General features: G+C 65.5%; 54 protein-coding genes, 1 tRNA gene and 1 other RNA gene (1 of these 56 running past the window's edge). 25 read left to right on the forward strand and 31 right to left on the reverse strand.

Going from position 1 to position 56,567, the window contains the following annotated elements:
* A partial coding sequence (locus G566_RS13870; protein WP_022680078.1) for an integrase core domain-containing protein occupies nt 1-243 on the forward strand: 243 nt, incomplete at its 5' end.
* Between the two features lie 119 nt (nt 244-362).
* Here the strand turns inward: G566_RS13870 and G566_RS0107605 are convergent.
* Nucleotides 363-439 (reverse strand) — tRNA-Pro (locus tag G566_RS0107605).
* Nucleotides 440-452: 13 nt separating this feature from the next.
* Nucleotides 453-737, reverse strand: coding sequence for a hypothetical protein (locus G566_RS15895; protein ID WP_022680079.1), 285 nt, complete (start codon nt 735-737; stop codon nt 453-455).
* 65 nt (nt 738-802) lie between these two features.
* Here G566_RS15895 and G566_RS0107615 point away from each other — a divergent pair, with 65 nt between their 5' ends.
* Nucleotides 803-1,405, forward strand: coding sequence for a glutathione S-transferase family protein (locus G566_RS0107615; RefSeq protein ID WP_022680080.1), 603 nt, complete (start codon nt 803-805; stop codon nt 1,403-1,405).
* Here the strand turns inward: G566_RS0107615 and G566_RS0107620 are convergent.
* The 7 genes from G566_RS0107620 to tpiA all read right to left on the reverse strand — a co-directional run bounded on the left by G566_RS0107620 (nt 1,402) and on the right by tpiA (nt 11,434).
* Entirely contained in the window at nt 1,402-4,218 is a 2,817-nt protein-coding gene (locus G566_RS0107620; protein ID WP_029131400.1) for a TonB-dependent receptor domain-containing protein, read from the reverse strand. The two genes, G566_RS0107615 and G566_RS0107620, sit on opposite strands and share 4 nt — an antisense overlap.
* A gap of 114 nt (nt 4,219-4,332) precedes the next feature.
* Entirely contained in the window at nt 4,333-5,028 is a 696-nt protein-coding gene (locus G566_RS13875; protein WP_022680082.1) for a type I pantothenate kinase, read from the reverse strand.
* Nucleotides 5,025-6,653: a CTP synthase gene (locus tag G566_RS0107630; protein ID WP_022680083.1), complete on the reverse strand. Its 1,629-nt coding sequence runs from the start codon at nt 6,651-6,653 to the stop codon at nt 5,025-5,027. Before G566_RS0107630 ends, G566_RS13875 begins: the two co-directional genes overlap by 4 nt.
* An 80-nt stretch (nt 6,654-6,733) precedes the next feature.
* On the reverse strand, nt 6,734-8,977 hold the full coding sequence (locus tag G566_RS14770; protein ID WP_156874457.1) for a S8 family peptidase: 2,244 nt from the start codon (nt 8,975-8,977) through the stop codon (nt 6,734-6,736).
* A 31-nt stretch (nt 8,978-9,008) separates the two neighbouring features.
* On the reverse strand, nt 9,009-10,283 hold the full coding sequence (locus G566_RS0107640; protein ID WP_029131401.1) for an MFS transporter: 1,275 nt from the start codon (nt 10,281-10,283) through the stop codon (nt 9,009-9,011).
* Between the two features lie 12 nt (nt 10,284-10,295).
* Entirely contained in the window at nt 10,296-10,643 is a 348-nt protein-coding gene (gene secG / locus G566_RS0107645; RefSeq protein ID WP_029131402.1) for a preprotein translocase subunit SecG, read from the reverse strand.
* Nucleotides 10,644-10,714: 71 nt separating this feature from the next.
* A complete protein-coding gene (gene tpiA / locus G566_RS15375; protein WP_207789917.1) occupies nt 10,715-11,434 on the reverse strand; it encodes a triose-phosphate isomerase in 720 nt (239 codons plus the stop codon).
* A gap of 90 nt (nt 11,435-11,524) precedes the next feature.
* On the opposite strand from tpiA, the gene G566_RS0107655 reads away from it, so the two are divergent.
* Genes G566_RS0107655 through lexA form a run of 9 tightly spaced genes read left to right on the forward strand, consistent with a single transcriptional unit; the run spans nt 11,525 to nt 20,060 of the window.
* Nucleotides 11,525-13,417: a peptidylprolyl isomerase gene (locus G566_RS0107655; protein ID WP_022680086.1), complete on the forward strand. Its 1,893-nt coding sequence runs from the start codon at nt 11,525-11,527 to the stop codon at nt 13,415-13,417.
* Nucleotides 13,418-13,422: 5 nt separating this feature from the next.
* A complete protein-coding gene (locus G566_RS0107660; RefSeq protein ID WP_022680087.1) occupies nt 13,423-14,955 on the forward strand; it encodes an anthranilate synthase component I family protein in 1,533 nt (510 codons plus the stop codon).
* 13 nt (nt 14,956-14,968) lie between these two features.
* Nucleotides 14,969-15,253, forward strand: coding sequence for a DUF427 domain-containing protein (locus G566_RS0107665; protein ID WP_022680088.1), 285 nt, complete (start codon nt 14,969-14,971; stop codon nt 15,251-15,253).
* A gap of 45 nt (nt 15,254-15,298) precedes the next feature.
* On the forward strand, nt 15,299-15,901 hold the full coding sequence (locus G566_RS0107670) for an anthranilate synthase component II (RefSeq protein ID WP_022680089.1): 603 nt from the start codon (nt 15,299-15,301) through the stop codon (nt 15,899-15,901).
* Complete coding sequence (trpD, locus tag G566_RS0107675; protein WP_022680090.1) at nt 15,898-16,881, forward strand: anthranilate phosphoribosyltransferase; 984 nt, start codon at nt 15,898-15,900, stop codon at nt 16,879-16,881. Before G566_RS0107670 ends, trpD begins: the two co-directional genes overlap by 4 nt.
* Nucleotides 16,878-17,669, forward strand: coding sequence for an indole-3-glycerol phosphate synthase TrpC (trpC, locus tag G566_RS0107680; protein ID WP_022680091.1), 792 nt, complete (start codon nt 16,878-16,880; stop codon nt 17,667-17,669). The genes trpD and trpC overlap by 4 nt, the downstream gene beginning before the upstream one ends.
* Nucleotides 17,666-18,136 carry a cyclic pyranopterin monophosphate synthase MoaC gene (gene moaC / locus G566_RS0107685; RefSeq protein WP_022680092.1) on the forward strand — a complete coding sequence of 157 codons (471 nt, stop codon included), beginning with the start codon at nt 17,666-17,668 and terminating at the stop codon, nt 18,134-18,136. The genes trpC and moaC overlap by 4 nt, the downstream gene beginning before the upstream one ends.
* On the forward strand, nt 18,133-19,332 hold the full coding sequence (locus G566_RS0107690) for a molybdopterin molybdotransferase MoeA (protein WP_022680093.1): 1,200 nt from the start codon (nt 18,133-18,135) through the stop codon (nt 19,330-19,332). Before moaC ends, G566_RS0107690 begins: the two co-directional genes overlap by 4 nt.
* A 44-nt stretch (nt 19,333-19,376) precedes the next feature.
* Nucleotides 19,377-20,060: a transcriptional repressor LexA gene (gene lexA / locus G566_RS0107695; RefSeq protein ID WP_029131405.1), complete on the forward strand. Its 684-nt coding sequence runs from the start codon at nt 19,377-19,379 to the stop codon at nt 20,058-20,060.
* Between the two features lie 54 nt (nt 20,061-20,114).
* Here the strand turns inward: lexA and G566_RS0107700 are convergent, their stop codons facing one another.
* Both G566_RS0107700 and G566_RS15380 read right to left on the reverse strand, forming a co-directional pair.
* A complete protein-coding gene (locus G566_RS0107700; RefSeq protein WP_029131406.1) occupies nt 20,115-21,143 on the reverse strand; it encodes an amidohydrolase family protein in 1,029 nt (342 codons plus the stop codon).
* A gap of 58 nt (nt 21,144-21,201) precedes the next feature.
* Complete coding sequence (locus G566_RS15380) at nt 21,202-22,716, reverse strand: ComEC/Rec2 family competence protein (protein WP_029131407.1); 1,515 nt, start codon at nt 22,714-22,716, stop codon at nt 21,202-21,204.
* Between the two features lie 61 nt (nt 22,717-22,777).
* On the opposite strand from G566_RS15380, the gene gltX reads away from it, so the two are divergent.
* The 4 genes from gltX (at nt 22,778) to G566_RS0107725 (ending at nt 28,759) form a co-directional block, all read left to right on the forward strand.
* Nucleotides 22,778-24,202: a glutamate--tRNA ligase gene (gltX, locus tag G566_RS0107710; RefSeq protein WP_022680097.1), complete on the forward strand. Its 1,425-nt coding sequence runs from the start codon at nt 22,778-22,780 to the stop codon at nt 24,200-24,202.
* A gap of 17 nt (nt 24,203-24,219) precedes the next feature.
* On the forward strand, nt 24,220-25,500 hold the full coding sequence (locus G566_RS0107715) for a citrate synthase (RefSeq protein ID WP_022680098.1): 1,281 nt from the start codon (nt 24,220-24,222) through the stop codon (nt 25,498-25,500).
* A 97-nt stretch (nt 25,501-25,597) separates the two neighbouring features.
* Nucleotides 25,598-27,781, forward strand: coding sequence for a coiled-coil domain-containing protein (locus G566_RS0107720; protein WP_022680099.1), 2,184 nt, complete (start codon nt 25,598-25,600; stop codon nt 27,779-27,781).
* 135 nt (nt 27,782-27,916) lie between these two features.
* Nucleotides 27,917-28,759: an SDR family NAD(P)-dependent oxidoreductase gene (locus G566_RS0107725; RefSeq protein ID WP_022680100.1), complete on the forward strand. Its 843-nt coding sequence runs from the start codon at nt 27,917-27,919 to the stop codon at nt 28,757-28,759.
* Nucleotides 28,760-28,881: 122 nt separating this feature from the next.
* Here the strand turns inward: G566_RS0107725 and G566_RS0107730 are convergent, their stop codons facing one another.
* The 13 genes from G566_RS0107730 to G566_RS0107790 form a co-directional block, all read right to left on the reverse strand.
* Nucleotides 28,882-29,175, reverse strand: a complete 294-nt coding sequence (locus G566_RS0107730; protein WP_022680101.1) for a DUF1467 family protein — start codon at nt 29,173-29,175, stop codon at nt 28,882-28,884.
* On the reverse strand, nt 29,172-30,818 hold the full coding sequence (locus G566_RS0107735; RefSeq protein ID WP_022680102.1) for a ribonuclease J: 1,647 nt from the start codon (nt 30,816-30,818) through the stop codon (nt 29,172-29,174). The genes G566_RS0107730 and G566_RS0107735 overlap by 4 nt, the downstream gene beginning before the upstream one ends.
* A complete protein-coding gene (locus G566_RS0107740; RefSeq protein ID WP_022680103.1) occupies nt 30,818-31,606 on the reverse strand; it encodes a type III pantothenate kinase in 789 nt (262 codons plus the stop codon). Before G566_RS0107740 ends, G566_RS0107735 begins: the two co-directional genes overlap by 1 nt.
* Before the next feature lie 15 nt (nt 31,607-31,621).
* The gene (locus G566_RS0107745) at nt 31,622-32,320 is read right to left on the reverse strand and encodes a biotin--[acetyl-CoA-carboxylase] ligase (RefSeq protein ID WP_022680104.1); all 699 of its coding nucleotides are present in this window, start codon (nt 32,318-32,320) and stop codon (nt 31,622-31,624) included.
* The gene (gene nuoN / locus G566_RS0107750) at nt 32,317-33,777 is read right to left on the reverse strand and encodes an NADH-quinone oxidoreductase subunit NuoN (protein WP_022680105.1); all 1,461 of its coding nucleotides are present in this window, start codon (nt 33,775-33,777) and stop codon (nt 32,317-32,319) included. Before nuoN ends, G566_RS0107745 begins: the two co-directional genes overlap by 4 nt.
* Nucleotides 33,777-35,327: an NADH-quinone oxidoreductase subunit M gene (locus tag G566_RS0107755; RefSeq protein WP_022680106.1), complete on the reverse strand. Its 1,551-nt coding sequence runs from the start codon at nt 35,325-35,327 to the stop codon at nt 33,777-33,779. The genes nuoN and G566_RS0107755 overlap by 1 nt, the downstream gene beginning before the upstream one ends.
* Nucleotides 35,327-37,333: an NADH-quinone oxidoreductase subunit L gene (gene nuoL, locus G566_RS0107760; protein ID WP_022680107.1), complete on the reverse strand. Its 2,007-nt coding sequence runs from the start codon at nt 37,331-37,333 to the stop codon at nt 35,327-35,329. Before nuoL ends, G566_RS0107755 begins: the two co-directional genes overlap by 1 nt.
* 2 nt (nt 37,334-37,335) lie before the next feature.
* Nucleotides 37,336-37,641: an NADH-quinone oxidoreductase subunit NuoK gene (nuoK, locus tag G566_RS0107765; RefSeq protein ID WP_022680108.1), complete on the reverse strand. Its 306-nt coding sequence runs from the start codon at nt 37,639-37,641 to the stop codon at nt 37,336-37,338.
* Nucleotides 37,638-38,252: an NADH-quinone oxidoreductase subunit J gene (locus G566_RS0107770; RefSeq protein ID WP_029131409.1), complete on the reverse strand. Its 615-nt coding sequence runs from the start codon at nt 38,250-38,252 to the stop codon at nt 37,638-37,640. The genes nuoK and G566_RS0107770 overlap by 4 nt, the downstream gene beginning before the upstream one ends.
* The gene (gene nuoI, locus G566_RS0107775) at nt 38,249-38,737 is read right to left on the reverse strand and encodes an NADH-quinone oxidoreductase subunit NuoI (RefSeq protein ID WP_022680110.1); all 489 of its coding nucleotides are present in this window, start codon (nt 38,735-38,737) and stop codon (nt 38,249-38,251) included. Before nuoI ends, G566_RS0107770 begins: the two co-directional genes overlap by 4 nt.
* Nucleotides 38,737-39,804: an NADH-quinone oxidoreductase subunit NuoH gene (gene nuoH / locus G566_RS0107780; RefSeq protein WP_022680111.1), complete on the reverse strand. Its 1,068-nt coding sequence runs from the start codon at nt 39,802-39,804 to the stop codon at nt 38,737-38,739. The genes nuoI and nuoH overlap by 1 nt, the downstream gene beginning before the upstream one ends.
* Nucleotides 39,801-41,807: an NADH-quinone oxidoreductase subunit NuoG gene (gene nuoG / locus G566_RS0107785; protein WP_022680112.1), complete on the reverse strand. Its 2,007-nt coding sequence runs from the start codon at nt 41,805-41,807 to the stop codon at nt 39,801-39,803. The genes nuoH and nuoG overlap by 4 nt, the downstream gene beginning before the upstream one ends.
* A 240-nt stretch (nt 41,808-42,047) precedes the next feature.
* Entirely contained in the window at nt 42,048-42,653 is a 606-nt protein-coding gene (locus G566_RS0107790) for a PEPxxWA-CTERM sorting domain-containing protein (RefSeq protein ID WP_022680113.1), read from the reverse strand.
* Between the two features lie 120 nt (nt 42,654-42,773).
* On the opposite strand from G566_RS0107790, the gene trmFO reads away from it, so the two are divergent.
* A complete protein-coding gene (trmFO, locus tag G566_RS0107795; protein ID WP_022680114.1) occupies nt 42,774-44,096 on the forward strand; it encodes a methylenetetrahydrofolate--tRNA-(uracil(54)-C(5))-methyltransferase (FADH(2)-oxidizing) TrmFO in 1,323 nt (440 codons plus the stop codon).
* Nucleotides 44,097-44,099: 3 nt separating this feature from the next.
* On the opposite strand, the gene G566_RS0107800 is transcribed toward trmFO, so the two are convergent.
* The 4 genes from G566_RS0107800 to G566_RS13890 all read right to left on the reverse strand — a co-directional run bounded on the left by G566_RS0107800 (nt 44,100) and on the right by G566_RS13890 (nt 46,921).
* The gene (locus G566_RS0107800) at nt 44,100-44,555 is read right to left on the reverse strand and encodes an EF-hand domain-containing protein (RefSeq protein ID WP_022680115.1); all 456 of its coding nucleotides are present in this window, start codon (nt 44,553-44,555) and stop codon (nt 44,100-44,102) included.
* A 51-nt stretch (nt 44,556-44,606) separates the two neighbouring features.
* Nucleotides 44,607-45,212 (reverse strand): squalene/phytoene synthase family protein, encoded by a 606-nt coding sequence (locus G566_RS14775; protein WP_022680116.1) that lies wholly within the window; start codon nt 45,210-45,212, stop codon nt 44,607-44,609.
* Between the two features lie 4 nt (nt 45,213-45,216).
* Nucleotides 45,217-45,606: a VOC family protein gene (locus tag G566_RS0107810; RefSeq protein WP_022680117.1), complete on the reverse strand. Its 390-nt coding sequence runs from the start codon at nt 45,604-45,606 to the stop codon at nt 45,217-45,219.
* A 73-nt stretch (nt 45,607-45,679) separates the two neighbouring features.
* A complete protein-coding gene (locus G566_RS13890) occupies nt 45,680-46,921 on the reverse strand; it encodes a serine hydrolase domain-containing protein (protein ID WP_022680118.1) in 1,242 nt (413 codons plus the stop codon).
* A gap of 65 nt (nt 46,922-46,986) precedes the next feature.
* Here G566_RS13890 and G566_RS0107820 point away from each other — a divergent pair, with 65 nt between their 5' ends.
* A complete protein-coding gene (locus tag G566_RS0107820; RefSeq protein WP_022680119.1) occupies nt 46,987-48,072 on the forward strand; it encodes an anhydro-N-acetylmuramic acid kinase in 1,086 nt (361 codons plus the stop codon).
* Here the strand turns inward: G566_RS0107820 and G566_RS0107825 are convergent.
* Nucleotides 48,069-48,716: an alpha/beta hydrolase gene (locus G566_RS0107825; RefSeq protein WP_022680120.1), complete on the reverse strand. Its 648-nt coding sequence runs from the start codon at nt 48,714-48,716 to the stop codon at nt 48,069-48,071. The two genes, G566_RS0107820 and G566_RS0107825, sit on opposite strands and share 4 nt — an antisense overlap.
* Before the next feature lie 65 nt (nt 48,717-48,781).
* Between G566_RS0107825 and G566_RS0107830 the strand changes: the two genes are divergently transcribed.
* The 5 genes from G566_RS0107830 to G566_RS14785 are packed head-to-tail and all read left to right on the forward strand — an operon-like array spanning nt 48,782 to nt 52,761.
* Nucleotides 48,782-49,873 (forward strand): cysteine desulfurase family protein, encoded by a 1,092-nt coding sequence (locus G566_RS0107830; RefSeq protein WP_022680121.1) that lies wholly within the window; start codon nt 48,782-48,784, stop codon nt 49,871-49,873.
* The gene (locus G566_RS0107835) at nt 49,870-51,000 is read left to right on the forward strand and encodes a cysteine desulfurase family protein (protein WP_022680122.1); all 1,131 of its coding nucleotides are present in this window, start codon (nt 49,870-49,872) and stop codon (nt 50,998-51,000) included. Before G566_RS0107830 ends, G566_RS0107835 begins: the two co-directional genes overlap by 4 nt.
* Before the next feature lie 18 nt (nt 51,001-51,018).
* A complete protein-coding gene (locus G566_RS0107840; RefSeq protein WP_022680123.1) occupies nt 51,019-51,351 on the forward strand; it encodes a 2Fe-2S iron-sulfur cluster-binding protein in 333 nt (110 codons plus the stop codon).
* Between the two features lie 43 nt (nt 51,352-51,394).
* Entirely contained in the window at nt 51,395-51,973 is a 579-nt protein-coding gene (locus G566_RS14780) for a hypothetical protein (protein ID WP_022680124.1), read from the forward strand.
* Between the two features lie 17 nt (nt 51,974-51,990).
* Nucleotides 51,991-52,761 (forward strand): hypothetical protein, encoded by a 771-nt coding sequence (locus G566_RS14785; RefSeq protein WP_022680125.1) that lies wholly within the window; start codon nt 51,991-51,993, stop codon nt 52,759-52,761.
* Nucleotides 52,762-52,768: 7 nt separating this feature from the next.
* Here G566_RS14785 and ffs read toward each other — a convergent pair.
* Nucleotides 52,769-52,859, reverse strand: an RNA gene (gene ffs / locus G566_RS15075) — signal recognition particle sRNA small type.
* An 89-nt stretch (nt 52,860-52,948) separates the two neighbouring features.
* On the opposite strand from ffs, the gene G566_RS0107850 reads away from it, so the two are divergent.
* From G566_RS0107850 to G566_RS0107860, 3 genes are read left to right on the forward strand one after another with little or no spacing between them, the layout of a single operon-like run.
* Nucleotides 52,949-54,610 (forward strand): DNA polymerase III subunit gamma/tau, encoded by a 1,662-nt coding sequence (locus G566_RS0107850; RefSeq protein ID WP_022680126.1) that lies wholly within the window; start codon nt 52,949-52,951, stop codon nt 54,608-54,610.
* Between the two features lie 8 nt (nt 54,611-54,618).
* Complete coding sequence (locus G566_RS0107855; RefSeq protein WP_022680127.1) at nt 54,619-54,945, forward strand: YbaB/EbfC family nucleoid-associated protein; 327 nt, start codon at nt 54,619-54,621, stop codon at nt 54,943-54,945.
* Nucleotides 54,946-54,969: 24 nt separating this feature from the next.
* Nucleotides 54,970-56,064 carry a zinc-binding dehydrogenase gene (locus G566_RS0107860; protein ID WP_022680128.1) on the forward strand — a complete coding sequence of 365 codons (1,095 nt, stop codon included), beginning with the start codon at nt 54,970-54,972 and terminating at the stop codon, nt 56,062-56,064.
* A gap of 9 nt (nt 56,065-56,073) precedes the next feature.
* Here G566_RS0107860 and mtgA read toward each other — a convergent pair whose 3' ends face one another.
* Nucleotides 56,074-56,567: the 3' portion of a monofunctional biosynthetic peptidoglycan transglycosylase gene (gene mtgA / locus G566_RS0107865; protein ID WP_022680129.1), read on the reverse strand. 199 nt of this gene lie beyond the right edge of the window; 494 of the gene's 693 nt are visible here — the last part of the coding sequence; the start codon falls outside the window, past its right edge — the gene reads right to left on this strand; its stop codon occupies nt 56,074-56,076.

Raw genomic sequence — 56,567 nt, forward strand, 5'->3', positions numbered from 1 at the left:
CTCAACGAGACCCTGTTCATGAGCCTCGATCATGCGCGCGTCACCATCGCTGCTTGGGCCAAGGACTATAACGAGCAGCGGCCGCACTCAGCCCTTGGATACGAAACCCCAGCGGCGTTCGCCGCCGAACTGAACAAGCAATGGCCTGTTCCGCTGCGCCCTTCGGGCGCCGCTCAACAGGCCATTGCTTCACCTGCGCCCATGCGCAACAACTGCGGCCAGGCTCTAATCCCCGCTGGATGAAATCAGGGGGTCAGGTCAGGGGCGCAAGACGTGACGCCTTGGTGCTTGCTATGTGCTTGCTGGAAGCCTGAATCCTGCAAACTACAGGCAGAAAAATTAATATAACATGTTGAAATGGATGGTCGGGGAGACAGGATTCGAACCTGCGACCCTCTGCTCCCAAAGCAGATGCGCTACCAGACTGCGCCACTCCCCGACTTGGCCCTGCCCTAGGTGAAGCCCTTGCAAAGCGCAAGGCTGGCAGACGCGGGGACACAAAAAGGCGGCTGGCAAAGGCCGTGATTGCCCACGGCATGGGCCTCGGCTAGGCAAGGCAAATGCGTTCTCCAGACACGGCGTTTTTTGGTCACCCGGCCGGGCTGGGCTTTCTGGCCTCCACCCAGGCGTGGGAGCGCTTTTCCTTCTATGGCATGCAGGCCCTGCTGCCGCTCTACCTCGTCGATCATCTGCTCAAACCCGAGGTGGGCGACGGTTTCGGGCGTTGCTGCCAGCATGGGCCGCCCTTGCTGCGAACGCCCCAGCCATGCAACGTTGGCCAATCTTGTTGGGGAGAACACAGATGCTGCTCTGGTCCGCGCCTGATCCGGCGCCCAATCCGCGCCGGGTGCGGCTGTTCCTGAAGGCGAAGGGGATAAACGTGGAGGAGCGCATGGTCTCCCTCATGGCGCGCGAGCATAAATCGGATGAGGTGGTCGCGCTGAACCCGCGCGGGCAGGTGCCGTTCCTGGAACTGGACGATGGCCGGGTGATCGCCGAAACGATCAGCATCTGCCGCTATCTGGATGAGCTCCACCCGCAGCCGCCGTTGATCGGCACCACGCCATTTGAACGGGCAGAGACGGACATGTGGATCCGGCGGGTGGAAACCGGGCTGGGCACGCCGGTCAGCCTGTTCTGGCAACATGGCCATCCCTACACGGCCAAGCTGATCAACCAGATTCCGGCCATGGGCGAAGCGGCCAAGGTGCAGGCTGCGGCGATGCTGGGCTGGTTTGATGGGCAGTTGGCGGCAAGCGACTGGCTGGCCGGGGAGCGGTTCACGCTGGCCGATATCGCACTGCTGTCGATCGTGGATTTTGCCGGCTGGATCGGGATCAGCCTGCCCACCGATGCCAGCCATCTGCAGGACTGGCACCAGCGGGCAACGGCGCAAACCGCTTAGAAGAACAATTTCCGCAAGCTCAGCGTTACCGTGCGGCCGAGCGGATCAAGCTGGTCGCGCTGGAAGCCGATGGGTTCGGCGCCAAGGCGGTTCTTCACGTTGACGCGGTCGTTGAACAGATTGTCGACCCGCAAGGATACCCGGCTGCCACGCAGCCACGGCATCTTCAGCAGCACATCCTGGCGCTGACCCAAATCGACGAACAGCCGCAGATTGGCGACGGCGCGCGGTGAGAAGAACAGATCGTCCGGCGATTGCGACGCGCCTGACGGATCGACCAGCACCGATGTACCCGATTGCCAGTTGACGCCGACGCTGCCGCCAATCCCGCGCCGGCCGCCGCCCAACCGGGTTTCAATCTGGTGACGCGGCGCCCCGCCGGCGGAACCAACCGCTGAACCGTTCAACAGATCGAGCACCGGTACGCCAGGGCGGATGCCGATTTCGTTCCGGAAGGTCCAGGTGTGAAACACGGTGAACTGCAGCCGGCCATCGAGGAAGCCGCGCGGCGGGCCGCCACCACCACCGCCGCCGCGGAAGCCGCCGCCAAAGCCGCCACCGGGGGGCGGTGCCGCGCCGGCAGCAGGCGGCGACGTACCGGCAGCGGGCGGACCACCGGCGGCAGCGGGCGGGGTCGCGCCGGCAGCGGGCGGCCCACCGGCGGCACCAGGCGGGCGCTGGCCCGGCGTGAAACCATAGGGATTGCGGGCAAAGGTGCGGATTTCCGGCGGCAGCGGCTGGCCGGTGCGGAACGCCTCGACCGCTTTGGCGCGGGTTTCGGCAATGCGCTTTTCAGCGGCGGCGCGCTCGGCCTTGCCGGGCTTGAGCTGCTGGGTGAGCGTGAAGCCCCAGCGCAGCTCCTGCCGCTCCGAATAATCGAAATTCACTGGACGGTTGTCGATCTGCAGCAGCCGGCCGCTGGCATCGCGGGTGAAGCGATTGGGAAAGGCGGCTTCCAGTTCCGCCGTGGCGGTGGGGAAAGACGCGATCGGATCATCGATGCGCGAGTGGATATAGTTTGCGTTGAGAACAATATCAGTCTTTTCAAAGGGTTTCAGGTTGAAACCCAGCTTCCAGACCTGGCGCGTGTCGTTCAGAAGGGCGCGGTTGCCGCCATCCAGCCGATTGATGTCCACTGTCTCGCCGCGCAGAAAATCGAACACGCGCACGTTGGGCGTGATGATGGTGGGATCGCCCAACTGGCCCACGCTGGGCTCGCCCTGTTCGCGGGTGAAGCTGGCGATGAAGCTCCAGCCGGGAGAAGGCTCCCAATTGGCGCCGGCACCCCACGTGATCAGCGTACCGAAATCCGACAGCGTATCCGCAGCGATATTGCCATTGAGCGTGAACTTTCCAAGGAATGCCAGCACGTTGTCGCGTGACGACGCGATTGGCAGATCGAAATTCGCCTGGAAATTGCCTTGCGTGCGCGACAGGTTCGCGGCGCTGACCAGGCCGGCACGGGTGGCCGAGGCATCGAGCGTCAGATGCTGCACCTGCGCCTTCAGCGCCAGCGCCAGCGGCCCCGCCGGCAACTGCAACGGGCTGCCGTTCAGCAGCAGATCGGCGCTGAGATTGTCGGAAATGCTGGTGGCACTGTCGGTGAGTGTTGGCCCGCTGAAGGCACCATAAGGCGAAAGCGTGCCGGCACTGATCTGGCTCTGCACGGCGCTTACATCGATGCCGCGTTCGATGCGGCTGCGATTTTCGGCGTGGTTCCAATTGCTGGTGAGGTTCCAGCGCCACTTGCCGATAGTGCCATCGAGCACGGTGCCCAACCGGCTGTTCCAGTTGTCACCAAAACGTCCAAGCGGATCAGGGGCGTAGCGATTGACCAGCACCGGGCCGTTGAACGGCGAGAAGGCGCCACCGGCCGGCAGATTGAAACTGGCGGCAGGAAGACCCTGCATGGACTCGGTCAACGTGCGCTCGATACCGCCGGTCAGCGTGGCGCCCACCGTGCCAAGCGAGCCGGCGATGGTGCCATTCAGGCTGGTGGTGCGGCTGTCGGGCAACAGGCTGCGGAACGGACGGATATCGGTGCTATTGATCGGCGCTGCGGCGAACTGGGCCAGCGTCGGGCTGGCGACGCCGGCCGGCACGCCAAGCACGGTGCGTCCGGGGACAACCCCTGCTCCTGACAGCAGCGCCGAGGCATTGCCATCGAGCGCAAACGGCCGGCTTTGAGGCGGCGTGGTGATGCGGCGCTCGGCTTCCGTCAGCATCGTGTTGATTTCAACTTCGGCTTCGATGCTGGTGCGGGTGCCATTGCGCAGACGCAGCAGGTTGACTTCCAACTCGCTGGAAAAACGCCCGCCATCGGTGGGGCCGCCGATGTCGAACTCGCCGGTCCACGCCTGAAAACGCGGGCGCAGCACGAAGTTGATTACCCGCTGATCGGCGCGGAAGCCGTATTTCAGCGCCACTTCCTCGGGCAGCACCTCCACGCGGGCAATGGCTTCGGGTGGGATGTTGCGGATTTCCTGAAATCCAGACGTGCGCTTGCCGTTGAGCAGCACCGCCGGCGGGCCGCCACCCCTGCCCCGCCCCGATTGGGTCTGCGGCGCGATCTGGGCGAGGATTTCGGTGATCGAACCGGCACCCAGCGCGCGCAATTCCTGCGTGCCCAGGGTCAACTCCGGCTTGATGTCACCCACCACCTGGCCGGGCAGGCGCTGGGTGGAAACGGTGATGGTGTCTTCGTCTTCCGGCATGGCCTGAGCCGTTCGCGGCGCGGCGGGCGCAGGCGCTTGCTGGGCAGAGACCAGCGCAGCCGGGGCAGCCGCCAGCAACAGGACAAAACGAAGGATCACGGGGGCATTCCTGAAATCGGGGGCAGATTGATTGGGGCTGCCCGTAACCACATATGCGGCCAAGGGAAATCCCGTGCGGCAATGACTACGAGCCGCCGCGGGGGTTTCCCCCGGTCAGATCGACAGGCTGTGATCCACCGCCTTAACCACGACGATATCGGCCACTGGCCTGGCCAGCGCGATATGCTCCAGCCAGTTGGGGCGGTTGATGCCGTTCCAAACGGACAGTGCGAACTGGCGGGTTTCATCCTCGCTCATGTGGCGGAAGCGGGCGTAGAAGCTGCTGGGGTCGTTCGCCGCCGCTTCCCACAGGCCCATGAAGCGGGCGAGGAACCAGGCGATGATGTCGTCCTCGGCGGCATCGATGTAGATCAGCAGATCAAGCGGCGGGCGCTGGCCGCTGGCGTCGGGGGCAAGGCCGAGGCCTTCGACAAGCACGACATCGGCACCTGAAATGGTGCGGGCCGCCGCCGGATCGACGTCATAACTGGTGTGACTGTAGGCCGGCACCGTCACCGCACCGTGCTGCAACCCGGCCAGCGCGGCGGCCATGGCCGCACGGTCATAGCTTTCGGGAAAGCCCTTACGCATGGAAAGGCCTTCCGCTTCCAGCACGGCGTTGGGTTTCAGAAAGCCATCGGTGGAGACGATTTCCACCTTCAGATCCGCCGGCAGCGCCTCGGCAATCTGGCGTGCCAGGGTTGTCTTGCCCACCGCCACCGATCCCGTGATGCCCACCACCAGCGCCTCGCCGAGGCGATGCCGGGCAGCGATGCGCGCCGCCAAGTCGGCGGGCGAAACCGGCGTCACACCAGCCGGCTTTGCGCGATCGCCGCTTCGATGAACCCGGCGAACAGCGGATGCGGATCGAACGGCTTGGATTTCAGTTCCGGGTGGAACTGCACGCCGATGAACCACGGATGGTCGGGGCGCTCCACCACTTCGGGCAGCAGGCCGTCGGGCGACATGCCAGAGAAGATCAGCCCTTCCTTCTCCAGAGCCGGGCGGTAAGCACCGTTGACTTCATAGCGGTGGCGATGGCGTTCCGCGATACGGGCACTGCCATAGACGCCGGCCACCACGCTGTTGGCCCCCAGTTCAGCCGGATAGGCGCCCAGCCGCATGGTTCCGCCCAGATCGCCGCCGGCGTGGCGGGTCTGCAAGCCTTCCGCGCTCATCCATTCGGTGATCAGGCCCACGATCGGTTCCGCAGTGGGGCCGAATTCGGTGGTGGAAGCAGCCTGGATCCCGGCCTGATTCCGCGCCGCCTCGATACAGGCCATCTGCATGCCAAGGCAGATACCAAAGAAAGGCACGCGCCGTTCACGGGCAAAACGCACGCTGGCAATCTTGCCTTCGCTGCCACGTTCGCCAAAGCCGCCGGGCACCAAAATGCCGTGCATCGGCTCCAGCCGGGCCGCCACGTCGGCGCCTTCGAATTCCTCCGCATCCAGCCACTTGATGTTGACCTTCACCCGGTTGGCCAGCCCGCCGTGCACCAGCGCTTCGGTGAGTGATTTATAGGCGTCCTTCATGCCGGTATATTTGCCGACAACGCCGATGGTCACTTCGCCTTCAGGGTTATGAATCCGCTCGGCAATATCCTGCCAGCGGGTAAGATCGGGGCGCGGCGCATCAGTGATGCCGAAGGCGTTCAGCACTTCGTCGTCCAGCCCTTCAGCATGATATTGCAGCGGCACTTCATAGATGCTTTCCGCATCCAGCGCCGAAATCACCGCTTCCTTGCGCACGTTGCAGAACAGGGCGATCTTGGCGCGGTCGCTTTCGGGCAGCGGGTGTTCGGAGCGGCAGACCAGCACATCCGGCTGAATCCCGATGCCGCGCAGTTCGGCGACGCTGTGCTGGGTCGGCTTGGTTTTCAGCTCGCCCGCCGCCGCGATGAACGGCACCAGCGTTACGTGGATATAGCAGACATTGGCCTTGCCCACGTCGGCAGCCATCTGGCGGATGGCTTCGAGGAAGGGCAGGCTTTCGATGTCGCCCACGGTGCCGCCGATTTCGCAAAGCACGAAATCCAGGGCCTCGGTTTCGGCCTTTGCAAAGGCCTTGATGGCATCGGTCACATGCGGGATCACCTGCACGGTGGCGCCCAGAAATTCGCCGCGGCGTTCGCGGGCGATGATATCGGAATAGACCCGGCCTGAAGTGATGTTGTCGGTCTTGCGCGACGGCACGCCGGTGAAACGTTCATAATGGCCAAGATCGAGATCGGTCTCTGCCCCGTCGTCGGTCACATAGACTTCACCGTGCTGATAGGGGCTCATCGTGCCCGGATCGACGTTGAGATAGGGATCGAATTTGCGGATGCGGACCTTGTAGCCGCGCGCCTGCAACAGGGCTGCCAGAGAGGCGCCCATGAGTCCTTTGCCGAGCGAGGAGACCACGCCGCCGGTGATGAAAATATACCGCTTCATGGGAGAAGAGCCTTAAGCCCATATTGCAGCAGCGCGCCAGCCCCCGCGTGGCCTGCAAGGCAATTTCGCTGTGGACGAAGCTACCAGCGCCAGTGAAAGCGCACCGCGGCACCATCGTCATCAGGGCTGGCCGCGATATGGCCGGGGTGGGTGCGGTGGAACAGGCTGAACTGCAATTGGCCAGGACCGAGCGGGAGGGCGTAGAGTGCCTCGGCTGCGGTTTCGCGCACAGATGGCCCGGCGCGCACTGGATCGGCAGAGCCCAGCAGCCACAAGGGGCCAGCCAGCGCCAGCGGCCGGGTGATGGCAAGCGTGAGCGTGTCGCCGGGCGCTACAACATCATCGAGCGCCAGCGCGGCGCTGGCGGCGTCACCGCTGAAGCGGCCTGCAGCCGCGATGAGGCCGCCGCCCGCCAGATCGATCCGACTGCTGGCCCGGCGCCATTCGCCCGAAAGCCGCGCGCGCGGGCCGAGTGCCAACCGGGCGGACAGTCCAAGACTAGTGGTGGTGCCGCCGGCCAAGCCAAAGCCGGTCGAAAGCCGCGTGCCCAGCAGGCTGCCGCGTTCCGCATCAACCCGCAGCAGCGCCGCCAGTTCCAGCCCTGGCATCACGGCGCGCGACAGGTGGAACAGCGCGGTGGATTGCAGGGCGGCGGACTGGCGATCCTGCGCCGGCAGCACGGATTGGCCGAAACCGGCCGCCAAGGTGAAGCCACCGCCCAGGGGCTGCGAAAGCGCCGCTGCGCCCAGCGGCCGGCTGCCCAGCGGCAGGGCGGGATCAGCGGTGATGAGAGCGGTGCTGCGTCCAGACGGATCAGCCAAGGCCACCAGCCCGGCCACTGCCTCTCCATGGCCGGCGACCAGCACGGAGCCGCCGGAGAGCAGGAGGCGGACATGGCCCACCGGACTGGCCTGCCGCTGCTGACCGGGGGCGAGCGCCGCCATGGTGGCACGATCGCCGGCCCAGAGCCCTCGGCTGTCGCCGAGCAGCGCGAAGGCGGTGCTGGTGCCGCCGCTGCTGGTGACGGCGCTTTCCACCGGTGTGGCCAGCAGTTGCGCGGCCAACCGGCCCGGCGGGGCTGTTACAAGGCCTTTGGCCAGATCAACCGTGAAGGCGCGACCATAGCTATCGGCGATCACCACACCGGCCAACGCACTGGTGAGCGGCCCGCCATCGCCCAAGGCCGCGCCGAGTGAACCGCCAATGGTGATCGCCACGGGTTGCCCGCCGATACTGCTGGTGCCCAGCGGCTGGAAGGCACGGGCGATGTTGAGCAGGCCGCGGCCATAAATCTCGTCGGTGCCGGTTGCACCAAGGTCATCGGCAGAGCGCAGCAGGATATCGACGATCTGCGCACCCGACAGCGCCGGGAAGGCCTGCGCCAGCAGCGCCGCCGCACCGGAGACGACCGGCGCCGCCACCGACGTGCCGCTGTAGAGGAAGGTGGCACCATCCTGGTTGAAGCTGCGCAACTCCACTCCGGGCGCCACCAGATAGTTCGGTGCCAACACTCCGGCGCGATTGGAGAAGCTGGCAATTTCATTGCTGGCGTTGACCGCACCGACCACGATGGTGGTGGCCTGGCTGACGGCGATGAGTTGATTGGCAAAACTCTGCGGCGTGGAAAGGCCTTCATTGCCAGCCGAGAGCACCAATATGCTGCCAGCACTGGCCAGTTGCCCGGCAGCGGCGCGCACAGCTGCCGTGGTGGAACCCCCGCCCAACGACATGTTGACGACGCGCGCGCGGGCATCGGCCGCCGCCTTCAGACCGGCGGCAATGGCCGGGCTGGCATAGGAACAGCCCTGATCGTCGCAACTGCCCGGCGTATCGGCGCGCAAGGCCAATAATGTCGCCTGCGGGGCAACGCCGTGCATGTTCACGCCGTTGCGCGCCGCCAGCAGGATGCCGGTGACCGAGGTGCCATGACCGCGTTCATCAGCCAGCGCCCGGGCAGCGGCGACATCACGGCTGGCCGGCGAAATACGCCCCGAAAATTCCGCAAGGGCCGGGTTCACGCCGGAATCGATCACCGCAACGGTGATGCCGCTGCCGGAAAAGCCGCGATCATAGGCGGCCAGCGCCTGCACCTGCACTGCGCCGTTGGAACGGCGATATTCCACCGTGTCGAAGGCGCTGGGGGTAGGTGTGGGCGCCGGTGGCGGCGCGGGCGCGGGTGTGGGCGCCGGTGGCGGCGCGGGCACGGTGCCGACCCCGCCACCACCAGCGCCGCCACAGCCGGCCAGCAGCAGCGCCAGCGCCAAGGAGGGGACAAGGCGGGATTGCGTCACCGCTTCAGGATGCGCCGATCCCTGTTTCAGCACAACTGCGGCAGGCTGGCTGAGCCGTTTGTTTTCAATCCGTTTCGATGCGGCTGTTGGCCCGCGTGTCGGGCAGCGACAGGGCGGCCACCAACGCGATGCCGGCCATGAAGGTGACATACCAGAAGAATCCGGATTCAATGCCAGCGCCCTTGAAGGCCAGCGCCACATATTCGGCCGATCCGCCGAAGATGGCGACGCCCAGCGCATAGGGCATGCCGACGCCCAGCGCGCGGATATGGGCCGGAAACATCTCGGCCTTCACAACGCCGGAAATCGCGGTGTAGCAGGACAAGATGGCCAGGCAGCCAATCATCAACGCCAAGCCCTCGACACCCGGCTTCGCCGTGCCCAGCGCGGTAAGCGCCGGCACCGTCGCCAGCGTCGACATGATGCCGAAACCAACCAGCAGGGTGCGCCGGCCGAGCAGATCGGAGGCCGCGCCGAACAGCGGCTGCATGGCGGCATAGGCCAGCAGCGCGATGGCAGACGCGGACGTGGCTTCCTGCTTGGTCCAGCCGGCCGACAGCACCAGATATTTCTGCATGTAGGTGGTGAAGGTATAGAACCACAGGCTGCCGCCAGCGGTGAGCGCCAGCACGATCAACAGCTCGCGCGGGTGGGCTAGCAGGCGCTGCAGCAGCGTTCCGGGCGGGATCACCGCATTTTCAAAGGCTTCGGTTTCATGCAGTCCGGTGCGCAGCCAGAACACCAGCACCGCACAGGCCGCGCCAACCACGAATGGAATGCGCCAGCCCCAATCCTTCAGCGCGGCTTCGTCCATCTGCGATTGCAGCAGCACCAGCAGCGCCAGCGCCAGCAACTGCCCGCCCACCAACGTCACATATTGGAAGCTGGCGAGGAAACCCCGCCACTTGGCGCGCGCCACCTCGCTCATGAAGGTGGCCGAGGCGCCATATTCGCCGCCGACGGACAATCCCTGTACCAGCCGCGCCAGCAGCAGGATCGCCGGGGCCAACAGCCCGACATCATCGTAAGTGGGGGCCACCGCGATCAGCAGCGAGCCCGAACACATCATCGCGACGGAAAGCGTGAGCGCCGATTTGCGGCCGCGCTTGTCGGCCCAGGCGCCGAGCAGCCACGAACCGATCGGTCGCATCAGGAAGCCGACAGCGAAGATGGCAGCGCTGTTCAGCGCCGCGACAAGATCATCACCAGGCGGGAAAAAACGCGGCCCGAAATAGAGCGCGAAGGCCGAATAGGCATACCAATCATACCATTCGACCAGATTGCCGGCGGCGCCGCCGAAAATTTGGCGCAACTGGCCGGGTTTGCTGTCGCCGGCCACGCGCGAAGCGGATTACTGCGCGACCGGAACGCCGGGCAGGCCCGGCAACTGCGTCGGCGCAGCCGGAGCACCGGGGGCGGGCGCGGTGGGCGCTGTCTTGGCGGCCACGGTGGGATCGATCACCCGGGCCTTGTTGGTGCCAGCGGCCAGCACGGCGAGCAGGATCGACATGACGATGAACAGTGCCGCCAAAATGGTGGTGGCGCGGGTGAGCAGATTGGCCGCGCCGCGCGCCGTCATCAAGCCGCCGCCACCGCCGCCGCCAATGCCCAATGCCCCGCCTTCGGAACGCTGCAGCAGGATCACCGCCACCAGCGCGAGGGTGATCAGGCCGTGGATGACAAGCAGGAAGGTAATCACGGGTGGGCAGGCTTTCGTTGCGATCAGGGAATATGGGGACGCGCCTTACATGGCTTGGCGTCGGTGTGCAATCAAGGTGCGGAAGACGCAATCGCCAGCAGGCTTTCCGCCGTCAGGCTTGCCCCACCCACCAAAACGCCGCCCACATCAGCCACCCGCAGCAAATCCGCCGCATTTGCCGGGGTGACGGAGCCGCCATAGAGAATGCGCACGCCATGCCCGTTCGGGCCGAAACGCGCCACGATCTGGCCACGGATATGGGCGTGGGCGGCCTTCACATCGTCCAACGTGGGGGTGAGGCCGGTGCCGATGGCCCATACCGGTTCATAGGCGATGATCAGCCCTTCGGCATCGTCGGGCAGCGAACCGGCAAGTTGCGCGGTGAGCACGGCTTCGGTCTGCCCGGCATTACGCTGCGCGCGTGTTTCGCCGATGCACAGGATGACCTCCAATTCCGCGGCGCGGCCTGCGGTGGCCTTGGCGCGCACATCGGCATCACTTTCGCCATTGTCCCGCCGCCGTTCGCTGTGGCCAACGATGACGAAGCCCGCGCCCAGATCGGCCAGCATCAGCGCCGACACGCAGCCGGTGTGAGCGCCTTTCGCGTTGGCGTGGCAATCCTGGCCGCCAATCTTCACCGCGCCGGCCGAAACAATTACTGCGCGATCGATAAGGGTGAACGGCGGCGCGATCCACACACTGCGCGCGCCGGAACCGGCCATATGCGCGATCTCGGCGATATCCTCGCCAAGGCCATTCATCTTCCAGTTGCCAACGATCAGGGCGGGCATAACGGCTCCTCGCAATCAGAGTATGGCGGCGCTTGTGGCAAGCGGCACGCGTCGTTACAAGCGGCGCGTTCAAGCCATCACGGAATTTCGATGCTCGCATTTTTTCGCCGTTCGCTCACCAGCTGGCCCGTGCTCGCCCTGTTCGGGTTGATCCTGGTGGCCTTTGCCGTCACCGGGGTGAATGATCCGCTGGGCGGCAGCGCGCCGGCCGGTTCGGTGGCCAAGGTGGGCACGCGCACCATCAGCGAGCCCGATCTGCTGCAGGCCATCGATCGCACCGTGCGTGATCTGCGCCAGCGCGATCCCAATCTCACCCAGGCCGAAGCCGCCCGCCAGGGTGTGGTGGAGCTGATGGCCACTCAGCTGATCGGCCAGACCGCCATGGAGGAAATGGGCGGCAACGCCGGCCTGGGCGCATCCGATACGGCGGTTGACACGGTGATTACCGGTATCCCGGCCTTCCAGAGCGGCGGCAAGTTCGATCAGGGCAGTTACAACCGGGCCCTGCAGCAACAGGGCCTGACCGACAAGAAACTGCGCCAGTCGATCGCCCGCGATCTGGTGCGCGAGCAATTGATCAAGCCGATCACCGGCGCGCTGGCCGTGCCTGATGGCGTGGCTGAGATCTATGCCCGTCTACTGGTCGATCGCCATGAAGGCGCAGTCGCCACCATCCCGGCGCCGCCGGCCGGCACGCCCACCGCCGCCGAAGCGCAGGCCTGGTACAAGGCCAACAGCGCCCGCTTCACCATCCCAGAACGGCGCGGTTTCCGTTATGCCTTCATCGATGCCGCGAAAATCGCCGCCGGTGTGACCGTGCCAGAAAAGGCCATCGCCGATGCCTTTGCCAAGGATCCGGCCAAATATGGCGCTGCCGCAACCCGCGTGCTGGAACAGGTGGTGGTGCCCGATGAAGCCAAGGCCAAGGCCATCGTGGCCGCCGCCACCAGCGATGGTTTTGCCGCCGCCGCACAAAAGCTCGCCGGTTTCGGTGCCAGCGATATCGCGCTCGGCAACCAATCGGAAGCCGGCTTTGCCCGCGCCACCAGTGCAGAAGTGGCCAAGGCCGCCTTTGCCCTGCCGGTGGGCAAAATCAGTGCGCCGATCAAGAGCCAGCTGGGCTGGCACGTGGTGCGCGTGGCCGCATTGGGCAGCGCCGGAAAGACGCTGGCGCAGGCCCGTCCCGCTGTTGAGGCCGAACTGAAGCAGCGCGCCGTTGATGATGCTGTGGCCGATGTTGTCGCCCGCATCGAGGATGGCGTGGAAGCCGGCAAAAGCTTTGCCGATATCGCCAAGGAAGCCTCGCTCAGCATCCAGAGCCAGGCCCCGGTAACCGACAAGGGTCTGGCTCAAGGCCAGCCGCCGTTGAGCGGGGAAATCGCCACCGTCGCGGCGCGCGCCTTCAAGCGTGAGCCGGCCGATGGCCCGGTGGTGGAAGATCTGGGCGGCGGCCGCCTGGTGGTGATTGAAACCGCCACCGTGCTGCCCGCCGCACCGCCGCCGATTGCCGAAGTGATGCCGCTCGCCATGGCCGGCGCCGCGCAGGACAAGGCGATGAAGGCCGCCAAGGGCAAAGCCGATGCGGTGCTGACCGCGACGAAGAAGGGCGTGAATTTCGCCAAGGCCCTCGCCGATGCCGGCCTTGCCCCGCCGCGTCCGCTGAACGGCCGCCGGATCGACATCATCAATCAACCCAACGTGCCCGAAGCCGCCCGCGCCTTCCTGAACGGCGCCGCCGGCAGCACGCAGCTGCTCGCCGGCCAGGGCGGCTGGATCATCGTGCATGTTGATCGCATCGTCCCCGGCGATCCCAAGACGCAGGCCGGCCTGATCGAGGCCAGCCGTCGCGAAGTGGGCAGCGCCCTGCCCGGCGAAATGGCCGAAGGATTGGCCAAGGCCAGCATGGCCGCCGTTGGCGTGGACAAGAACGATGCCACCCTGAAGACCCTGCGCACCCGCCTGTCGGGCGACGGCTTGCAATAAGGCTGATGGCCAGCCCCGCATCTGACCGGCGGATCGCCCCGGATCGTGCCAGCGCCTGCGCCGCGCTGGCCGCCGGACGTCCGCAACTGATCTGGACGCGCATCGTTGCCGATACCGAAACCCCGGTCTCGGCGATGCTGAAGCTGGGCCGCGAGGGATCGGGCGCGTTCCTGCTGGAATCGGTGGAAGGCGGCAGCGTGCGTGCGCGCTATTCACTGCTCGGGCTGGATCCTGATCTGGTGTGGCGCGCGCGCGGCAACAGCAGCGAAATCAACCGCAACTGGCGGCAGGATCAGACAGCGTTTGAACCTGTTGCGGGTGACACGCTCACCGCTCTGCGTGCGCTGGTGACCGAAGCCCGCGCCGATGTGCCGGCGGAGCTTCCGGCGGCGCTGGCCTGCCTGGTCGGCTACATGGGCTATGAAACTGTGCGGCTGGTTGAACCCAGCGTGCCCGATGCCGGCCCGTCGGCACTGGGCCTGCCCGACATGGTGTTCGTGCGCCCCACGTTGTTGCTGGTGTTCGACCGGTTGAAGGACGAATTGTTTATCGTTGCGCCGATCTTTGCCGCTGCCGATCCGGGCGCCGCCTGGGATGCCGCCGCCGAGTGCATTGCAGAGACAGAGCGCCGACTGGCGCAGGCGCTGCCGCTGGCGCCGCGCCCACCCGAAACAGTGCCCGAAGCCAACCCGCGCCATCACACCGACAAGGGCCGCTATGCCGCCATGGTCGAAAAGGCCCGCGACTATATCCTCGCCGGCGACATCTTCCAGGTCGTGCTGTCGCAGCGCTTCTCGGTGGATTTCCCGCTGCCGGCGTTTGATCTTTATCGTGCCTTGCGGCGCATCAACCCCTCACCCTTCCTCTATTTCCTTGATCTGCCCGGCTTTGCGCTGGTCGGCTCCTCCCCGGAAATCCTCGTTCGCGCACGTGGTGGAGACGTGACCATCCGGCCAATCGCCGGCACCCGACCGCGCGGGCGTGATGCCGCCGAAGACGCCGCCAACCGGGAAAGCCTGCTCGCCGATCCCAAGGAATTGTCCGAGCATCTCATGCTGCTCGATCTGGGCCGCCACGATACCGCGCGCGTATCGGTGCCTGGCACGGTGAAGGTGACCGACAAGTTCTTCGTCGAGCTCTACAGCCATGTCATGCACATCGTCTCCAACGTGCAGGGCCGGCTGGCAGACGGGGTCGATGCAGTAGCCGCGCTGCTCGCTGGCTTCCCGGCCGGAACGGTGTCCGGCGCGCCAAAGGTCAGGGCCATGCAGATCATCGCCGAACTGGAAGGCGCTGCACGCGGAGCCTATGCGGGCGGTGTCGGCTATTTCAGCCCGAATGGCGACATGGACAGTTGCATCGTGTTGCGCACCGCCGTGGTGAAGGATGGCGTGATGCACGTGCAGGCCGGCGCCGGCATTGTCGCCGACAGTGTCGCCGAGTATGAACAGCGCGAATGCGAAGCCAAGGCCGGCGCATTGATCGCGGCGGCCCGCGAAGCCATTGCCACGGCGAGCAACGCCGGATTTGGACAATAGGGGAACCTGAGCCATGGCCAGAGCAGAATGGAACGGCCGCGTGATCGCGGACACAACCGACACTGTGGTGGTGGAAGGCAATCATTATTTCCCCGCCGACGCCGTCGACCCGGCGCTGCTGCACCCCAGCAGCACGACCAGCGTGTGCGGCTGGAAAGGCACCGCGAACTATTATTCGCTGGTGGTGGACGGCCAGGAAAACCGCGATGCCGTGTGGTTTTATGCCGATCCCAAGTCGCAGGCCGCGCAGATCAAGGGCCGGCTGGCGTTCTGGAAAGGCGTGAAGGTCACAGCGTGACGGTTGGCAGATGACGTCGCTGCGTCCAGACGCTAAGGCCTGCTCATGACCATCCTCGTCATCGACAATTACGACAGCTTCACCTTCAATCTCGTCCATTATCTGGCCGAGCTGGGGGCGGAAACCATCGTGGTGCGCAACGATGCGCTGACCACGCAGGACGCGATGGGGATGCGCCCACAGGCGATTCTGCTCTCGCCGGGCCCGTGCACGCCAAACGAGGCCGGCATCTGCCTGGCGCTGATCGAAGCGGCCGCCGAGACGAGAACCCCGCTGTTCGGCGTGTGCCTTGGCCATCAGGCGCTGGGCCAGGCCTTTGGCGGCATTGTCGAACGCGCGCCTCAGGTGATGCACGGCAAGGTGAGCGAAATCACCCACGATGGCACCGGCGTGTTTGCCGACATCCCCTCCCCGTTCGAAGCCGCCCGCTATCACAGCCTGACGGTGCGCGAAGCCGGCCTGCCCGCCGATCTGGTGGTGAACGCCCACAGCCCAGACGGCCTGATCATGGGCATGCACCACCGCGAACTGCCGCTGCATGGCGTGCAGTTCCACCCCGAAAGCATCGCCACCCAGCACGGCCACCGTCTGCTGGCCAATTTCATGACACTGGCCGGCCTGAAGCCCGATCTTTCGGTTGCGGCATGAGCCTGCTGCCTGATCCCAACCGCCCCCTTGACGAAGGCGCGGCGGCAGAAGCCTTTGCCGCCATCTTCGACGGCAAGGTGGAGGATGATGCCCTGGCCGGCTTCCTGACCACCCTGGCGGATCGCGGAGAGACGGTAGACGAAGTCGTCGCTGCTGCGCGGGCGTTGCGCGCGCGCGCCATCCAGCCGTTCCGCGCTGTCGCTGCGCTCGATGTGTGCGGCACCGGCGGCGATGGCATGCACAGCCTCAACATCTCCACCGCCGTATCGCTGGTGGTCGCCGCCTGCGGGGTGAAGCTGGCCAAGCATGGCAACCGCGCCGCCTCCTCCACCAGCGGCGCCGCCGACGTGCTGACGGTGTTGGGCGTGCCCGAACTGCCGATGGATCGGCTGGGGCCGTGCCTCACACAAGTGGGCATCACCTTCCTCCACGCCGCCCGGCACCACCCGGCGATGGCGCGCGTGGCCCCGGTGCGCAAAGAGCTGGGCCGGCGCACGATCTTCAACCTGCTGGGGCCATTGTGCAATCCGGCGGGCGTCGATCAGCAACTTCTGGGCGTGTTTGCGCCCGGCCCGGTGCCGCTGATGGCCGAAGCGCTCCAGCATCTTGGCAGCCGCGCCGCGCTGGTGGTGCATGGCCAGGGCTTTGATGAAGTCGCGATTTCGGGTGAGACGACCGCAGTAGCGCTGGCTGGCGGTGCGCTGACCGCGCGTTGCATCGTCCCCGAGGACGCCAGCCTGCCCCGCCACCCGAACGAGGCGCTGAAAGGCGGCAGCCCCGAGTATAACGCCGAGCGACTGAAAGCCCTGCTTGCCGGCCAGGCCGACGCCTATCGCGACATGGTGCTGCTCAACGCGGCCGCCGCCCTTACCGTGGTGCGACCTGGCCTCACCTTGCCGGAAGCGGTATCGCAGGCCGCTGCCGCCATTGACATTGGCGCTGCCGCTGACATCCTCGCCCGCTGGATCGCTTTTCGATGACAGACACGCTCTCGACCATCGTCGCCCACAAGCGCGACCTTTACGCCGCCCGCAAAGCGCAGGTGGCGCTGGCTGATGTCGAGGCGGCTGCCCGTGCCGCCGATGCCCCGCGTGGTTTCATCAGGGCGCTCCATGCTACCCATGCAGACGGCCGATACGCCCTGATCGCCGAGTGCAAGAAGGCCAGCCCGTCCAAGGGCTTGATCCGCGCAGACTTCGATCCGGCCAGCCTTGCCCGCGCCTATGAAGCCGGCGGCGCCGCCTGCCTGTCGGTGCTGACCGAAGAACGCTGGTTTCTGGGCAGCGACGACTATCTGGTGGCCGCTCGTGCCGCCTGCGCCCTGCCCGTCATCCGCAAGGATTTCATCGTTGATCCTTATCAGGTGGTCGAAGCCCGTACGCTGGGCGCAGATGCCATTTTGCTGATCATGGCGGCGCTGTCTGACGCTCAGGCCGCCGAACTGGAAGCGGTGGCGATGGCCTGGGGCATGGATGTGCTGATCGAAGTGCACGATGCTGCGGAGCGCGACCGCGCGCTGTTGCTGAAGACGCCACTTCTTGGCATCAACAACCGCAATCTCAAAACGTTGGAAGTCAGTCTTCAGACCAGTTTTGAACTGGCGAACACGATGGGCAAGACGCTGGTGGCCGAATCCGGCCTGTCCTCCAACGCTGATCTGGCGGCGCTTGCCGGCGTAGGCATCCGCACCTTCCTTGTCGGCGAAAGCCTGATGCGGCAGGCCGACGTGACTGCCGCCACCCGCGAGTTGCTGGGCCTCGCCGCGTGAGCAACCTGACCCACCTTGACGACAGCGGCGCCGCGCGCATGGTGGATATCAGCGCCAAGCCCGCGACCCGGCGTGAGGCGACGGCGGAAGGCTTCATCCACGTTGCAAAGGACACGCTGCAAGCCATTGCAGAACAAGCGGTAAAGAAAGGTGATGTGCTTGCCACCGCCCGCATTGCCGGCATCATGGCGGCCAAGCGCACTGCCGATCTGATCCCGCTCTGCCACCCGCTGCCCATCGATGCCGTCAGCCTTGATCTGGCCATCGAGGCCACCGGCATCCGCGCCACCGCCACCGTGGCCACCACCCATGGTACCGGCGTGGAAATGGAGGCGCTCACTGCTGTCTCTGCTGCCCTGCTCACCGTTTATGACATGGCCAAGGCGCTCGACCGCACGATGCGCATCGACGGCATCCGCCTGCTGAGAAAGTCCGGCGGGCGCTCAGGTGATTTCATCGCACAATGAGTGACTTGCTGCCCTTTTCGGCAGCGCTGTATCAGCTGCTGGCTGGGGTAGAACCACTGCCCGCCGAGACGCTGCCGCTCGATGCCTGCGCCGGCCGTGTGCTGGCAGAACCAGTCACCGCCCGCCTCACCCAGCCGCCGTTCGATGCCGCCGCAATGGATGGTTACGCCATCCGCTGGACCGATCTGCACAACAGCTGGCGCGTGGTCGGGGAGAGCGCCGCCGGGCATGGCTGGGCCGGCACGCTGGGGCCGCAAGAGGCCGTGCGGATCTTCACCGGGGCGCCGCTGCCAGCCGGGGCGGACGTGATCGTGGTGCAGGAGGAGGTTGCCCGTGATGGCGATTTGGCGCGGCTGAATGGCGAAGGCCCGCCGCGCATTGGCGCGCATATACGGCCGGCGGGGCAGGATTTTGCTGCCGGTGCGCCATTGATTGCTGCCGGGAAGTGCCTGACGGCTGCCCATCTGGGGCTGGCCGCTGCCGGCGGCTGGCGGGCGCTGCCGGTGGTGCGGCGACCACGGGTGACGCTGATTGCCACCGGTGATGAGCTGGTGTTACCGGGCGAAACTCCCGGGCCGGGGCAGATCGTCTCCTCCAATCCGCCCATGCTCACTGCCCTGCTGCGCAGCGCTGGAGCCGAGGTGCATGATCCCGGCATCATCCCGGACAACCGCGCCGCGCTGGCTGCCGCGCTGACCGGTGCGGAGGCCGACCTGATCATCACCATCGGCGGCGCATCGGTGGGCGATCATGATCTGGTGGTACCGGTGCTGCGCGAACTTGGCGCTGACCTCGATTTCTGGAAGATCGCGCTGCGGCCAGGCAAGCCGCTTCTGGCAGGACGGCTTGGCGGCACCCGGGTGCTCGGCCTGCCGGGCAATCCGGTTTCAGCCTTCGTGACGGCGCTGCTGTTTGCCGTGCCGCTGGTCTCGCGCATGGCCGGCCGCCAACAGGCGCTGCCGATTGTAACGCTGCCGCTCGCCACCCCGCTGCCCGCCAACGGTTCTCGCCGCGATCATCTGCGGGCGCGGCGCACCCCCGACGGAGCGGAACCCTTCGCCCGGCAAGACAGCGCCCTGCTCTCCCTGCTCGCCAGCGCCGAACTGCTGATCATCCGCGAGGCCCATGCCCCGGCAGCATCAGCCGGCGAACCAGTGTCCTGCATTGCGCTTGACATGTTCCATTCTGTTTTCTAGATGTTCTTCCCATGTTCCGTTTAGGCGGCATGGGAGACAAAGCGATGCTCACCCGCAAGCAGCAGGAATTGCTCATCTTCATCGATGAGCGATTGAAATCCGACGGTGTTTCGCCTTCCTTCGAGGAAATGAAGGAGGCGCTGAACCTGAAGTCCAAATCCGGCGTGCACCGCCTGATCAATGCGCTGGAAGAACGCGCCTTCATCCGTCGCCTGCCCAACCGCGCCCGCGCGCTGGAAGTGCTGCGCCTGCCCGAAGCGCTGAAGGTGGAGAAAGCGGCGCTCACGCTGGTTGCGAGCCGGCCAGCGCCTGCCCCGCCGGCTGTTGCCATGCTGGCCGCCAACGACACCATCACCGTTCCATTGCATGGCCGCATCGCCGCCGGTCTACCGGTGGAGGCACTGGAAAGCGACCGCTCGCTTTCCGTGCCGTCGGCGCTGCTCGGCCCCGGCGATCATTATGCGCTGGAAGTGTCAGGCGATTCGATGATCGAAGCCGGCATCCATGATGGTGATTATGCCCTGATCCGCCGCTGCGATACGGCGCGGGATGGCGATATTGTCGTGGCACTGATCGACGACAGCGAAGCGACGCTGAAATATCTCCACCATGAAAAGGGCCTGATCCGCCTCGATCCGGCCAACAGCAGCTATGAGCCGCAGCGTTATCACCCGGAGCAGGTCCGCATTCAGGGCAAGCTCGCAGGTTTGCTGCGCCGCTATCACTGAGCGGCACGATCCTGTTCCCACGCAACGCCCGCCTTCACCCGGCGGGCGTTGTCGTTACAAGGCCAGGCAATAGACCCGCGCTGCGGTGCCGCTGAACAGCGCCGTCTTCTCGTCTTCGCTGGCACTGGCGCTGACCAGTTTGAAGGCGTTCCACAGCGTGGCGTAATCGCAGGTGCCGCGATCGACCGGGAAATTGCTTTCGAACATGCAGCGATCCGCACCGAAGGCGGCAATCGCGGTTTCAATCCAGGGGCGCCATTCATCGGCCAGAGCCTCTGCCGTGGCCATCGGTTCGGCCATGAAGCTGGGAAAGCCGCCGAACGGCATCGCCAGCCCGCCCACCTTCATCACCACGTTGGGGCAGCCCGCCAGCGCCTTGATGTTGCCGGCCCATTCGGCAAAATCCGCATCACGCCGGCCAGCGTAAGACGCAGTGCCAAGCGGCGTGGCGAGGTGATCGCAGATGATGGTGAGATCCGGCACGGCGCGGGCCATGGCGATGAGTTCTGGCAATTGCGGCGCCAGCAGCCAGCAATCATAGCTGAGGCCCATCGCCGCCAGTTCAGCCAGGCCGGCACGGAAGGTGGGTTCGGCGAGCAGGCCAGGCGGGTTTCTCTGCAGCATGCCGAGCACAGCGGGATCCGCATCCCACGCCGGGGAGTGGCGGATGCCGCGAAACCGCGCCGGGGCGGCGGAGCGATGCGCCTCCAGCACCGGACGCACGGCGGCGCCCAGGGTGAGATCGGCATGGCCAACAATGCCGGCGCAGGCGCGGGCTTTGCCATAGAGGCCCGACGCGCTCATGGCAGCGACACCGTTGACGAATTCGGTTTCGCCCACACAGCGAAATTCCGCCGGGCCATCGGCGCGATAGAAGGCCCCGCATTCCAGGAACACGGTGGCCACCACATTGTGGCCGGCCTTCATGTCGGCGTTCAGTTGATCGAGCAGATAGAGCGGGCTGAGGCCGATCACCCGTTCGAAATCCGTGGCACCGGCCGCTGGCTGCGGCACGAAGCGCCGATCCCACAGATGGTGGTGCGGTTCCACGATCGGGCGTTCTGGATCGATGATGTCAGCCATGGTCTTCTCCCCTTCCCCAGCATCGTCACTCACCGGCGCGCCAGCAAGCTCGCACTGTTCAGTGGGGCTGCCACGGCCGGTCGCCGGCCGCATCGGCGGCGGTTGTCACCCGCCGCGCATCCAGCCAGATCGCCACGGCCCCGGTGTGCGCCAGCGCGGCGGCATCCAGCTTCAGCCAGCGCGGCTGGCACCAATCCGGCAGGCGGCGATCGGAAACGACGATATCGGCTGCGGCACAGGCCGGGGCAAAGCGATCACGCGGGATCAGGCTGCGGCCGGTGGTGGCCAGCACACGCCAGCGCCGGCCATCCCGTTCCACGTCGGCGACACAGCTTTCCGCCGAACAGCGCGCCAGCGGCAGCGTGCCCAACCAGACGGCGCTGGCCGGATCGCTGCCCACCGCTTCCGCCCAATTGTCGATCAGGAAATCGCCAACGCGTTCGCGGCTGTGGGCCAGCCGGCCATCGGGCAGCCGCAGCGCCAGGTGGCGGCCATCGCTGCTGATCAGCAGATCGGGCACGGCCGCTGACCAAGCCAGCAGCACCGCGCCGGCCAGCGGCGCCAGCCCCCACCAGCGCGCGCGGCTGCGCCACAGCGCCAGCCACAGCCCACCGGCTGCGCCCAGCGCAAAGGCCGGCCCCGCCAATGCGCCCGCCGCCAGCGCCAGCGTGGGCACCGGCACCCGCAGCACCAGCCACGGCCACAGGCCCAGCAGCCAGCGTATCATGAGCGCCACACTGCCCACCACCACGGCAATGTGAAGGCCGGAGATCGACAGCAGATGCGCCAGCCCCGCATCGCGCATTGCCTGTGCCGTGGCCGGCGGAATCGCCCCCTGCCAGCCGGTGACGAAGGCGGCGGCAACCGCGCCCGCTTCCCCCGGCATGCGGCTGGTGATCAGCGCCTGCAGGCGGCTGCGCACGCCGGCCAGCCACAGGCCCGGGCCCGGCGGTGGCGCGGCCACGATCGCTACCTGTCCCAGCGCCACGCCGGTGCCGCCGATGCCATCAAACCAGGCGCGGCGGGCCAGATCATAGCCGCCCGGTACCGCCATGCCCGATGGCGGGGAGAGCAGCGCTCGCGCCGAGATGATGGTGCCGGCGGCGACCTGTGGCTGGTCTCCGCGCAGGCGCAGGCGCAAACGCTGTGTGCCGCCGGGCAGGCTGTGGCCAGCGGCCGGCACCAGCACCAGGCGCTGATCACCAAAGGCCAGCGGTTCGGCACTTTCCACACGGGCGGTGACGGTGGCGAACACCCGCCCGGCCAGCACCGGATGATGATTCAAGGCGACGCGCAGTTCGGAGACGCCCAGGCCGGCCAGCAGCAGCAGCGCCATCCAGGCCAGCGGCCGCAGCCCGGCCAGTAGAAATCCGATGGCCAGTGCAGCGGCCGCGCACGCCGCCGCCTGCCGCCACGGCGCCCATGGCAGCGCAAACCACAGCGCGATGCCGGCCGCCAGCGCCACCGGCAGCCACAAGGGCAGATGCGCGCGTTCGGCATCCAGCCAGCGGTGCCAGCCGGCGATCAGCGCTTGCCCCGCGGTTTGTTTCTCTTCGATCCTTCTGCTAACCACCCGCGCGTTCCGTGTGCCCTCCCGGCCACGACCCTGAAGCCCTTGATTGGATGAAACGCGCATGAGCGCAACACAGGATTTGCCCGGCAAGGTCGTCACCCGCTTTGCCCCCTCGCCCACCGGTTTCCTGCACATCGGCGGCGCCCGCACCGCGCTGTTCAACTGGCTGTTTGCCCGCCACCACGGCGGTGAATTCCATCTGCGCATCGAGGATACCGATCGGGCCCGCTCCACCGAGCCGGCCATTGCCGCGATTCTGGACGGGATGACCTGGCTGAACCTGAACTGGGATGGCGAGGTGGTTTACCAGTTCAGCCGGGCCGCCCGCCATGCCGAGGTGGCGCACGCATTGTTGGCCGCGGGCCACGCCTATCGCTGTTATGCGACGCCCGAAGAGCTGACCGCCCTGCGCGAGGAGCAGCGCGCCGCCAGGCAGCCGATGCGATACGACGGGCGCTGGCGCGACCGCACCGATTGGCCGAACGATGCCGATTATGTGATCCGTCTGAAGGCGCCGCGTGAAGGCAGTGTCACCATTGACGATCAGGTGCAGGGCCCGGTGACGGTGAACAATGCCGAGCTGGATGATTTCGTGCTGCTGCGGTCGGACGGTACGCCCACCTATATGCTGGCCGTGGTGGTGGACGATCACGACATGGGCGTGACCCACGTGATCCGCGGCGATGATCACCTGAACAACGCCTTCCGCCAGCTGGCGCTGATTCGCGCGATGCAGTGGCCTGAGCCGGTTTATGCCCATATCCCGCTGATCCACGGTGCCGACGGCGCGAAATTGTCGAAGCGGCACGGCGCGCTGGGCGTGGATGCCTATCGCGACGAGTTGGGCCTGTTGCCGGAAGCAGTGGAAAATTACCTTCTGCGCCTGGGCTGGGGCCATGGCGACTCCGAGATCATCAGCCGTGATGAAGCGGTGCAGTGGTTCAGGCTGGAAGGCGTGGGCCGTTCGCCGTCGCGGTTCGACATGAAGAAGCTGGAAAACCTCAACGGACAGTATCTGCGCGCTGCCGATGATGGCCGGCTGGTGGCGTTTATTGCCGGCCGCGTGGCTGCGGCATTGGGCCGCGAATTGACCGATTCCGATACATCGCTTTTGCAGCGCACCATGCCGGAGTTGAAGAAACGCGCCAACAACCTCAATGATTTGGCAGCCAGCAGCCTTTTCTATCTTCGCAGCCGCCCAATCCCCATGGACGAAGGCGCTGCCAAGCTGCTAGCGTCTGCGACACCGGGGCTGCTTGACCGCGCCCGGGCACGATTCGCCGCCCAGGATGACTGGACGGCTGCCGCACTGGAACAGGTGGCGCGTGAACTGGCGGAAAGCGAAGCGGCCAAGCTTGGCCAGATCGCCCAGCCGTTGCGCGCTGCTGTTACCGGTTCGGCGCAATCGCCCGGATTGTTCGAGGTTCTCGAAGTGCTGGGCAGGCAAGAAGTGCTGGGGCGGATCGACGACGCCCTGGCGGGTTGAACGAAGGGAAGACTGCCATGACGGCCACGATCGGAATCGACGGAAAAAGCGCGGAATATCCGGTGCACCAGGGCAGTATTGGCCCGGAAGTCGTTGATATTCTCAAGCTTTACGCCAACACCGGCCGCTTCACCTTCGATCCGGGCTTTACCAGCACCGCGTCGTGCGAATCCAAGATCACCTATATCGATGGCGATGAAGGTATCCTGCTCTATCGCGGCTATCCCATCGAGCAGCTGGCCGAACAGTCGAGCTTTCTGGAAGTCGCGCATCTGCTGCTGAACGGCGATCTGCCCAATGCGGAACAGAATGCCGAATTCACCCGTAACATCACTCGCCACACCATGATTCACGAACAGCTGGCGACCTTCTACCGGGGTTTCCGGCGCGACGCCCACCCGATGGCGATCATGTGCGGCATCGTTGGCGCCATGGCGGCCTTCTATCACGACTCGACCGACATTCATGATCCGCAGCAGCGGACGATCGCCTCACATCGCATCATTGCCAAAATGCCAACCCTGGCGGCGATGGCCTATAAATATTCGATCGGGCAGCCCTTCCTCTATCCCGACAACAGCCTGAGTTTCGCCGGCAATTTCCTGCGGATGACCTTTGGCGTGCCGGCCGAACCCTATGTGATCGATCCGGTGATCGAAGACGCGATGGAAAAACTGCTGATTCTGCAGGCCGATCACGAGCAGAACGCCTCCACCTCAACCGTGCGGCTCGCCGGTTCGTCGGGCGCGAATCCGTTCGCCTGCATTTCGGCCGGCATTGCCTGCCTTTGGGGCCCGGCGCATGGCGGCGCCAACGAGGCCGCGCTGAACATGCTGCGCGAAATCGGCACGCCGGATCGTATTCCGGAATTCATCGCGCGGGCGAAGAACAAGGATGATCCGTTCCGCCTGATGGGCTTTGGCCACCGCGTCTACAAGAATTACGATCCGCGCGCCAAGGTGATGGCCAAGGTCGCCAAGAACGTGCTCGACAAGATGGGCATCGCCGATCCGATCTTCGATGTCGCGCGTGAACTTGAACAGATCGCACTCAACGATCCCTATTTCATCGACAAGAAGCTTTACCCCAACGTCGATTTCTATTCTGGCGTCGTGATGTCAGCGATTGGCTTCCCCACATCGATGTTCACCGTGCTGTTCGCCATCTCGCGTGCGGTCGGCTGGATCGCGCAGTGGACCGAGATGATGGAGGACCCCGATCAGAAGATCGGCCGTCCGCGCCAGCTCTACACCGGCCACACCCACCGCGATTATGTGCCGATGGGCCAGCGTGGTTGAGCCTTGGGCTGATCACCCTATCGGAATCTTGTGGATAGTTCGGTGAAAAGGGGCTGCCGGCTTGAACGGCGGCCCCTTTTCCTGTTTGTGCTTTTCCATGGGTGATTTTCTGGCTCCTCCTGAATCGCGCCGCTGGCCCTGGATCCTTGCGATCATCGCCAGTCTGGCCTGGGCCGCTGCCATCATCGCCACCTGGGGCACCGCCACCGGCGCGATTGCCGTTTCGGCCAAGCTGCAGCCGCTGCTGCTGATGCTGGCCGCGCTGGCCGGGCCAGTGGGCGTGGCGCTGCTGGCCGCCGTGCAGTTGCGCGATGCTGGGGCTGTGAACGCCGCCCGTGCCGCCATTGCTGATGCGCGCGCTTCCCAGGCCGCCGAGTGGCTGGAGCACAGCGCCGAATCCCTCACCCGGCTGGAAGAGCAGCTGGCCGCCGCCACCGCGCGCATGGCCGCGATGGAAGCACCAGTGGCCAGCCACAGCAGCGCCATCGCCGGCGTGGCCAGCGCGCTCGACAGCGCCAACGATCGGCTGTCGGCAACGGTGGCCAAAGCCGTCTCTGCAAGCACGGATTTCGCCGGCGCTGTCCCTGTCGCCAGCAGCCAGGCCGAAGCCTTGAGCGAGCTGATGACCCGGGTGGACAACCAGTTGCGCAGCCAGTTGGCCGAAACCGAAACCCTGCTGGCCAGCCTCTACACCCGCGCCAGCGAAGCCGAAGCCGAAGCCCGCGCCGCCGCCCAGGCCAGCCGCGGCGAGATCAATGCGCTGGCCCAGGCCAGCCAGTCCGGTCTTGAAGCCATGGCCAACGCCGCCGCCCAGGCGCGCGAAGCGGTGGAGACACCGATCGGTGCGCTCAACGCGGCCATCGACGATGCCTTCACCCGCACGAGCCTCTCGGTCGAGCAGACCCGCGACGCCGTGCACGCGCAGACCAGCGCAATGCTGGCCAGTGTCGATCAGGCCCGCACCGCGCTGGCGCACATTGGCGGGGAAGGCGCGCGGGAACTGGATGAACGACTCGCCAACCTGCAACTGCTGGCCAGCAAGGTGGCCGGCGAGATCGAAGTGAGCGGCCGCAATGCCGCGGCGCTGGTGGACGAGCTGGGCAGCCGGGTGGAGGCGCTGGAAACCCGGCTCGCCGCCGCCATCGCCAGCAACAGCGAGGCGCTGTCCGGCCTTGATGCCCGCCTGGCTGCCGCCAACGTGACGGTGGCCGGCTTCACCGCACCGCTGGGCGACGCCGATGCCGCGCTCGCCACCGTGCAGCTGCGGCTGGAAGCCATGGGCAGCGAAGCCGGCCGCACGATTGCCCTGTTCGAAGCCCAGTTGCCGACCGGCGAACAGCAGGTGAGTGCGCTGCGCGGCCAGATCGCCGGGCTGGAAGCGCAATTGGCCAGCATCAAGGAACAGGCCGCAACCCTGGCCGAACCGCTGGAATCGGGCAGCGCAACGCTGAACGACGCCAGCAACCGGCTCACTGTGGCCCGCGAAACACTGACCTCCACGACCGACGAACTGGCCGACGCCATCGCCCGCGCCCAGGAACAGATGCGCGCGCTGGAAGACGACACCAGCCGCCTGAGCCTGACGGCATCGGGCGACCTGATCGACACGTTCGCCCGCGTGCGCGAAGTGGCCGACAATGCCGCCGGCGCGATGCGCACCGCACTGGCCGGGGTGATCCTCGAAGCCGAGGAAGCGCTGGACAGGGCCGCCATCAGTCGCACCGAAGCAGCGTTCGCCGCGCCGATCCGCGATCGCATCGAGGAACTGATGGAATTGCAGGGCCGCGCCGGCGAATCCGCGCAGGCCGCCGCCGAACGCGTGGCACAGCGCCTGGTCGGGCTGGCCCGCACTCTTTCGGATGTGGAAGCGCATGTGGACGCGGTGGAAACCCGTGCCGAAGTACGCATCCGCAACGCCCTGGGCCGCCGCGCCAACGGCCTGATCGACAGCCTGCAATCCAGCGCCATCGATCTGGCCAAGCTGCTGGATTACGACATCGACGACAAGACCTGGGCCGATTACGCCGCCGGCGATGCCAGCGCCATCGCCCGCCGCCTCGCCCACGGGCTGGACAGTGGCGCCGGCCGCCAGTTCGTGCGCCACTATACCCACGATCCCGAATTCCGCACCGAAGCCAGCCGCTATCTGCAGGAATTCGAATCGCTGGTCGCCGATGTGGTGCCGGAACGCGGCGGCGAGGCACTGGGAGCGACTCTGCTGTCGTCCACTTTGGGCAAGCTGTATCTGGCCATTGGCCAGGCCGCCGGGCGATTTAACTGAAAGACGCCTCCGGCGGGCAGGGGCTGAGCCCCTGCACCCACTTTTGTTTGCGCCATCCTTTTGCGTCGTTGTGTTGGGCTTGATCCGGCATCCGTGTCAGGATGCTGCAACTTAACGCAAGCGGGGGAGAGCAGCATGGCTCGCATCTTGGTCACCGGCGCACGGCGCGGCATCGGCCGCGAAATCACGCTGACGCTGGCACGCGCCGGCCACGAAGTGGTGGCCACCATGCGCGATCCCAATGGCTGCGACCTGGCTGACATCGCGGCGAAGGAAGGCCTGGCGATCAGCCTGGCCGCGCTGGATGTCGATGATGATGCCTCCGTCGCCGCGCTGTTTGCGCAAGCAGGCATGGCCAACGTCGATGTGCTGATCAACAACGCCGGCATCCTCTCGATCAACGCACTGGAAGATGAATCCATGGCCATGATCCAGGCGGTGATGAACACCAATTTCTTCGGGCCGGTGCGCTGCATGAAAGCCGTGGTGCCGGCGATGCGCGAACGCCGCCAAGGACTGATCATCAACCTCTCGTCGATCGCCGGCCGGATGGCGGTGTTCTCGCACAGCGCCTACGGCCCGTCGAAATTCGCGCTGGAAGCCGCCAGCGAAGTGGCAGCCCAGGAACTGGCGCCCTTTGGCGTGCGAGTCGCGCTGGTCGAACCGGGCATCATCGCCACCGATATGGCCGTCGCCAACCTGCCGCAGCCGCGTGCCGACAGCGAGAATCCCAGCGGCCGCCGCATGGTGGCCATGAACGCCGATGCGGATAAGGGCACGCCGCCCGCCGTGGTGGCAAACGCGGTGCTGGATATCGTCAGCGGCCGCAACACCGCTTTCCGCACGCTGTGCGGCGACGATTCGCAGATGTTCATCGGCATGCGCACCCGCATGAGTGACGATGCCTGGATCGCCATGAGCGACACGATGGACGATGGCGTGTTCTTTGACCGCATGACAGCGGAGATGCAGGGCTGAGCCCCTGCACCCACTTTCGTTTTCGGGCGGCCCATCATACGCCAGCATGATGGCTACCGTTGAAAAAGGATGCCCTCAAACGAACGGGTGCAGGGTCTGCGACCCTGCCCGCCGGAGGCCTCTTACCCTGCCTTCACTGGGGCGTACGGCCCGCGGGTGCGCCAGAAGGGGACGTCGTCCACGACGATCCAGCCGAATTCATAATTGGCCATGAACAGGCCGAAGATCACGCCACTGATCAGGGTGGTCCACAGCAGTTTCTTGCCGATCATCGGGTTGGATGGGGCGGAGCTGGCTTGGCCGGGAACGGGCTCACTGCCGTCTTCTTCGGTCGTGCGCACACCGAAGGGAAGGACGGCGAAGAGGGTGAGCGTCCAGAACAGCAGGTAGATGGCCAGAGCTGACTGGGGCTTCACAGTCGGGTCACCTGCACATCCGTGACCGGCTTCTTGCCCGTCCATTCGCGGGCGATGCGGCGCACGGCGACGCGGATGGCTTCGGCATAGTGCTCGGCACGTTTCGGATCGCCCTTGGCGGCGGCCTTTTCGGCGGCTTCGGCGCATTCGGCGAGGAAGTCGTCCTTGTCTTCCTCCACCGGCACGCCGTGCGCGCTCACCTTGGGTGTGGCGGCGGGCAGGCCATTCTTGCCGACGACCACGCTCACCGCGATCAGGCCATATTGGCTCATGCGGCGGCGTTCGACGATGGTCGCGCCGTCGGCGGGCAGGATGACATCGCCGTCCAGCAGCAGCCGCCCAGCCTTTTCGTGGGAAATCAGCTTTGGCCCATCAGGCGCCAATCGGATGGCGCTGCCGTTGATCGGCACCATGGCCTTGGGCACGCCGCAGTCCTTGGCCAGCTTGGCATGTTCTTCCATGTGGCGGCGTTCGCCGTGCACGGGGATAGCGATTTCGGGCCGGATCCATTCGTACATGGCTTCCAGTTCCGGCTGACCGGGGTGGCCGGAAACGTGCACATGGGCCTGTTTTTCGGTGATGATGTCGATGCCGCGCGTGGCCAGCGCATTCTGGACGCGGCCGATGCTCAGTTCATTGCCCGGAATCTGCTTGGAGGAATAGACGACCAGGTCGCCCGGCTCCAGTCGCAGCTTGGGGTGGCTGCCTTCGGCGATGCGCGACAGCGCCGCCATCGGTTCGCCCTGTGCGCCGGTGCACAGGATCAGCACCTTGTTGCGTGGCAGGCTCATCGCCGTGTCCCAATCGATGGGTTCGGGCAGGTCTTTCAGATAGCCCGTAGCGCGGGCGACGCCGACGATGCGGTCCATCGAGCGGCCGGCCAACACAAGCTCGCGGCCACAGGCCTTGGCAACGGCACCCAGCGTGCCGAGGCGCGCGGCGTTGCTGGCAAAGGTCGTCACCAGCACGCGGCCGGATTTGCGCGCCTTGACGACGCGCATCAGGCCATCGCGCACATCGGCTTCGCTGCCCGAGGCTTCGGGGTTGAAGACGTTGGTGCTGTCGCCGACCAGCGCCAGAATGCCGCTGTCGCCGATGGCGGTCAGCTGCGCGGCGGAGGCCGGGGTGCCCATCTGCGGCGCATCATCCAGCTTCCAGTCACCAGTGTGGAAGATGCGGCCATAGGGCGTATCGATGATGAGCGCATTGCCTTCGGGGATCGAGTGGGCAAGCGCGACATAGGTGAAACCGAACGGACCCAGCTTGAGCGTGCCGCCCATCGGAATGATCTTCAGCTTCACCTCGTCCTGCAGCCCTTCTTCCTCCAGCTTCTTCGCAATCAGGCCGGCGGTGAACGGAGTGGCGTACAGCGGCACCTTCAGTTCGGCGGCGAGATAGGGGATGGCGCCGATATGATCTTCATGGCCGTGGGTGAGCACGATGCCGAGCAGATCCTTGCGGCGCTCCTCGATGAAGGCGAGATCGGGCAACACCACGTCGATGCCCGGATAGCGCGGGTCACCAAAGGTCATGCCGAGATCGACCATCACCCATTTGCCCTGGCAGCCATAGAGATTGACGTTCATGCCAATCTCGCCGGAGCCGCCCAGGGGCAGGAAAATCAACTCGTCACCAGGGGTCATTATGTTGGGTTCTTTGCGTTCCATTGGTGGAGGCGGATGAGACCCTTGATGGTCAGGTCGCCGTCAACATGGGCTATGGCAGTGGTGTGGCGTTGGAACAAGGTGGCAAGACCGCCCGTCGCAATCACGGTGACCGGGCCGACGATCTCTTGGCAAAGCCGGGTCACCAGCCCTTCGATCAGGCCGACATAGCCCCAGAACACGCCTGACTGCATGGCGTGGACGGTGCCTTTACCGATCGCGCCAAGATTGCCCGGCGGCGGTTCGACAGCGATGCGCGGCAGCTTGGCGGCGGCCTGATAGAGCGCGTCCATCGACAGGTTGATACCCGGCGCGATGGCCCCGCCCTGATAGGCACCATCGGCTGATACCACATCGAAGGTGGTTGCGGTGCCGAAATCGACAATGATGAGGTTGCCCGGCCACAGCGCATGGGCGGCAACGGCATTGACCAGGCGATCGGCGCCGACTTCGGCCGGGTTGGGCAAAGCAATGGTCAGCCCCAGGTTGATCGCACCGATGGCGACGACTTCGGGCTCGACGCTGAAATATTTGCGGCACAGGCGCTGCAGATTGAACAGGGTCTGCGGCACCACGGTGGAGATGATGGCGGCATCGACGCTGCCCATCGCCACGCCTTCCAGCGCCATCAACTGGTGCAGCCACACGGCATATTCATCCGCCGTGCGCTGGCCATCGGTGGAAATGCGCCAGCGTTGGGCGATGACATTGCCATCGCACAACGCAAAGACGATGTTGGTATTGCCGACATCAATGGCGAGCAGCATCGGGCCTCTCCCGGTTCACAACGCGAATACTTCACCGGCGTGGATGGCACGCGTGCTGCCATCGTCAAGCTGCATCAGCAGGGCGCCATCATCGGCGAGGCCGGTGAAGAGGCCTTCCGGGCTATCGTTGCCGAGCCGAGCGACGATGCGGGCGCCGACGCCAGCTACGCGCGCGGTCCAAGCGGCGCGGATGGGGCCGAAGTCGTGCGCGGCCCATGTCTCGCGCCAATGACTGAAGGCAGCGGCGAGTTCGTCGAGCAACGCGGCCGGCGTCGGCACCGCGAGGCCGGCGGCGGCGAGGCTGGTGGCGGGGCGTTCGGTGCCATCGGGGTGATGCGCGAGGTTGACGCCCATGCCGATCACCAGCGCTTCGCCAACGCGTTCGAGCAGGATGCCGGAGCACTTGGTGCCGTCCAGCAGCACGTCGTTGGGCCATTTGAGGGCGAAGCGGGCCGTCTGACCGGTGAGCGATGACAGTGCATCATGCAAAGCGAGCGCGGCGACGAAGCTGAGTTGCTGAACCTGACCGGTCGCCTTGACCAGCACGCTGCCCATGAAATTGCCGGCACCATCGTTCCACACCCGGCCCCGGCGGCCGCGACCAGCAGTCTGGCGATCGGCGATCACCCAATGGCCGTCGGGCAGCGCCTCGGCGCGGGCCAGCAGCCAATCGTTGGTGGAACCGACCTCTGCGAGGTGGGTGAAGCCGCTCAAGCCGGGAACAGCGCCGCGGCAGCGCGGGCGGTGGCAGCGACCAGCGGCGAAATGGCCAGCATGCCGATGGGCGAGCAGAACAGCGCGCACGCGGCGATCATGGTGCCGTTGACCGCGCTGCCTTCCGTGGCCAGCGACACGGCGGGCTCATCGAAATACATGATCTTGATGAGGCGCAGATAATAGAAGGCGGCGATCACCGAGGCGACGAAGCCGATCAGCGCCAAAGCGATCAGGCCGGAGGCTATGGCAGCCTGGAACACCGCGAACTTGGGCCAGAAGCCGAGCAGCGGCGGGATGCCGGCGAGGCTGAACATGAAGATGGCGAGCGCAGCGGCAAGTTTCGGCTGGGTTTTCGACAGGCCGGCGAAATCGGCCATGCTTTCGACCGGGCTGCCATCGGGGCGGCGCAGTTGCAGCACGACCAAGAAGCTGCCCAAAGTCATCGCGACATAGACGGTGACGTAGAAGAGCAACGCCGAAATGCCGGCCGGGGTGCCGGGCGTGAGGCCGACAAGCGCGAAACCGATATTGGCGATCGACGAATAGGCCAGCAGGCGCTTGATGTTGGTTTGCGCGACGGCCGCGACAGCGCCCAGCACCATCGAGGCGATGGCGATGAAGATCAGGATCTGCTGCCAATCGGCGGCGATGTTGCCGGGGAAGGCAACAATCATCACCCGCGCCAGCAGGCCCAGCGCCGCCGCCTTGGGCGCGGCCGAGAAGAAGGCGGCCACAGGGGTTGGCGCGCCTTCATAGACATCGGGCGTCCACATGTGGAACGGCACGGCGGATACCTTGAAGGCGAGGCCGGCGAGAATGAAGACGATGCCGAACAAGAGGCCGACAGAGCGCTCGGTTTGGCCGGAGACGACGCCGGCAATCACGTCGAGCTGGGTCGAGCCGGAGAAGCCGTAGATCAGCGTGACGCCGTAGAGCAGGATACCCGAGGCGAGCGCGCCGAGCACGAAATATTTAAGGCCGGCTTCGGCGGAACGGTCATCCTGGCGATGGAAGGCAGCCAGCACGTAGGACGGCAGCGCCGCGAGTTCGAGACCGACATAGAGGGTAAGCAGATCATTGGCCGAAACCATTATGGTCATCCCCAGCGTCGCCAGCAGCATCAGCACCGGATATTCGAACCGCCCTGCGCCACTCTCATGCAGCCACGGCAGCGCCAGCAGCACCGAGGCCGCAGACGCCGCAAGGATGATGACCTTCAGGAAGGCCGAGAAATCATCGGCGACATAGAGGCCATCGAACGCGCGGGTCATCCCGGCGGGCGCATCAAGCAACGTGAAACCGGCCAACGCGAGGATGGCGACCGCGAACAGGCTGGTGACGGTGAGGGCCTTGCCCTTGGCCGAGAAGGTGCCGAGCATCAGCGCGGCAAGGCTGCCGAGCGTGAGCACGGTTTCCGGGCCGGCGATGGCGATGGAGGTGAAGATCGGGTGCATCAGTGGTGGCTCTCTGCGGCGTGCGCCGGGGCCGCGATCGCCGGCAGCGCGGGCGACAGCGTCATGTCGGTCGGCACGGTGGCGAGTTCACGGCCTTCGAGGCGGGCGACGACTTCTGCGATGGCCGGCTTCATCGGGGCCTGGAAGCTTTTGGGATAAATGCCCATCCACAGCGTGGCGAGGATGATCGGCACCAGGATGGCGATTTCGCGTGGCGACAGATCCGGCATGGCGCGCGTGTCGTCACCGGCGGCCTTGCCATAGGCGACGCGGGCATAGAGCCAGAGCATGTAGGCCGCACCCAGAATGATGCCGGTGGTCAGCACGAAGGTGGCCCAGGTGCTGGTCTGGTACATGCCCAGCAGCACGAGGAATTCGGCGACAAAGCCCGAGGTGGCCGGCAAGCCAACGCTGGCCATGGTGAAGAACAGGAGCACCAGCGCATATTTGGGCATGGTATCGGCGAGGCCGCCATAGCGCCCGATCTCGCGGGTGTGGAGCCGATCGTAGATCACACCGACGCACAGGAACAGCGCGCCCGAAACCAGGCCGTGCGACAGCATCATCACCATGGCGCCTTCGATACCCTGTGTGTTGAGCGCGAACAGGCCGCTGGTGACGAACGCCATGTGGGCGACCGATGAATAGGCGATGAGCTTCTTCATGTCCTGCTGCACCAGCGCCACCAGCGACGTGTAGACCACCGCCACCATCGACAGGCCGAACACCAGCCAGATCAGCTGCGCGCTGGCATCGGGGAACATCGGCAGGCTGAACCGGATGAAGCCATAGCCGCCGAGTTTCAGCAGCACGCCGGCGAGGATGACCGAGCCGGCGGTGGGCGCTTCGACGTGGGCATCGGGCAGCCAGGTGTGCACCGGCCACATCGGCATCTTCACCGCGAACGAGGCGAAGAAGGCGAGGAACAGCCAGAACTGGGCTTCCTTGGGGAAATCGGTGCGGCTCAACACGCCGATGTCTGCCGAGCCGGCGAAATTCACCATCCACAGCATGGCCACCAGCATGAGCACCGAGCCGAGCAGCGTGTAGAGGAAGAATTTGTACGACGCATAGATCCGCCGCGCGCCGCCCCAGATGCCGATGATCAGGAACATCGGGATCAGGCCGCCTTCGAAGAACAGGTAGAACAGGAACATGTCGCGCGCGGCGAACGTCCCGATCATCAGCGATTCCATCAGCAGGAACGCCGCCATATATTCCGGCACGCGCTTTTTCACGGCAACCCAGCTGGCCAGGATGCACAGCGGCATCAGGAACACCGAAAGCTCGATCAGCATCAGCGCGATGCCGTCGATGCCCAGCGACCAATTGAGGAACGGCGCGAACAGCGGCAAGTTTTCCGTGAACTGGAAGGCCGCGGTCGTCTGGTCGAACTGCGTCCACAGCCAGATGCCCAGCGCGAATTCCACCAGCGTGGTTGCCAGCGCCACGACACGGGCGCGGCCGGCGCGTTCGGCGTCTGCGCCGGGCAGCGTCGCCACCACCAGGGCTGCCACCACCGGCAGCAGGATCATGAACGAAAGGATCATCAGCGCATCATCCAGGCGGCAGCGGCGGCAAGGCCAACCAGCATCACCAGTGCGTAACTATAGACATACCCGGTCTGGAAGCGCCGCGCGAGGCCAGCACCCACCACCACCATGTCGGCAGCGCCATTGGGGCCAAAACGATCGATGGTCTGCTGATCACCGCGCGTCCAGAACTGGCGGCCAAGCCACTGGGCCGGCTTCACGAAGATCGCGTCATACAGCTCATCGAAATACCATTTCCGCAGCAGGAACTGGTAGAGACCGGGCACTTCCTTCTGCCACCAGATCGGGATCGACGGCTTGTTCAGGAACACGTGCCAGGCAAGGCCGAGGCCGAGGAAGAACGCCACCGACGGCGTGTAGACCACCCAGGCCGGCACTTCGTGCATGGCGTGCATCAGATGTTCGCGGAAGGCGAGGCTGCCGCGCCAGAAGCCAGCGCCCTCTTCGGCACCAACGAAGCTCTCATGCCACACCCAGCCGGCCAGCAGCGCGCCGGTGCCAAGCACGAACAGCGGGACCAGCATCGCAAGCGGGCTTTCGTGCGGGTGATAGCCGGCGGTGCCGTCATCGTGGGCGTGATCGTGCGCGTGGTGATCATCATGGCCGTGCCCGTGATCACCGTGCGCGGCGTGCTGGATATGCTCGCTGCCAGCCCAACGCGGCTTGCCGAAGAAAGTGAGGAACACCAGCCGCCACGAATAGAAGCTGGTGAGCGCTGCCACCAATGCCCCGACAAAGAACGCAAAGGTGCCGTGGCTGGTGCCGCTGGCGAAGGCCGCTTCCAGGATCGCGTCCTTGGAATAATAGCCGGCGGTGAAGAAGAAGCCGGTGAGCGCCAGCGTGCCGATCGTCATCATCCAGAAGGTGATGGGGATATGCTTCCGCAAGCCGCCATAGAAGCGCATGTCCTGTTCATGGTGCATGGCATGGATCACCGAGCCGGCACCGAGGAACAACAGCGCCTTGAAGAAGGCGTGGGTGAACAGGTGGAACATCGCCGCGCCATAGGCACCGCTGCCGGCGGCGAAGAACATGTAGCCGAGCTGCGAGCAGGTCGAATAAGCGATCACCCGCTTGATGTCGTTTTGCACCATGCCAACGGTCGCGGCGAACAGCGCGGTGCAGGCCCCAATCACGCAGACAACGGCCTGGGCGGTGGGGCTGGCTTCGAACATCGGGGAGAGGCGGCAGACCATGAACACGCCGGCGGTCACCATGGTGGCGGCGTGGATAAGGGCGGAGACCGGCGTGGGGCCTTCCATGGCGTCGGGCAGCCAGGTGTGCAGGCCCAACTGGGCGGACTTGCCCATCGCGCCGACGAACAGCAGCAGGCACAGGCAGGTCATCACGTCGACCTGGGAGCCGAGGAAGCTGAAGGTCTGCCCGCTATGCTGCGGCACGGCCGCAAGGATGGCGTCAATGGAGACGGTGCCGAACACCAGGAAGGTGCCGAAAATGCCGAGCGAAAAGCCGAAATCGCCGACGCGGTTGACCACGAACGCCTTGATGGCGGCCGCGTTAGCCGAGGGCTTGTGATACCAGAAGCCGATGAGCAGATATGAGGCGAGGCCCACCCCTTCCCAGCCGAAGAACATCTGGACGAGGTTATCAGCCGTCACCAGCATCAGCATGGCGAAGGTGAAGAGCGACAGATAGGCGAAGAACCGGCTCTGCGACGGGTCTTCCTCCATATAGCCCCAGCTGTAGAGGTGGACGAGCGCCGAGACGCTGGTGACGACGACCAGCATGACCGCAGTGAGCGTATCGACCTTCAGCGCCCATTTGACGGAGAGGCCGCCGCTTTCGATCCAGTCCAGCACCGGAACGGTGTAGCCGGCGGTATCGTTCAGCCAGAAACCGGTGAAGATCACCCAGGCCAGTGCGGCCGAGACAAAGAGCCCGCCAGTGGTGAGTGCCTTGGCCGCGGTATGGCCGATGACGCGGCCGCCCAAACCGGCGACAAGCGCGGTGAGCAAAGGCAGGAAGACGAGGATGGTGATCATCGTCAGCCCTTCATCAGATCGGCTTGATCAACCGCCACCGTGCCGCGGCCCCGGAAATAGATGACCAATATGGCAAGGCCAATGGCCGCTTCGCCGGCGGCCACGGTGAGCACGAACATCGCGAAGATCTGGCCATGCACCTGGTGCAGGAAGGCCGAGAAGGCGACGAGGTTGATGTTCACCGCGAGCAGGATCAGTTCCAGCGACATCAGAATGATGATGATGTTGCGGCGATTGAGGAAGATACCGAACACGCCCAGAACGAACAGCGCAGCCGAAACGGCAAGATAATGGGTGAGCCCGATCACAATTCCACCCCCTGGCCAAGGCCAGCCTTGCCGACGCCCAGCGTGCCCGCCGGCGTGCGCGCCACCTGCGCGCCAATATCCTGCCGCCTGTTGCCGATGCGGCGGCGGTGGGTGAGCACGATGGCGCCGATCATCGACGCCAGCAGCAACAGCCCGGACATGGAGAAGACGAAGAAATAACGGGTATAAAGCTGGCTGCCGATCCACTGCGTGTTGGTCATGCCTTCCGGCGGACCAGCGAGGGCTTCGTGCACGATCACGCCCTGCCCCGGCTGCCAGCCCATGGCGACCAGCAGGATTTCGGCAAGGATGACGCCCGATACGGCAAGGCCGAGCGGCAGGTTCTTCAGGGCGCCGCGCTGCAACGCCTTGAAATCAATATCGAGCATCATGACGACAAACAGGAACAGCACCGCCACGGCGCCGACGTAGACGATGACCAACAGCATCGCCAGAAATTCGGCGCCGAGCAGGATGAACAGGCCGGCAGCGTTGAAAAAGGCCAGGATCAGCCACAGCACCGAGTGCACCGGGTTCCGCGTCGTGATCACCATCAGGCCACTGGTGAGCAGCAGGCCGGCGAACAGATAGAAGGCGAAAGCGGCCATCAACGCCACTCGCTGTCTGCAGCGATGTTGCTGGCGATGGCGCGTTCCCATTTCTCGCCGTTCGCGAGCAGCTTGTTCTTGTCGTAGATCAGCTCTTCGCGGGTTTCGGTGGCGAATTCGAAGTTCGGGGTTTCGACGATGGCATCCACCGGGCAGGCTTCCTGGCACAGGCCGCAATAGATGCACTTGGTCATGTCGATGTCGTACCGGGTCGTGCGGCGGCTGCCGTCGATGCGCGGTTCGGCTTCGATGGTGATGGCCTGCGCCGGGCAGACGGCTTCGCACAATTTGCAGGCGATGCAGCGTTCTTCGCCGTTGGGATAGCGGCGCAGCGCATGTTCACCGCGGAAGCGCGGCGAGATGGGGCCCTTTTCGAACGGGTAGTTGATCGTCACCTTGGGACGGAAGAAATAGCGCAGGGTCAGCCACATACCGGAGACGAACTCCAACAACAGCAGCGCCTTGGCGGAACGGAGCAGCGCAGACATCAAAGGGCTCCCGGCGCGGCCACAAAGTGCCCGGTGAAGATCAGCCAGCCAGACACCAGGATCACCCAGAACAGCGACAACGGCAGGAAGACTTTCCAGCCCAGCCGCATCAGCTGGTCATAGCGGTAGCGCGGCACAGTGGCCTTCACCCAGGCGAAGACGAAGAACATGAAGGCCATCTTCACCAGGAACCACACGAAGCCGGGGATCAGGTAGAGCGGCGCCCAATCGAGCGGCGGCAGCCAGCCACCGAGGAACAGGGTGGGGATCAGCGCGCACATGAAGAGGATGTTGGCATATTCGCCGAGGAAGAAGAGCGCGAAGCTCATCGAGGAATATTCCACCTGATAGCCGGCAACGAGCTCGGCTTCGGCTTCGGGCAGATCGAACGGAGGGCGGTTGGTTTCGGCCAGCGCGGTGATAAAGAACATGATGCCCATCGGGAACAGCAGCGGATTGAAGATGTTGCCGTTCAATATGCCCAGCACATTGCCCTTCTGGCTCATCACGATGTCCGACAGGTTGAGACTCTGCGCGTACATCATCACCGAAACGAGGATGAAGCCCATCGAGACTTCGTAGGAAACCATCTGCGCCGCAGAGCGCAGGCCACCCAAGAAGGCATATTTGGAGTTGGAGGCCCAGCCCGACATGATGATGCCGTAAACGCCCATCGAGGAGACGGCGAAGACATACAGCAGGCCGACGTTGAGATCGGCCAGCACCAGGCCGGCATCGAACGGCATCACCGCCCACACCACCAGCGCCAGCGTGAAGCTGATCATCGGGGCGAGCAGGAACACGCCGGTCGATGCGCCGGTGGGGATGATGGTTTCCTTCAGGAACAATTTGGCGGCGTCCGCAAAGGTCTGCAGCAGGCCGAACGGGCCGACCACGTTGGGGCCGCGCCGCATCTGCATCGCTGCCCAGATCTTGCGATCGGCATAAACCGCCAACGCCACGCCCACCATCACCGGGAAGGCAATGGCGAGGATCAGCGTCAGATTGGCGAGGAACCAGCCCGGGCCTTGCCCGAACTGTTCGACGAACCAGCCAGTGTAGGTCATTCGGCGGCCTCCTGCACCACGATGAGCGAGGAGACGCAGGCGGCCATGGTGGCACTGGCGCGGGCCACCGGGTTGGTGAGGTGGTAGTTGCTGTAGGCCAGATGCAGGGCGCCCTGCACCGGGGCGGCGTTCACGGCTGGGAGGGTGCCCACACGGGCGATCAGGCCGTCGCGGGCCAGATCGGGCCAATCGGCGGCGATGCGGCGACGCAGGGCCGACAGATCATCATAGGGCAGTTTCTGGCCCAGCACGGAGGACAAGGCGCGCAGGATCGTCCAATCCTCGCGCGCGTCGCCGGGGGGCTGCGTGGCTTTCAGTGCGCGCTGCACGCGGCCTTCCATGTTCACATAGGTGCCGGGCTTTTCGGTGTAGGCGGCGGCCGGCAGGATCACATCGGCATGGCGCACGCCGTGATCGCCATGAGTGCCGATATAGACGGTGAAGCGGCCAGCCATCACGTTCACTTCATCCGCGCCAACCAAGAACAGCGCCTTCACACCGGTATCGCCGAGCAAAGCATTGACGCCGCCGTCGACGGCGAGGCCCAGCCGCAGTGCACCAGCGCGGGCGGCGGCCGTGTGGACGAGGTTGAAGCCGTTCCAGCCATCCTTGACCACGCCCAGTTGCACGGCAGCGGCGCGGGCGGCGGCATAGAGGCCAGATGTTTTCAGCGCGCCCATGCCCAGGATGATTGCCGGGCGCTGGGCCGCAGCAAAGGCAGCAACCACGTCGGCCGGCAACGCGGTCAGCAACGCCGCATCGTCGCCAAGCTGGGTAATCGGGAAGCTCAGATCCACAGCCGGACCGATATTATACGCCTTGGCGCCGCCCTTCTTGACCGCCTTGCGCAGCCGAACATTGAGCAGGGCTGCTTCCTGACGGGGATTGGTGCCGACAAGCAGAATGGCATCGGCCGTCTCGATACCGGCCAGACCGGTATTGAACAGCCAGTTCGCCGGTTCGCCCGTGTCGAACAGCGCACCATCCTGGCGGCTTTCGATCCGGGTGGAGCCCAGCGTTGCCAAAAGATCGCGCAGCGCCACCATCTCTTCGACGGCGTTCAGATCACCCACGATGCCGGCAATTTCGTCGCCCTTCAGGCCCTTCAGGCCGGCGGCGACGGCAGTGAACGCTTCGGCCCACGTCGCCTTCTGCAGCTTGCCATTCACCCGCACCCACGGCGTATCAAGCCGGCGTTCGGAGAGGCCATCGACGGCAAAGCGGCTCTTGTCGGCCAGCCATTCTTCATTGACGTCGTCGTTCAGGCGCGGCGTCACCCGCAGCACAGCAGCGCCGCGGCTGCCGACAACGATGTTGCTGCCGATGGCATCCATCACGTCGATCGAATCGGTCTTCTTCAGCTCCCACGGCCGCGCCTGGAAGGCATAGGGCTTGGAGGTGAGCGCGCCCACCGGGCACAGATCAATCACGTTGCCCGACACTTCGGAAGTGACGGCCTTTTCCAGATACGACGTGATCTGCATCGACTCGCCGCGGCCGATGGCACCGATTTCCTCGACGCCGGCCACTTCCTCGGCAAAGCGCACGCAGCGGGTGCAGTGGATGCAGCGCGTCATCACCGTCTTGATGAGCGGGCCCATATATTTCTCGGTCACCGCCCGCTTGTTCTCGTCATAGCGGCTGGCGCCCTTGCCATAGGTGAGCGACTGATCCTGCAGATCGCATTCGCCGCCCTGATCGCAGATCGGGCAATCGAGCGGGTGGTTGATGAGCAGGAATTCCATCACCCCTTCGCGGGCCTTCTTCACCTTTTCGGTGCGGGTGTGGATCACCTGGCCATCGGCAGCCGGCATGGCGCAGCTGGCCACCGGCTTGGGGGATTTTTCCATTTCCACCAGGCACATGCGGCAGTTGCCGGCGATGGACAGGCGCTCGTGGTAGCAGAAACGCGGGATTTCAGCGCCGGCCGCTTCGCAGGCCTGCAACACCGTGGCGCCGTTCGGCACCTCCACTTCGATTCCATCGACGGTCAGCTTGGGCATGGCCGTCAGCTATCCGAACGCTGGGGGGCCACAAACTGGCCGTTTGCAAAAAGCATGTCACTTTCCAGAACCGGCGGCAGTTACCCGCCGCTATCGAGGCCCGTATAGCCGGGGGGTTTCGGGTTGGAAAGACAGGATAGTGACTGTTGGTCGCAGCTTTTTTGCAGTGCGGCATCAAACTGGCAAAAAAGATGAAGCTGGGCGCCTGTCGCACCCGGCTTCGGTCCTTCTTGCGGTCGATCAGGCCGCGATGGCGCGGGCAGCACCAGAGCGGCGACGGCGTGCTGCAGCGCCGACAAGACCAAAGCCGGCGATCAGCATGGCCCAGCTTTGCGGTTCAGGCACGACACCGCCCTGCGGCAGTTCGGAGAAGAAGAAAAAGGCCCGATCATATTCGCGTGGGCCCTGCAAATCGCTGCTGTTGATCGTCAGCGTCTGGCGCAGGCCGGCAAAGCTCAGGTCGCCGGGCCCGGTTTGGAAACCGCCGAAGAAATTGCCGACGTGTGCGAAGCTGTTGTCCTGCGTGTTGTTGAGACTGCCAAACATGTTGGCACTGCCGCCCAAAACGAACATCGTAGCGGTGCTGTTCAGCGTGGCGCCGTCACCATTGGTCAGCAGACCAATCCACAACGCGCTGCCGTTGCCAACAGTCATCGGGCCATTGGTGAAATTGATGGTGAGATCGAGCGCGTCACCAACGCCGAGCGACACAGGCGTGATCGCAACATTGTTCAACAGGTTAATCTGCATCGCGTTGGCATCAAGGCTGGCCGTGATCACCGCGGCCGACGTCGGAAACGCCGCAAGGCTCGCAACTGCAGCAACCGCAAAAAGCAAAGGCTTCATGTGATATTCCCCCGAATGTGGAAAATACCCATTACGTTATTTACGGTTATTAAACAACTCATTCATCCTTGACGCTTTCGTGACTGGAAAACCGTCACGGCCTGCCGCATAGGCCGGGGCATGACACTCCCCATCCACATCATTGGCGGTGGCCTCGCCGGTTCCGAAGCCGCCTGGCAGATCGCGCAAGCCGGCATTCCCGTTATCCTGCATGAGATGCGCGGACCGCATGGCACCGACGCGCACAAGACCGACGGGCTGGCCGAACTCGTCTGTTCCAACAGTTTTCGCAGCGATGATCCCGACAATAATGCCGTTGGCCTGATCCATCAGGAGATGCGGGCGATGGGCAGCATCATCATGGCTGAGGCCGACAAGGCGCGGGTGCCGGCTGGATCGGCGCTTGCGGTGGACCGCGACGTGTTTTCAGACGGCGTGACCGCCACGCTGGCCGCCCATCCCAACGTCACCATCGTCCGCGAGATGATCGCCGGCCTACCGCCGGAAGAGTGGGACAGCGTCATCATCGCCACCGGGCCGCTGACGGCGACGCCGCTGGCCGAAGCCATCCGCGATCTGACCGGGCAGGATGCGCTGGCGTTTTTCGACGCCATCGCGCCGGTCATCCATTTTGAATCCATCAATCTGGAAACCGCCTGGTTCCAGTCGCGCTGGGACAAGGGTGGGGCCAAGGATTACCTGAACTGCCCGATGGACAAGGAGCAGTATGAGGCCTTCATCGATGCGATGCTGGCCGCTGAAATGGCCAGCTTCAAGGAGTGGGAGGCCAACACCCCTTATTTCGACGGCTGCATGCCGATCGAGGTGATGGCCGAACGTGGCCGCAACACGCCGCGCTTTGGCCCAATGAAGCCGGTGGGCCTCACCAACCCCGCCACCGGCCGACGCGCCTGGGCCGTGGTGCAATTGCGGCAGGACAATGCCCTGGGCAGCCTGTGGAACATGGTCGGATTCCAGACCAAGATGAAGCATGCTGAACAGGTGCGGGTGTTCCGCATGATTCCGGGCCTCGAAAACGCGCAATTCGCGCGGTTGGGTGGCCTGCACCGCAACACCTTCATCAAATCGCCGGTGCTGCTGGATGAGACCCTGCGCCTGAAACTTCGGCCCGGCATCCGCTTTGCCGGCCAGATCACCGGCTGCGAAGGCTATGTTGAAAGCGCGGCAGTGGGCCTGATGGCGGCGCGGTTCGCCATTGCCGAACGGCAGGGCCGCGAACCGGTGCCACCGCCGGCGACAACCGCGCTGGGCGCCCTGCTCCACCACATTACCGGCGGCGCAGAGGCTTCGACCTTCCAGCCGATGAACGTCAACTTTGGCCTGTTTCCGGCGCTGGAGACGGCGGTGAAGAAGGATCAGCGCAAGCCCGCTCTGGTGACGCGGGCGCGGGCGGATCTGGCAGACTGGATGAAGGTGGCCTGAGCCTCACTCCTCACCTGGCGGAGGGCAGACGCAGGCGGCTTTCGGCTTGCGTTTCATCGCCGTGGTCGCGAACTCGCGGGGGGTGAGCGCACCATCGGCATTGCGATCGGCGCGGGCGAATTTCGTGGCGGTCGCCACGGCGAATTCCTCGAAATCCAGCCTGCCATCCCGGTTGCGGTCCGCGCGCTCAAAGCTCTTGCGGCGATTGGCAAGAAACTCGCCGCGATTGACACTGCTATCCTTGTCCTTGTCGTAGCGGCGCAGGCGGCGGGCCTCGCGCTCGGCGTCGGACAGGGGAGAATTCGGCGCCTCCAGCGGCGCTGCGGCCGCATCTGTCGCCGGCGGATCGGCACTGGCCAAGGCGGCAGCGGGCTGGGTGACAGGCGGAGCGCGCCATATGATCAAGCCGGCGCCCAACAGGCCAACCAGAGCCACGACAAAGCCAAGGATGCGGCGCACTTCACTGCTCCCACCATCGCCAAGACCCTGGATGCAGAGCGATACGCTGCCTCAGCGCCCCAGTGCAACCACCTTGAACATCAACGCCTGCCGGGCCAGCGTACCGCGCGGTTCGAGCGGGCGGCCGGCGGCGGCATGGGCGGCATCGCGTGCCTTCAACTCTACCAGGGCGCGCAGCGGGCGCAGCAGCACCGATGTGCGGTCGGGCGGGCTTTGCGCCAGCGCCAGCGCCTGGCCCAAATACTCACCCTCGGCCGGATCGGCGCCGAGCAGCCGCGCAGCCAGGGTGAACAGGCGCACGCAACCACTCGCACTGCCGGCCGCATCGCCGTTCAGCCGGGCCAGCCAGCCATCTTCCAGACCAGCCAGATCCGAACCCGAAAGCCGCGGCAGCGTGCGGGCCTGCAGCGCCTGCAACAGCGGCTGCGCCGGAGCAGGCTGCGTATCGAGCTCGATCAGCCGATCGCGCCACCAGGCGAGACGAATCTCGCCCAGCAGGGGCTCCGTGGTGGTGGCCACCAGCTGCGCCAGTTCCGCGTCCAGGGCCAGCAGCGCGACCAGGCCAGGGCGGGCCGGCGCTGCCGCATAGAGGCAGGCCAGCCAACGCTCCCGGTCGCGCTGCTTCAGTTCATCGGCAATGATCGACAATGGGTCCATTCGGTCAGGCGGGCCCCACCCGGAAGGCGCACAATTTGTTGCCATCGGGATCGCGGAAATAGGCGCCGTAGAACGCCTGCGGGCCTTCCTCGCCACGCACGCCGGGGGCACCTTCATCGGCAGCGCCGGCGGCCAGCGCGGCGGCGTGCATGGCATCGACCTTGGCGCGCGTGTCCAGCACCAGCGCGATCATGGTGCCGTTGCCGGCGGTGGCCGGCTGGCCATCATAGGCCGGGCCAACGCCCAGCATCGGCGCGGTCCAACTGGTGCCCCAGCACACGGCGCCGGTGGGGAATTCCATCAGACGGCTGATGCCAACACTGGCGAACAGCGCATCGTAAAAGGCAAAGCTGCGCGGCAGATCATTGCTGCCGAAAAGGGCGTAACCGATCATGCGAATCCTCCTTTGGCCACCATGGCCGGCAAACGGTGACACAGGCATTGCAGTGCGGCCATTATTTGGCAGGTCATCGTGCCAGTTCCGCCATGATGATGTCTTCCGCCGCGCTGAAACTGGAGGCGACATGGGGCGATTTGAAGGGATCGTCGCTGCTGCCGGTGAGCGCATAGGCAAACACACGGCCGCGCCTTTGATCAACCCACAGACCGGCGAGCAGGCCATAGGCTTCGCCCAGATGGCCCCACCAGCGCGCGCCCTTCACCGGCTGATCGGTCGCCCCGGCACGGCCACTGAGGCAGTGCGGGCCGGCACCGTAGCACAGCATCTGGCCGTGATAATCATCGCCGGGCACCGCCCCGCCGGCCTGCCAGACCGGGGTGAACATGGCGTTGACCGTGGCGGATTTCAGCAGCCGCACGCCGCCAAGTTCGCCGCCACGCAACAGCAACTGGCCGATGCGGGCGAGATCGGGGATGCTGATCCTGAGGCCACCCTGCGGCGAGAAAATGGTGCCATTGGTGCCAGGCACATAGGCCGCCAGATCGCAGGCCGCATTGGCGCGCACCGGGCACGCGCTGCGCTGGCCTTTCAGGTCATCCACCTGAGGCACCCATGGCCCGGCCGGGTTCCAGGCGGTTTCATCGCGGCCCTTGCGGTAGAGGACGGCGGCGCGGGCGATGGCGGCATCCGACGCGCCCTGCCAGTTGTAGCCGGCGTCGATCTTCAGCGGCGCCAGCACCAGCCGGGTCATCAACCGGTCAAAGCGTTCGCCCGTGGCCTTCTCCATCACCGAAGCAATCAGGCCGTAATTGAGATTGGCATATTCGAACCGCCTGCCCGGCGCGCCCGCGCCCCAATGCTGCGGGGTGAGCTTGTCGTGCAGCTGTTCCTCCAGCGCAAAGCCATAGCCCGGCCCATCGACGATGCCGCTGGTGTGCGAGAGCAGCTGGCGCAGCGTGACCGGCGTTTCGGGATGAGCGGGGTGGCGCAGTTGCCAGCCGAGGTACAGGCTCACGTCTCGATCGAGATCGAGCTTGCCCTGCTCCACCAGCCGCCACATGGCGATAGCAACGACAAGTTTCGAGATAGAGGCGACGCGGATCACGCTGTCGGTCTGCAGTGGGCGGCCCGCGGCGATGTCGGCCAGGCCATGGGCTTCGGCACGGATGATGCTGTTCTTGTCTGCCACCACGCCGACGACGCCGGAAAGCTGCGGCGCGCGGGGCTCCGTGCCGGCGACCAGAGCCGCCAGCGGATTGGAAGCGGCCGGGCTGGCCAGCAACAGGCAAAGGGCAAGAACGGCGCGCATTGCTGGCTTCATAAGCAGGCGCAGCAGGCATGGCCAGCCGGCATCGGCTGCGCTAGCGTATCGCCATGACGACGCGCTTAGCCATTGGCCTGATGTCCGGAACCTCGATGGACGGCATCGATGCCGCGCTGCTGGAAACCGATGGCGAGGGGGTAGTGAACCCGATCGCTTTCATGTTTTTCCCCTATGAACCGGATTTCCGCCCGCGCCTTCGCGCCGCCATGGCCCGCGCGCTGGAAATGCATGCGCCGGCCCGCGACGCGTTGATCGACGCGGTGGAACAGGAATCGACCGGCCTGCACGCCATGGCCGTGCACCGCCTGCTCGCTGCCACCCACACGCGGCGCGATGATGTGGCAGTGATCGGCTTCCACGGCCAGACCATTGCGCACAGGCCCGACCGCAAGTGGACCTGGCAAATCGGCGATGGCGCCACGCTGAAAGCCGCGACGCGGATTCAGGTCGCCTATGATTTCCGCAGCGCCGATGTTGCGGCCGGCGGCCAGGGCGCGCCGCTGGCGCCGGGTTATCACCGGGCGCGATCGGAGGAACTGGGTCGGCCGCTGGGTGTGCTCAACCTGGGCGGGGTGGGCAATCTGACCTGGTTTGCCGAGGACGTGACTTGGGGCAGTTTCGATACCGGGCCGGGCAATGCGCTGATCGATGATTGGGTGCGCGCCCACACTGGCCGCAGTTACGACGAAGATGGCAAGGTCGCGGCCAGCGGCATGTGCCACGACAATGTGCTGCAAACCTTGTGCGACAATCCGTGGTTCGACGCCGCTCCGCCCAAATCGCTGGACCGCAACGCCTGGGATATCGGTGCCTTGCGCGGCCTCTCACCCGGCGATGGCGCGGCCACTTTGACGGCGTTCACGGCAGAGACGGTGCGCCTTGCCCTCACCCATGTGCCGCCGATCGGCCGCTTGCTGGTGACCGGTGGCGGGCGCTTGAACCCGGTCTTGATGGCCGAACTTGCCCAGCGCTGCGCTGTGCCCTGCGATGCAGTGGAAGCCGTCGGCTGGAACGGCGACGCGCTGGAGGCCGAAGCGTTCGCGTGGCTGGCCGTACGCGTGCTGGACGGCAAACCGCTCAGCTGGCCGGAGACGACCGGAGTGCCAGTGGCGATGACTGGCGGGCGGGTGGCTTAACGCCCGCCGTTAGCCAGCCGCATGTCCAGATAGCCGTCAACCTCGCCCATCAGCAGGTCCATTTCGTTCTGGAAGAAATGGTTGGCGCCGGGGATGGTGCTGTGATGGATGGTGATGTGGCGCTGCGTCTTCAACTTGTCCACCAGCTTGAGCACGGCAGATGGCGGCACCACTTCGTCGTTTTCGCCGTCCACGATGATCCCGCTCGACGGGCACGGGGCCAGGAAGGTGAAATCATACATGTTGGCCGGCGGCGCGATCGAGATGAAACCCTTGATCTCTGGCCGGCGCATCAGCAGCTGCATGCCGATCCAGGCGCCGAAGGAGAAGCCACCCACCCAGGTGGTGTGGGCTTCCGGATTGAACTGCTGCAACCAATCGAGCGCGGAGGCGGCGTCGGACAATTCGCCGATGCCGTTATCGAACGTGCCCTGGCTGCGGCCAACACCGCGGAAGTTGAAGCGCAGCGTCGCAAAGCCGCGGCGCACGAAGCTTTGATAAAGCGCCAGCACGATTGGATGATTCATCGTGCCCTGCGCCGGGTGCGGCTGCAGCAGGATGGCGACCGGCGCACGCGGGCCGGCACCGGGCTGGTAACGGCCTTCGAGACGGCCTTCGGGGCCGGTAAGAATGACTTCGGGCATGCTGATCCCAATTCTGGTGCAAGGCGGCTGTTGCGCCCTATATGGCCTGCAGAGGCCCTGTTGCAATGAAAAGCCGAATCTATCTTGATCATGCTGCCACCACGCCGGTGCGCGATGCCGCGCGCGCGGCGCTGGTAGAGGCGCTGGGCCTGACCGGGAACCCGTCGAGCGTGCACGGCGGCGGCCGGGCGGCCAATGCGTTGCTGGAAGGTGCGCGCGATACCGTGGCGCGCTTTGCCGGGGTGGCACCGGAGCATGTGGTGTTCACCAGCGGCGGCACCGAGGCGATTGCTTTGGCATCGAATGGCGCGCGGCTGGCGGGGCCGACACGCCCGCGCTTGCTCGTGGGCGCGACCGAGCACAGCGCGGTGCTGCAGGCGCGCGATGATGTGGTGCTGCTGCCGGTGGATTGCGACGGCCAGATCGACCTTGCCGCCTTGCGTGCAGCGCTGTCCGAAGGCCCGGCGCTGGTGGCGGTGCAGGCGGCCAACAACGAGACCGGTGTAATTCAGCCACTGGCCGAGGTGGCGACGCTGGTGCGGGAAGCCGGCGGACTGCTGCTGGTGGATGCGGTGCAGGCGGCGGGGAAGATGGCGCTGCCTGATGCGGATTTCGTGGCGCTTTCGGCGCACAAACTGGGCGGGCCTCCCGGTATTGGAGCGCTGATCGTGCGCGACCCCGAAAGCCTGATCGCCATCCAGCGCGGCGGCGGGCAAGAGCGTGGCCATCGCGGCGGCACGCCCAATCTGCCCGGCATCGCCGGCTTTGCCGCCGCCGTGGCGCAAACCCACGACTGGAGCGCGGTTGCCACACGACGGATCGCGCTGGAAACACGGTTGAAAGCCGCCGGCGCGATCATCCATGGCGAAGCCGCGCCGCGCCTGCCCAACATCGGCAGCATCGGCCTGCCCGGCGTGGCCGCATCAACGCAGGTGATGATGCTCGATCTGGAAGGCTATATGGTCTCGGCCGGCGCGGCCTGTTCGTCCGGCAAGGTCAAGGCCAGCCATGTGCTCGCCGCGATGGGGCTGGGGGCGGCGGCGGGCGAAGCCATTCGCGTCAGCCTGTCACCGGCCACCACGGATGCCGAGATTGACGCATTCGCCGCCGCCTGGCTTGCCATGGCAGCGCGGTTGGGCCGAAAGGGCGCGGCATGAGCATGCCGATTTACCTTGATTATGGCGCGACGACGCCGCTCGATCCCGCTGTCGCTGCTGCAATGGAACCGTGGGGGGTGGATGGCTTCGGCAACCCGCACAGCGCGCACATGTGGGGCTACAAGGCCAAGGCGGCGGTGGAACGGGCGCGCGAACAGGTCGCTGGCCTTATCAATGCGCCCGCCGAAACCATCGCCTTCACAAGCGGTGCCACCGAAAGCAACAACTGGGCGCTGAAGGGCCTGCTCACCGCACCTGGGCAGACGCGGCGGCGGATCGTGACGCTGGCCACCGAGCATTCGTCCGTGCTGGAAACGGCGCAGTATCTCGCCGGCATCGGGGCGCAGCTGACCATCGTGCCTGTGCGCGAACACGGCCTGGTTGATCTGGGCGACCTTGAGCGCGCGCTGGGCGAGGATGTGGCGCTGGTTTCGGTTATGGCGGTGAACAACGAGATCGGCGTGGTGCAGGATCTGGCCGGTATCGGCCGACGGGCCCACGCGGTTGGTGCGGTGTTCCATGTCGATGCAGCGCAGGGCTTCGGCAAGCTGCCACTGGATGTCGACGTCATGGGCATCGATCTGATGAGTGTCACCGCGCACAAGATCTACGGCCCCAAGGGTGTCGGCGCGCTTTATCGCCGGCCATTCACCGTCATCACGCCGCTGCTGCACGGCGGCGGGCAGGAGGATGGCCGTTCGGGCACATTGCCCACCGCGCTGATCGCCGGATTGGGCGAAGCGGCGCGCATCGCCGGTGAGAGGATGGCCGCCGATCTTGCACATGCCCTGCAGCTGCGCGAGCGCTTGCTGGCGGGCCTGAGCGTGCTGCATCGCATCAATGGCGACCTTGATCGGCGCTGGCCGGGCAATCTCAATCTGTCATTCCCGGGCCTGGTGATGCCGTTGATCCAGCAACTCCCCGGCCTGGCCATCAGTTCGGGTTCGGCCTGCGCGTCCGTCACCGGGCGGGCCAGCCATGTGCTCACCGCGCTGGGCCTGCCCGAACCCACCGCCAAGGCATCGCTGCGGCTGGGCTTTGGCCGTTTCACGACCGCCACAGACATTGATACCGCGGTCACCCTGATAAATGCTGCAGTGCAGCGCCAGCTTGAAGAATTGGCCTGATCGCGCCACTATAAGCGCATGGCCCGCATCCGCTTCATCTCCGCCGATGGCTCACAGGAAGCCATCGCCGAAAGCAAACCCGGCGATCGCCTGCTTGATGTGGCGCAGGCGCATGGCATGCCGCTGGAAGGCACCTGCGAAGGCGCGATGGCCTGTTCCACCTGCCATGTCTATCTGGTCGGCGGCGATGTCGAAAAACTGCCGGCGCCCATCGAAGAAGAGGAAGACATGCTGGATTTCGCCGCTGGCGCCAACCGCCAGAGCCGGCTCGCCTGCCAGGTGAAACTGACGGCGGATATCCACAGTTTGGACGTACGGATGCCGCGCAGTGTGGTCGACAACAGCCGTTAAGGCTGGCAAAATTGCCCCGAAGAACAAACTGGGGAGCTGATTGATGCCTGCCTTGCTTGTCGCGCTGCTGTTGCAGGCGGCAGATCCTGCCCCGCCTGCTGTTGCCCCGCCCGCCACCACCGATACCCCAGTCCCGGCCAGCGCCGACAGCCCGGAAGAGATCGCCAAGGACAGCGCCCGCGATCTGAAGGACAGCCGCTATTACAACAAGCCCGGCGCCACCCGCGCCGATTATGACAAGGATTGGCAGGAATGCCGCCTGATCGCCCGCGGCAGCCGCACGCCAGGTGGATCGCCGGTGGTGGTGTATAATCCGGCCATCATCTCGCCCGCCGCTGCCGCTGCCGGCGGCCTGTTGGGCGGGTTGATCGCGGGCGCCATTGCCGATGGCGAAACCCGCCGCGCCAATCGCCGTTCATGCCTGATGTATCGCGGTTGGCGCGTGGTGGAAGTGACGGACGCGCAGGAAAAATTGTTCCTCACCATGCCCGATCCCGAACGCGAAGCCTGGTTCAACCGCATGCTGGGCGCCGAGAATCCCGACGGCAAATCGGTAACGCGCTGGAACAATGATTTCGCCGTGACGCCTGCGCTGGCGGCCGCGCCGCCGCCCAAGCCCTGAACACGAGGCCCCGCCCGATGCGCCTTTCGCCCTTCATCCTCGCCGCGCTTCTCGCCACACCGGCCGCCGCGCAATTGTCTGTCACCAAGCCGACGCCGCTGGAGTTGCCGGTTACCATGGCGCCGCACCAGGGCGCGCTGCTGGTCGCCTTCCGCCGCCCCGATGGCTGGAGCGCGGGCAAATCCGGCACCATTGCCTTTGCCCGTTATGATCCAGCCCGGCACGACATGATCGCCCGGCCCAAGGATGCCAAGAAGAACGGCGACACCAACACCTACTGGATCCAGGCCAGTTCCAAGGATCGCAAGGCGGCGCTGGAATATCGGCTGATGCTGGTTTCGGCCGGCGATTACGTGCTCTACGGCGCCGCGCCCGGCCCGGGCGGCATGGTGATGAACAGCTTCTGCTACAACAGTGTCACCTTGCGCGTGAATGCCGGCGAAGTGGTCTATTTCGGTGACGTCACGACCTATATCGCTGCCAAACGCGCCGATGGCGGCCCCTTCTATTTCGGCATGCCGTGGAGCTGGCACCCGGATGAGGCGAAAGCCGCGTTGGCCAGCCAGCCGGCGCTGCAAGCGGCGTTCAAGCCGGGCGAACTGAAAGGCGGCGCCAGCTACAGCTGTTCTGGCCAGATGATGACGGCTTATGACTTGCCGGACCTACCGCGCCTGCCGCCGCTAACGCCTGAGGAGAAGGCGAAGATCGCCGCCGAAGCGCTGGTCGCGCCGCCGCGCCAGGCCGGGCCAAACACGGCGCAAACGCCGATTCTCGTTCCTGTACGCTGATGGGGTGGGAGCCGGGAACGACCCAGACCGGAATCGTTGCGGCTGCTTCCTTCCGGACCTGACCGGGTTGGCGAGCGGCCTGTCCGCCCGGCTCCCACGGCGCATATGGCGGCTGTGGCGCCGAAGTGCAAGCCCGGCTTCAAAGCCTGCGTGACGCGCCAGCCCGGCCCGGCTAGAACAGGACAACATGTCAGACGAATCCGATATCGCCTTTCCGGGCCTTGAACTGCCGGCCGCAGTGCCCGCACCAGCTTACCGTGTGCTGGCACGCAAATATCGCCCGGCGACCTTTGATTCGCTGCTCGGTCAAGCGGCGATGGTGCAGACGCTGGGCAACGCCATCGCGCGCGGCCGGCTGGCGCAGGCCTGGCTGCTGACCGGCGTGCGCGGGGTGGGCAAGACCTCCACTGCGCGCATTATTGCCAAGGCGCTGAACTGCATCGGGCCTGATGGCCAGGGCGGCCCAACGATCAATCCCTGCGGGGTGTGCGAGCCCTGCGTTGCCATCGCGGCCGGCCGCCATATGGACGTTGTGGAAATGGACGCCGCGTCCAACACCGGTGTCGATGATGTGCGCGAGATCATCGAGGGTGTTCGCTATGCCGCCGTATCGGCTCGCTACAAGATCCACATCATCGACGAAGTCCACATGCTGTCCAAGGCGGCGTTCAACGCGCTGTTGAAAACGCTGGAAGAACCGCCGCCGGGCGTGAAGTTCATCATGGCCACCACCGAGGTGAACAAGGTGCCGGCCACGATCCTGTCGCGTTGCCAGCGGTTCGATCTGAAGCGCGTGCCGGCCGAGATGTTGGCCGACCATTTCGCCCGCATCCTCGAACAGGAGCAGGTGCAGTTTGAAACTGATGCGCTGGCGCTGGTGGCCCGCGCCGCCGAGGGCAGCGTGCGCGATGGTCTTTCCATCCTTGATCAGGCCATCGCTCACAGCGGCGAGACGATCACGGCAGATGCCGTCCGCGACATGCTGGGCCTGGCCGATCGCGGCGCCGTGCGCGCCCTGTTCGGCCATGTGCTGGAAGGCCGGGTGGGCGAGGTGATGGCCGCCGTCGCCCGCCAATATGATCTTGGGCAAGACCCGGCGCAGCTGATGCGCGAGCTGCTGGGCCTGGTCCACGGCATCACCCGCCAGCGCCTCGCCCGGCGCCGGGATCCGCTGCTCTCAGCGGAAGAACAGGCGGCGCTGGATGGCTGGGCGCAGGCGCTCACCTTCCCGCGATTGTCGATGCTGTGGCAGATGCTGCTCAAGGGCCTGGAAGAAGTGCAGGCGGCACCAGTGCCGCTGCAGGCCGCCGAAATGGCGCTGCTGCGGCTGTGCCACGCCGCCGATCTGCCCGATCCAGGCGCGCTGGTAAAACAGTTGCAACAGCAGGGCGCGACGATCACAGCCCCGTCTGCTCCCGCCCCTGCCCCATCGGGTGCACCCGCCGCTGCACTGCCCGCCGCACCGCCCGTCAGCGCGCCGCCGGCTGGCGAAATGCCGGACAGTTTCGAAGCGATGGTGGCGCTGTTCCGCCGCCGGAGCGAGGCGCGGCTGGCGCATTACCTGACCGACGATGTGCGGCTGCTAAGCTGGGCCCCACCCCGGCTGGCGCTCGCCGCTGCCGGCCTGCCCAAGGACGTGCCGCTGGCGATCGCGCGCAGCCTGGAGGAATGGACCGGGCAGAAATGGCAGATTGAATGGCAGACCGAAGGCGGCCAACCCACATTGCGCGAAACCGAGCTTGCCCGCCTGGCCGCGCTGGAAGCCCAGATGCGCGCCGATCCCACCGTGGCCGCGTTGATGGCGGCCTTTCCCGACGCCGAACTTTCCCCCCTCAAACAAACGGCCTGAGAAGAACCATGCCCAGCCTTGAAGAACTGATGAACGCCGCCCGCAACGTGCAGGAGCAGATGGCCCGTGCCCAGGCCGAGCTCGACAATATCGAGGTTGAAGGCGCATCTGGTGGGGGCCTGGTGAAAGTGCGCGCCACCGCCCGCGGCGCCGTGCGCGGCTTGACCATCGACCCGTCGCTGCTGACTGCTGACAGCAAGGAAATGTTGGAAGACCTGATCGTCGCGGCCTTCAACGACGCCAAGACCAAGGCCGATCAGGCCGGCAGCGCCGAGATGGGCAAGCTGACCGCCGGCATGCAGCTGCCACCGGGCTTCAAGTTGCCGGATTTCTGATTTCAACCGAAGGACCAAAGTCCCATGCGCCAGATCCAATCGACCATCACCTCCGCCGGTGAACTCATCCTCGCGCTGGCCGACGTGCCGGAGCCGGAGGCTGGGGCTGGCGAGATCAAGATCCGCATCGAAGCCGCGCCGATCAATCCGTCGGACATCGGCCTGCTTACCGGCGCGGCCGACATGACGACGGCGCGCGGCGAGCCCGACGCCATTCGTGCCACCGTGCCGCCAGCGCTGATGCGGGCAATGGCGGCGCGCGCCGATCAGGCGATGCCGTGCGGCAATGAAGGCGCCGGCACCGTGGTCGCTGCTGGCGCCGGCGCAGAGCATCTGCTGGGCCGCAAGGTCGCCATCATCGGCGGCGCGACGTACGCGGATTATCGCGTGGTGAAGGCCGAGGAAGCATTACTGCTACCCGAAGGCGCGACGGCTGAACAGGGCGCGTCCTGCTTCGTCAACCCGCTGACAGCGCTGGGTTTTGTCGAGACGATGCGCGCCGAAGGCCACAGTGCCATCATCCACACCGCCGCTGCGTCCAACCTCGGGCAGATGCTGGTGAAGATCTGCAAGGCCGATGGCGTGCCGCTGGTCAACATCGTGCGCTCGGCGGAACAGGTGGCGATCCTGAAGGGCATCGGTGCCACCCACGTGATCGACTCCACCGCGCCCGATTTCATGGCGCAACTGGTGGCGGCCTGCACCGAAACCGGCGCGACCCTGGCCTTTGATGCGATCGGCGGCGGGCAGTTGGCCGGGCAGATCCTCACCGCGATGGAAGCGGCGATCAACGCGCGCGCCGGTGGCTACAGCCGCTATGGCTCGGAAGTGCTGAAGCAGGTCTATATCTATGGCGGGCTCGACATGGCGCCGACGACGTTCGGGCGTGGTTTCGGCATGGCCTGGGCAGTGGGCGGCTGGCTGCTGTTCCCGCGCATGCGCACCTTTGGGCCGGGCACCTATGCCCGCCTGAAGCAACGCGTTGCCGATGAACTTACCACGACCTTTGCAAGCCATTACAGCCACAAGGTCAGTCTGGCCGGGATGCTGGAACCCGCAGCCGTGGCCGGCTGGTATCGCCGCGCAACGGGACAGAAATATCTGGTGGTGCCGGACTAACGCCGCCCGTCACTTCCACAGGCAGGTATCAATCCCCTCGTCGCGCACCACCTTCACCCGCCGTTCGATACGGCGGGCGTAGCGGCGCACGGACTTCGATGGCTTGGCCACGCTGCGCTTGATCGGCTGCGGCAGGATGGCGGTCAGCCGAGCCGCCTGCTTGGGGCTCAGGCGATCGACGGTGGTGCCGAAATAATGTTTCGAGGCCGCCGGCATGCCGTAGATGCCCGGGCCCATCTCGACGATGTTGAGATAGACTTCCATGATGCGCGGCTTGCCCCAGAAAATCTCGATGAGGCCGGTGAAATAGGCTTCCAGGCCCTTCCGCACATAGGATCGGCCCGGCCACAGAAAGGCGTTCTTGGCGGTCTGCTGGCTGATGGTGGAACCACCGCGCAGCTTGCGGCCCTGGTAATTGGCCTGCGCCGCCGCCTTCACGGCTTCAAAATCAATGCCGTGGTGATAGCAGAAATTGGCATCTTCCGCCCCGATCACGGCGCGCG

Source organism: Sandarakinorhabdus limnophila DSM 17366 (genome assembly GCF_000420765.1).
Lineage (GTDB): Bacteria > Pseudomonadota > Alphaproteobacteria > Sphingomonadales > Sphingomonadaceae > Sandarakinorhabdus > Sandarakinorhabdus limnophila.

Bases quoted from the DNA above. Each gene is read 5' to 3' on its own strand.
- G566_RS15895 (WP_022680079.1), bottom strand. From the start codon at position 737: ATGCTGGCAGCAACGCCCGAAACCGTCGCCCACCTCGGGTTTGAGCAG.
- G566_RS0107615 (WP_022680080.1), top strand. From the start codon at position 803: ATGCTGCTCTGGTCCGCGCCTGATCCGGCGCCCAATCCGCGCCGGGTG.
- G566_RS0107630 (WP_022680083.1), bottom strand. From the start codon at position 6,653: ATGAAGCGGTATATTTTCATCACCGGCGGCGTGGTCTCCTCGCTCGGC.
- tpiA (WP_207789917.1), bottom strand. From the start codon at position 11,434: ATGCCCGCCCTGATCGTTGGCAACTGGAAGATGAATGGCCTTGGCGAG.
- G566_RS0107655 (WP_022680086.1), top strand. From the start codon at position 11,525: ATGCTCGCATTTTTTCGCCGTTCGCTCACCAGCTGGCCCGTGCTCGCC.
- G566_RS0107660 (WP_022680087.1), top strand. From the start codon at position 13,423: ATGGCCAGCCCCGCATCTGACCGGCGGATCGCCCCGGATCGTGCCAGC.
- G566_RS0107665 (WP_022680088.1), top strand. From the start codon at position 14,969: ATGGCCAGAGCAGAATGGAACGGCCGCGTGATCGCGGACACAACCGAC.
- G566_RS0107670 (WP_022680089.1), top strand. From the start codon at position 15,299: ATGACCATCCTCGTCATCGACAATTACGACAGCTTCACCTTCAATCTC.
- trpD (WP_022680090.1), top strand. From the start codon at position 15,898: ATGAGCCTGCTGCCTGATCCCAACCGCCCCCTTGACGAAGGCGCGGCG.
- trpC (WP_022680091.1), top strand. From the start codon at position 16,878: ATGACAGACACGCTCTCGACCATCGTCGCCCACAAGCGCGACCTTTAC.
- G566_RS0107690 (WP_022680093.1), top strand. From the start codon at position 18,133: ATGAGTGACTTGCTGCCCTTTTCGGCAGCGCTGTATCAGCTGCTGGCT.
- lexA (WP_029131405.1), top strand. From the start codon at position 19,377: ATGCTCACCCGCAAGCAGCAGGAATTGCTCATCTTCATCGATGAGCGA.
- G566_RS0107700 (WP_029131406.1), bottom strand. From the start codon at position 21,143: ATGGCTGACATCATCGATCCAGAACGCCCGATCGTGGAACCGCACCAC.
- gltX (WP_022680097.1), top strand. From the start codon at position 22,778: ATGAGCGCAACACAGGATTTGCCCGGCAAGGTCGTCACCCGCTTTGCC.
- G566_RS0107715 (WP_022680098.1), top strand. From the start codon at position 24,220: ATGACGGCCACGATCGGAATCGACGGAAAAAGCGCGGAATATCCGGTG.
- G566_RS0107720 (WP_022680099.1), top strand. From the start codon at position 25,598: ATGGGTGATTTTCTGGCTCCTCCTGAATCGCGCCGCTGGCCCTGGATC.
- G566_RS0107725 (WP_022680100.1), top strand. From the start codon at position 27,917: ATGGCTCGCATCTTGGTCACCGGCGCACGGCGCGGCATCGGCCGCGAA.
- G566_RS0107735 (WP_022680102.1), bottom strand. From the start codon at position 30,818: ATGACCCCTGGTGACGAGTTGATTTTCCTGCCCCTGGGCGGCTCCGGC.
- G566_RS0107740 (WP_022680103.1), bottom strand. From the start codon at position 31,606: ATGCTGCTCGCCATTGATGTCGGCAATACCAACATCGTCTTTGCGTTG.
- nuoN (WP_022680105.1), bottom strand. From the start codon at position 33,777: ATGCACCCGATCTTCACCTCCATCGCCATCGCCGGCCCGGAAACCGTG.
- G566_RS0107755 (WP_022680106.1), bottom strand. From the start codon at position 35,327: ATGATCCTTTCGTTCATGATCCTGCTGCCGGTGGTGGCAGCCCTGGTG.
- nuoL (WP_022680107.1), bottom strand. From the start codon at position 37,333: ATGATCACCATCCTCGTCTTCCTGCCTTTGCTCACCGCGCTTGTCGCC.
- nuoI (WP_022680110.1), bottom strand. From the start codon at position 38,737: ATGTCTGCGCTGCTCCGTTCCGCCAAGGCGCTGCTGTTGTTGGAGTTC.
- nuoH (WP_022680111.1), bottom strand. From the start codon at position 39,804: ATGACCTACACTGGCTGGTTCGTCGAACAGTTCGGGCAAGGCCCGGGC.
- nuoG (WP_022680112.1), bottom strand. From the start codon at position 41,807: ATGCCCAAGCTGACCGTCGATGGAATCGAAGTGGAGGTGCCGAACGGC.
- G566_RS0107790 (WP_022680113.1), bottom strand. From the start codon at position 42,653: ATGAAGCCTTTGCTTTTTGCGGTTGCTGCAGTTGCGAGCCTTGCGGCG.
- trmFO (WP_022680114.1), top strand. From the start codon at position 42,774: ATGACACTCCCCATCCACATCATTGGCGGTGGCCTCGCCGGTTCCGAA.
- G566_RS14775 (WP_022680116.1), bottom strand. From the start codon at position 45,212: ATGGACCCATTGTCGATCATTGCCGATGAACTGAAGCAGCGCGACCGG.
- G566_RS0107810 (WP_022680117.1), bottom strand. From the start codon at position 45,606: ATGATCGGTTACGCCCTTTTCGGCAGCAATGATCTGCCGCGCAGCTTT.
- G566_RS13890 (WP_022680118.1), bottom strand. From the start codon at position 46,921: ATGCGCGCCGTTCTTGCCCTTTGCCTGTTGCTGGCCAGCCCGGCCGCT.
- G566_RS0107820 (WP_022680119.1), top strand. From the start codon at position 46,987: ATGACGACGCGCTTAGCCATTGGCCTGATGTCCGGAACCTCGATGGAC.
- G566_RS0107825 (WP_022680120.1), bottom strand. From the start codon at position 48,716: ATGCCCGAAGTCATTCTTACCGGCCCCGAAGGCCGTCTCGAAGGCCGT.
- G566_RS0107830 (WP_022680121.1), top strand. From the start codon at position 48,782: ATGAAAAGCCGAATCTATCTTGATCATGCTGCCACCACGCCGGTGCGC.
- G566_RS0107835 (WP_022680122.1), top strand. From the start codon at position 49,870: ATGAGCATGCCGATTTACCTTGATTATGGCGCGACGACGCCGCTCGAT.
- G566_RS0107840 (WP_022680123.1), top strand. From the start codon at position 51,019: ATGGCCCGCATCCGCTTCATCTCCGCCGATGGCTCACAGGAAGCCATC.
- G566_RS14780 (WP_022680124.1), top strand. From the start codon at position 51,395: ATGCCTGCCTTGCTTGTCGCGCTGCTGTTGCAGGCGGCAGATCCTGCC.
- G566_RS14785 (WP_022680125.1), top strand. From the start codon at position 51,991: ATGCGCCTTTCGCCCTTCATCCTCGCCGCGCTTCTCGCCACACCGGCC.
- G566_RS0107850 (WP_022680126.1), top strand. From the start codon at position 52,949: ATGTCAGACGAATCCGATATCGCCTTTCCGGGCCTTGAACTGCCGGCC.
- G566_RS0107855 (WP_022680127.1), top strand. From the start codon at position 54,619: ATGCCCAGCCTTGAAGAACTGATGAACGCCGCCCGCAACGTGCAGGAG.
- G566_RS0107860 (WP_022680128.1), top strand. From the start codon at position 54,970: ATGCGCCAGATCCAATCGACCATCACCTCCGCCGGTGAACTCATCCTC.